This is a genomic window from Pseudomonas sp. 3296, from assembly GCF_031456615.1.
Taxonomy (GTDB): domain Bacteria; phylum Pseudomonadota; class Gammaproteobacteria; order Pseudomonadales; family Pseudomonadaceae; genus Aquipseudomonas; species Aquipseudomonas mucoides.
In genome coordinates, this window is sequence record NZ_JAVDUY010000015.1 from 1 (window position 1) to 48,610 (window position 48,610).

The following is a 48,610-nucleotide window of genomic DNA, read 5'->3' on the forward strand; positions in this document are numbered from 1 at the left end:
AGAGCCTAAGTCTGATTTTTGGCAGACCGTCGATTTTTTGAACTCCAAATGATTGGAGCATCAAAAAATCGCGGGGTACTTCAGACCTTCCCTAGCGGCGTCTTTACTTGCGCTATTCTGGTGGCGATATGGGCTATCAGTCGGTTTAAAATTGTTATGGTTATTCAAGATTTTATGTTGATCCCTTTGCGCGTGACCGTGGAGCTGTGTTTAGCGTTTTTGATGGTTGCTCTGAGTGCTTGGGGTTGTTAGTACAATGGTTCCTGGGATTTGGCGCAACGACGGTACTTAGAAACGCTTAAGCCATAAGGTGTTTTTTATGGGTATCTAATTAAATTTCTAGGTTTCTCCTGGCTTTTTGATCAAAGATTGCTGATTCCAATCCGTATGCGGTTTGCGGTTTGCGGCCAGTGTTGATCCGCCATTAGGGTGGATGGTCGTTGAGCGAGCCTTCTTTGAGTATTAATCGCGATTTGATGAGGGCGAAATTTTCGCGAATGCAGTTTCGTTTAGAAAATGCCTGGGGTTTGTTAGTTGTATTCAGGGTTTGCAGGCGATATGTCTCGATGCACTGAGTGCGCACAGTAAATACTGTTTGCTTTTCAGTGTTTGGATAGGTACTTCTCGAAAAAATCAAAAACAAGTTAATTTTAAACGAAAAGCGCCGGGATTAAGGCTTTCTATTGATGTGTGCAATGGAGCGGAGTTTGTATGAGTAATAGTGCGCAAAAAAATTTCAAGCGACGAATCGAAATTCAGCGCGAGGAGCTTACTGCTTATACGGCGGAGTTCTTAGAGAGGGGAGGTGTAATTGTGGAATTTCCTGCGCTCGATGTGCGCTCTGCTGCGGTAACGCCAACAAAGCAGGCGGGGCGAAAAAAACCTAAGTAGGCCAACCGCGTGAGAAAACGGCAAGAGTTTGTCGGTCTCCATTGGGCAGGGAAGCATTTGTCACATTGTCAGTCAGAATAGTCGACCATTTTAGTGGTAGCCGCGTTATTCAGTATAGGTAAATGCCATGCCTGTGCAGGGTAAGCTGTAGGCGATTACAGATTACATTGCTGATTCAAGTAAACCGCTTGCTTTGGTACAGCGCCAGTTTAAAAAGGCGCGATGCTCCTCACCATTAGGAACACGCAGAAGTATGCAAACAAAACCACACTACTTGTTCATCTTAATCGTTAATCTGAGAAAAAAATGAATTACCACTCACGAGTGATGCTACTAGGACTGTCGGCAATCGCATCAGTCCTCACCTTAACTGCATGTCCCGTTCAGGCCGAACCGTTGCCGCTTGAGGTGTTAAGCGCGGTGGTCAAGAACCAGAAGATCGCTGATGCTGAGGTTTTATTGCAACGCAACGGTGCGCAGAACGTTGTAGGCCGTACCAATGCACAGGGGCAATTGACATTGATTAGCGAGGCGGCCGATGACGCCAGCAACCTGCTGATCATCAAGAAGCCTGGATACTCCAATTTGGTGGTCAAGTGTCCCTGTAAGGGCATGACCTACGCCCTTAGTCCTGTGCAGGAAAATCTTGACGGCCTGCGCGTCGTGTTGACGTGGGGTAAGACCCCGGAAGACCTTGATTCGCACATGATTTTCCCTGGTAACAACATCTATTTTGGTCGTAAGAATGGTACTGATGCCGAGTTGGATGTGGACGACATCGACAGTTACGGTCCAGAAACTATCACTCTGCAGAAGAAGCATTACGGCGACACCTACGTCTACTCCGTGCATGACTTTACCAACATAAGCCATCCGAACTCGCGTCAACTGTCCAACAGTGAAGCCAAAGTGTTTGTGTACATGGGGCAGTCTCTGGTACGCACCTACGACGTGCCACAAAACCGCAGCGGTAATCTGTGGACCGTGTTTCGTATCACGGGCAGTGGCGACTTTCAGGACATCGACAGCATAAGCGGCGTGATCGTTGACGACCCAAGCAAAGTATTCGGCGAGGTTAGGCCATTACTTGACGACAACGTTGCGGTCGCTGCTGTAGCGATTAGCCCTTCAGCACGGAACGATGCTAAGGCTCTGAACACCAACGGCGAAGCAGCTTACCGCGAGGGTAATCTGGAGCAGTCGATTGCTTATTTCCGCCAAGCCATTGAGCTAAACAATGGCTATGGCCAGGCTTACGGAAACCTCGGTTTGGCTTATCAAAAGGCCGGCAACACGGCCGAGTCAATCTGGGCTAACCGCAAGGCCATTGCTCTGGCGAGCGGCAGTACCGCGGCTACTGTGCGTGCGGGCTCCTACTACAACATCGCGCGAATTTACGAGGCGGGCGGACAGTTTGCCGACGCGCTGCGCCATTACCAATTGGCCAAGGAGCAAAAAGCCAATCCGGTGTATGACACAGCGATCGAGCGCACGCAAAACCGCTGAATCACTGGTGTAGAGCGGCAATCTCAACGCGCCTGGTTTGGCGCGTTGTTCATTTCAGAGGACCAACTGATGTGGTTTCACCTGGCTCATGCGCTGTCAGTATTTTGGTTTTGGATTGGCGCCACCCAGGCGGCGAACACAACGAGCTTTGCCACAATTGACCGTAACGGTTGGCCAAGAGCGCAGACGAGTGAAGCGGACTTCGATAAGGCCTCCCGCGCTGAAGTTTTGATGTTCAGCAAAGTATTGTTGAACACTGAAGGGCTGGGTGCCGAAAACCTGAAGCAGTGTCTCAACGTGAAGTCGGTAGAGTAGGTGCGTCAGCGCTTTTGGCGGCGGTTGTTGGACGGCTACGGCAAGGCTAGCGCCAATTGCCCCGGTGAATCGTTTTGCCCGTCTGTGCGGAATCTCGCCGAGTTGCGTGAGTTGGCCGCGAGTTTTACCGTTAGTGTCGGCGATACGTTAGGCACTTGGGCGACGTCCAGTCAGCATTTTCACGAGCAACACCTCAACGAACAGCTGCGTCTGTTAGCGTTGTTCCCGAAAACCAGTAGCGAAATCAACGCTTCGATGACGCTTAGCTCAATGGTGATGAACTGACCGATCGGTAGTTCCTACTGACTTTTGACGGCGGCCCGAGCGCTGCGGGAGGGCTAAGTTGTTGTCAATGCCATTTGCCGTTGATGGTCTGTGTTGCAATATCGTTGCGGGTCCTTGAGGTCTGCCTGGTCCTATGATCTAGAACTAGCGTCAATCCAATACTCCCGTCGAATCAGTCGCCATTAAATGCTCCCTGACCGTCATTATCGCCTCGTGAATTCTGGACGTAAAACTGGAGTGAGCGCGGTGGATCATGATCAAGCGATCAATGGTCCGAGTCATGGCGACATACAACAAGCGTGCCTCGTCAGCCTCGTCCTCGCCTTTTTTGGGCATTTCATGTAGCTCGGGGATGATTACAACGCCGAACTCCAACCCCTTGCTTGAGTGAATGCTGACGACTTTGACCGCGTCCACACCCTAGTATAGTTCGCTTCGGCCTTTGCTCAGGCGGCCAGATACAAACGGAATGTTAGCATCCATCAGAATTTTTTCGATTCGCAGGGCTTGGGCTGAATACCGGTATATGACGGCCATGTCCGAGAGTGAGCGGCCTCGACGTTGTTCGTCGCGAAGGCGCTCGACGATGTCGGGCGCGTTCTTGCCACGGTGTTTCGCAATGCAAAAGCTCTGGAAGGGCACCGCGTCGACCGGCGCTTTGAGGGGATACGATGGGGATGTTGTCTTCCCGAGCGTCACGGGCGCTTAGTAAGTCTAGGGAGAATGCCCGTGCGACAGACAGCACCACTAGGGTATTGCGATAGTTGAGTCGCAAAATAGTCGTACGCCCTTGGGCCTGAATACCGACACTGGCGAAACTGAACTCCATGCCTCCCTTGCCCGCTTGGCCTCGATAGATGGATTGCGCATCATCGTAAAGCACCAGCAAGGAATTGCTTGCCGGGTCAAGCATCGTCACTACCAGTTTGAGCCACTCGGGGTGGAAGTCGTGCCCCTCATCAATTAATACGCCAGCGTACTGGGCTTTTGGAATCAGTCCGCTTGCAACCCCTTCGTAGGTGTTGCGCTCCAGGAATAACTTCACCTCCTCTGGACTCATGTTTTTATCTGGCAGTGCGCCGCCGGACGTCTTCAACAAGTCCCAGCACCAGCCATGAAAATTACGCACCGATACCTTGTTGGTTAGTCCGCTCGAGGACAGAACCTGTTTCAGGCGTCCTACCAGCGATTTGTTATAGCAAAGGATCAATATCGGTTTGCTGGAGGTATGTGCCAGGTACGCGGCGCGATAGCCCAAAATCATGGTCTTGCCGCTGCCCGCGGCGCCGTGGATAACTCGATGGCCTTCACCCATAGAGCGGGCAAGTTGCTCCTGTTGTAAGTCCATTACTTTCAGAAAGCTCGGAATGGGAGCCTCGTGTTTGCCGAATAGACCAAACTGGCTGGGGGCTACGTTCACCCGCACCTCTGGGAACAGGTGGTAACGTGCCCGGTCAGTTTGCTCGTTCGTGAGATGGCACGGAAATACCTGTGCAAACATGCCAGTCAGGCGATTCTCAAAACGCTCACTTTCCACAGCCTCCATCATTTCGTCGCGGCAGATCACTCGATGTGCGTGTAACACCTTTGCTAAGCCAGCGTTTTCAAACTGATTGCGCGTGATGTCGGACAGCACCAGGCCCCAACTGTAGGGCATCAGCAAATGGCCTTGGCGGGGTGAGCCTTTAGGTTGCTTCAACTCAGGGGCTTTCTGAAGCAGGGTCAAAGCCTCCATGGTGTAAATGCGTGCTTGCACTAGCGGGTTGGCAACGGTTTCAGGCCGTCTGCTACGCGAATGGTTGCCTGTTCTACAGTCATATTTTCGATTGTGTCGAGTTTCCAGTCCTTGACCTCCAGTATCAAAATGCCTCGCTGCGGATGCATCAGAATAAAGTCTGCTTGCAAGGCCTTGGGTCCTACCGGCACATTGAACCAAGACAACCAATCATCTGAGAGTTTCTTTTCCAGACGTTCAGCGAAGCGGCGTTCACCCGCAGTATCAAAGCGGCAGCTGGTCCGGGTGGGAAAGAGTTGAGCCATTTTGTGCCTGATCCTTCAGTGTTCGATTAATGCAACTCAGGGAGATATTGGTGATCTCGGAGCGATTAGAGTGACCAAGGTGGCCTTGGTCCTCCGATCTCGTACAGGTTTACGGGAGGTCTAGCCCGCCGTTCGGGCGTCGACATCTACAAATGCGCCCTAGCGACTTGCAGCAGCCATTCAGTACGCCATATATCTCGATAGCTTGGATCGCGTAGTTTGAACAGGTGGGCTCAAACCGGCATGCATCTCGCAGGCGGGATGGCGCAACGCGCTGATACCAGCGAATGGCTGACACAGTGAGCCCCCTAATCATTAGGTTTACGCAGCGAGATGACGTAATAATTGTTCAGTTCATTTTTCTTCCCCTGTAACGCCGCGAAGTACCCTGGTTTAACGGAAACGCCAATAGTGTCGATTCGATAAAACGCCCATCCACCTTGGGCGTGTGTGTTAACCACGTTCTGTAGATAGACTGCGGCTTCATTCCCGCGATGCTCCTTTGCTCTAACCTCAATGTTTGGTGGTACTTGGACCATTTTGTAGATATACATCCGTGACTCCTCAGCAAGTGTTTGCATTCCCATGAACACAAATCTCAATTGCTTTATAGCTCGGTCAACCCGATATGAACAGTATTAGTTGTTCGTGCTTGGAAGGTCTTTGTGCGGCATCTCCATCAGTTCAATTCGTGGAGCTCAGGAGTTTGTTCTTGGGTGTTTGCCCGACATCTGTGATCGAACTGACTAATTATGATTTTGGCGCATCCAGTCAAGGGTTTGGTGCAAGCGACCGATACTTATACGGCTAGAGCCTTTATCGTAATCGAGAAAGAATTAGTAAGAATTTTTTAAATACCACTACTTACCAGAAGTGATTATTAAGTCGTTGGGTATTTTTTTGCGTGTCTGTGCAGTGCTTAATTTAGCCTCTGTCGCTGAGTCGGCGGACAAGCATTCTGAGTGGTCAGCGTCTGTGCAAACTTTAGGGCCTTCATTATTATTTTTATCCGCTTGCTAGCGTGATTGCGGTTTAAGTTCGCTCTGGCCATGTATGGCCAGAGAATCTGTGTTGTCCTCTCTCTCAGCTTAAGGATAAGCGTATGTTCGCGCCGGCCAATACTGCACAGTTCGAGTTGCTCATTCCCTCTATTCGTAATGATTTCAAGGTGCTGGCCTTTAAGGGCGCTGAAGCCATCAGCAGCTTGTACGCGATCCAAATTGAACTGGTCAGCGAGTCCCCGGACTTTGATCTGGAAAGCCTGCTCAGTCAGACCGCGTTTCTGCGTTTCGGCCTCTTTGGTGAGGGGCTTCACGGGCTTATCGAGGATGTGTGGGTCAGTGATGCGGGCAAGCGGCTGACCCGGTATCACCTGACACTGGTCCCGGCCCTGCATTACTTGCAGTTCAGTCACCAGCAACGGATTTTTCAGCAACTGGCCGTCACGCAAATTATCACCCAGGTCCTTGAGGGCCACGGCATCCAAGCCGATGCCTTTACTTTCAACGTCAGTCCCAGCCCTAAACGTGAGTACTGCACGCAGTATGGGGAAAGCGATTTTATCTTCGTTCAGCGCCTGTGCAGCGAGGAGGGAATGGCCTGGCATCACCAGCACAATGCACAAGGACACCACCTGGTCTTTACTGACGATCAAGCTTGGTTCCCTACGCTCGGCGATACACCGTATTGGCCAGGTTCCGGTCAGGTGGCCGATCATTTGGTGGTCAGCCATTTCTCCCGGCGCGTCAGCACACGGACCAGTCAGGTCACCCGTGTTCCCTACGCTCGGCGATACACCGTATTGGCCAGGTTCCGGTCAGGTGGCCGATCATTTGGTGGTCAGCCATTTCTCCCGGCGCGTCAGCACACGGACCAGTCAGGTCACCCGTCGCGGTTACGACTTCCAACGGCCAAGTCTGTTGCTGGAAGGCCAGTTCAGCGCCGAGTTCACGCCAGCGCTGGAGGACTATCGTTCGCCGCTGCTGATCAATAGCGAGCAACGTGGCAAGCAACTGGCCCGCCAGGCGCTGGAGCGGCACCGCGCCGACTACCAATTGGCCGAAGGAAAAAGCGATCAGCCCACGTTGTGCAGCGGACATTTCTTCAAATTGGTCGAGCATCCCCGTCGATCGTGCAACGACTTGTGGCTGCTGCTGAGCGTCGAGCACGAAGGCAAACAGCCGCAGGTGCTGGAAGAAGTGATTAGCAGCGACGTGAAGCCCGAGGACGGTTTTACTCAGGGTTATCGCAACCGTTTCAGTGCCATTCCGTGGGACGTGTTCTATCGTCCGCCGGTGGTCACACGCCCCTCGCTGCTCGTAAGCCAGACCGCACGCGTGACGGGACCTGTCGGCGAAGAGATTTTCTGCGATGAATATGGGCGGGTGAAGGTCGAGTTCCATTGGGATCGCGCCGAATTGGGCAGCGACAAGAGCAGTTGCTGGCTACGCGTGTCGAGCAGTTGGGCGGGTAAGAGCTTCGGTGCGGTGACGATCCCGCGCATCGGCATGGAAGTGGTGGTGACCTACCTGGAAGGTAATCCTGACCACCCGTTAATCACGGGGTGCGTGCCTAACAAGGTCATGCCGGTGCCGTACCCATTGCCCGCAAACCAAACTAAAACCGTGATGCGCAGCCACAGCTCGCCGCACAGTGGCGGTTACAACGAACTGTCGATTGAAGACCGAGCGGGGCAGGAAAACATCTACCTGCGCGCCCAGCGCGATATCGAGCAATTGGTCCTCAATGACAGTGACGCCAAAATTGGTAACGACCGCCGTGAACAGGTCATCCGCGACAGCCACAGCCTGATTGGCAATGACCGATCGGAACAGGTCGATAAGAACAGTTCCAGCCTGATCAAGGGTGACGAACTGCACACCACCCAAGGCCAGCGCAACACCCTTATTGGTGGCGACGAGGTGATCTCGATCACGGGTAACAGCAGCACCTCGGCGGGCGGCACGCTGATGATTCAGGCGTTGACGCAGGCGCACGTCACCGCGAACAATGTGGTGATTGACGCGGGGATGAGCTTGACGCTGCAGGCCGGTGGGCAGCACATTGTGATCAGCGCCGGCGGCATTTTCAGCAGCGTCCCCATTGTTCTGGGCGGCGCCCCTCTGGTGGGAACGCCCGCACAACCGGCCCTTTCGGTCATGCCTGTGAGCCTTGAAGCGCTTGCGGCGCCGCCCCTGGCCACCCAAGGTCCAGCCTTAATGCAAGCTGCGCAGCAAGGGGCTCCCATCTGTGCTGTATGCCAAAAACTCGCAGAGTTAAATGCATGAGTCAGGCTTATTTGCTGCTCGATGGTGCGCTCATCGACAACCTGCCAATGCGCCTGTCAGAACTCGGCAGTAGCGCGTTTCAGCCGCTGTATCTACACACGGCTTACAGCCCTCTAGCCGCGTTGAGCCCGGTGTTAGTACCGGCGGCGTCCGGCAGTACATTGGCCCGCACCTTTACCCAGGGGTGGAGTGAGACGGCGGGGCTTTGGTTGGAATCCGAAGTGGATGAGGCGTCGTTATTGCAGCATCTGCGCAGCCTGATTCACGCCCGTGTTGAGGGCGATGTCACCGTGTTGTTTCGCTACTACGCCCCCCCCCCCGCATCATGCGGTTATGGCTTGCCGACCAACCGCCCGTGGTGCGTGATCGGCTGATGGGACCGGTTCGCCTTATTTTGCTACCATCATCGGTGCACCCTTCGGAGGTTATCCGTCAGGAAAACCCTGAACAGCCGATGGCGCAATACGCGGATAAACCCTGGTTATTCCTGACTTCGGACCAATTGGATCACTTGAGCGAAGCCAAGCGAGAGCGTGTTGCCCGGCAGTTGATCGAGTATTGCCAGCAACACTTCCCTCTGCGTCTGCAAGGATTGGATGACGTCGAGCAGCAGCAGCAGTGGGCGATAGGCTGCCAGCGTTGCGCTGACCGGCACGGCTACGGCGCCGCCGATGAGGTCATGCGCTGGGTCAACCTGTATGCCGTACTAGGCGATGACTTTCCGATGCGCCCGACCATGTCGTTTACCGACAGATCCTCGGCGAGAAAGGGGTTTTGCCTGAGCAGCGCCTGAATAAGCTGAATGCTGAACTGCCGCGTCAACTGCTTGCCGAGAAGGAACTCTTTGCATGAGTGCAGACAAACTGGAATGGTTGATCGCCTGGTTCAGGCTGACCGCGCCGCCAAGGCAATGCCGCACGTCGATATCAACAGCCTGAAGACACCTTGTCCTGCCAGTCAAGGGGCCACTTTGGTGGATGTCATGTCGATCGACAAGCTGGTGCAGGATTTGGAAAACGTGGTTTGCGCGGATGAGCGCGCCATCGGCACGCGGTAATACCTCCGGAGGCTGGATAGCTATTCGCCGTACTGGACATTCCGGCGCTCGCCATAGGACGAGGCTTGACCTGGTTGAATAAGCAACCGGTGATCAATGGATTGTCGGGATGCCTTCTAGGTAGGTGATGAGGGCTTCCATACCAATACGTGAATGGCCACACCCAAGTTATCCCTCGCCTAACTGGAGGCCATTCTCTCAGGAGGCCGGTAAGTCACAGTATGCTCAGCCGGCTATTTTGCGGTGAAGGGTCAGATATTAAAATTTAGAGACAGAGGCGTTGTTGTGGAACTCAAACGTTATCAAAAAAAGCGAAATGAGTTAGGTCGTGTTCAGCTTGAGGTCTGTGACTCCGATATATTTGTGGCGTTTTGGAAGGATCAAAACTATGTGTCAGCCCACGACCGGGATGGTGTGGAGTGGCTGCTGAGTGCCGACACAACTTTACGGGATATCGAAAACGCCGATGATCAGTTGGTACGTATTCATCACTCGCGCTTAATTCGACGCAGCTGTATCGAATCGCATCGATACGTCCGCCCCAAAGGCGAAAGTAACGGGTATGGAGTGGTCCGAGTTGGGGGGCATGATTACCGCTCCTCGCGTCGCTACTGGACGTTGTTGGCGTGTAAAGAGTGAGACTCAGCCGAACAAAACCCAAACCTGGCTAGCCCAGACTGTTTGACAAGCCTAAGTACCGACTGCGCAGCATTATCGAGCGCATGTTTGGCTGGCCGAAGAAGAACCGACGGGTTACTTGAATCTACGGAGGCGTCTGCACTTGTTCGGCATAGGTGCCACAAACGATGTCTGGTGCCCCCGCAATCAAAATCAGCTCATTGTGTTGGGTTATATAAACTTGAGTGTCCGTCCTCTCAAGATTCAGGCCGTCATCAAAGGCGTGAAGGCTGGCCGGGTTTTTCTGACGAACGCCGAGATCCAGAAGATTGACCTGGTCCACGTCGACTATGCTGACAGGCTGAATCATGACATGGCTGCGCGCAGAGTCATCGAGCAATCGCGGCGGCCGCCGTGAAATCAGTGGAACCTGAAAACACCGCAGCAACCGGTTCGGTTGGAAGCCCCTTTAGCGGTCAACCCAACGCGAATGACGCTCTACTCGATGACGAGTCAATTCTAATGTTGCGCTTGATTCGACGTGTTTTATATTCCAAGTGGTGAAGCGCCCTGATTACGCCGACTCATATGCCGCTTGTCGGAAGGAGGGGCACCCTAAGCTACGAGGTGACTAGTTGACGCATTCGGTAGGCTATTTGGCGCAATCGGGCGAAATTAACATGAGCGCATACCGTTATGATATGGACCGTATAGGCTGGTCAATCCCCGCTGTGTGAGTCTTGCAACGGCAGTTTTTTAATGTGCTGAACTCCGTGGTTGGCGGTGAGTGTTCTCCGCTCTAGCCGGTAAAGACAAGATTTGTATTATGTATCGTTTGGAGAGGATATGTCTCGTCATAGCTGTGGAAAGGTTGCGGTTGTATGCAAAAATGCAGGTACGCTTCTTAGATATGCAGCCGCGCTGAATGATCTGGGTTATTTTACTCTTGGCTTGTGCGGTTCCGCTTCAGAGCTAATTGGATTGTTCAAAATGGGAAAACAATTCGAATATGTAATATTCGATGGATTTGATCTGGGCATAGATGCGCAAAAAATCAAACAAATCGTGGGGTGCGCCACAACTACATCGATCATTACAGTTTCGGATGTAAATTCAATAGAGCGCAGAGGGATATTTCTTTGGGCCAAACAAAATAAAATACCATTATTGGGAGTGCTTCAAGCGCCGTTTCGTCTGTCGGAGCTCCAGTCATTGATGGGGCGCGAAATGTTGTTTGCGATGTGATTCATCTTTTCATTTGTGCTGAAATTTTTTGTTATTCAGCGCATCGCCTCCTCGTAGGTTTTGAAGAAATTTGTTTCTACTGAAAATAGGGCTTCATTCGACAGGCTTTACCCATGAGTCATCGAATAAAATGAGGGATGGTCGTAACTATAGGGCGCTCATCGCGGCGCTAGCATGGGGTTACGGAACTTATGACAATTCCGGATTGGCGATCACTGAAAGCCATACTCAGCCATACGAAACTGCTTAGAATGATCATTCCCCCTCAAGCGGATCGCCTCCCCCCTCAAATGGTAAAAACATGAAAGCTCGCTTTAGTCGCAGCTACTTCGCGTGCAGCATTGCCCTCTTGTTGTTGATGATTATTCTTGCGACATTAGGTGCCAGATGGGGGTGGGTGCGTGGATTTGCCGGAGACATGCTTGCGGTGATGTGTGTGTACTGTACGTTCGGGGCGGTTTTGATGGCATCGCCAATATCGCGCGCCTGTGCCGCGCTCCTGATTGGATTAGGTGTTGAGTTTGCTCAATATTTAATTTCAGCTTGCGATCTTCAAATATCGAACCGGGTTCTGAGAATTATTATCGGTGCTACTCCAGATTGGTGGGATGTCGTGGCGTATGTGCTCGGAGCCTTGCTGGTGCTTAGCCTAAGCAAAATTGTACGACTGATTGCTAGACGGTGCACATCCGCTATTTGTTGGAAAAAATGAAATCTACAAGGGTTGCCCAGATACGTTAATTAAACGCTTGTATATGCGCCACAATCCGCTTTTTTAGTTTGGCAAGTGTGATTAATTAATAATTGTTGAGCGCTATTCATGCTTACGCTCATGTGCACTTGATATCTGATAGTTTTTGAGTAACTGATATTTTACTGTCTAGACAAAGCCTGCTGCGCAAGGTCGCGCGGAATGGTAGATCTTATCAGTGAGGGTGTTTTTTTATCGAAAGCCGGAAGCGCCGCAATAACGCTCGTCTTAATTTTTGACGTAGGTGTGCGCTATCGCTAGTACGTGGTGTGCAGTCGATGCTGACTGCTATGTGACCAGAGATTAAGTCTTAATTGATTTGGCAGTGATTGACTGGGTTTCTCGGAGTTTATATTGCGGGGCTTATTGTAAAAAATAGTCACTAAGGAAAAGGGGGGGGCTGCTTTGAAAATGCGAAATGTCAGTGTTGTCGCGGTATTGGTGCTGGCTTGTGGTTACGTCTCTAGCGATATCTTTTACTCTGTCAGTGCTCAAGAGTTCGGCATAATTTTGCGCAATGGAAGATTGGTGGGCACGGCAATGCCGGGGCCTGGATGGAAATTACCGTTCGTCGATAGTGTGGTGTCAATCTCAATGCAAGAGAATATTACAAATGGGATTCTTTCCAGGCTAGAAAAAAGGATCTTGATGTAATAAACATTGACGTTTCTGTCAATTGGCAGATTAAGTCCGTGGATGCAATTGATCTTTATAAAAAATATGGAGAATTGGAGGGGGTGGATAATGCGATCCTTGTACCAAGAATTACTGAGGGCTTAAGGGTGGCAATCTCACACTTGTCTACGATGGATGCGCTAAACAAGCGAAAACTTATCAGCGCAATAAAAAACCACATGGATCGCACGTCGTTTAGTCCGGTAACTATTAATCGCGTTTTTGTTGGCAGTACCCATGCTGAGAGTATTCATTATTCGGATTAAACCTTCATAGTGAGGAGATGCGTCATGGGGGGGGGTATTCATATGAGAGGGAGAATGAGATGAAAATGGTCTCGCGACATAAAAAGGTATTATTTATAGTATTTGGATTTGTTATCTGTGCGTCGCTCTCGTTTAAGTATTTACTACTGGTGTTTTCGGAGCATGAGCGCGGACTGCACCTGCGTAACGGGGAGGTAATTTCCGTCGATGGCCCTGGCTTTAGTTGGAGGGCGCCCATAGTGGATAACATAGTTTACTTTTCGACCAAAACTAATATCTCCGAGTTGACCGCAATTCATGCCTACTCTTCGTCCGATAAATACGCCACATCAGAAATTACCGTGGATGCCTCGATAAGTTGGCGCGTTTCACCAAATGAAATTTCAAATGTTTACATTCGCTACGGTGATGAGGAGTCTATTGAAAGCGCTATTATAAAGCCAATAGCAAGCGAGGTGATTGGTTCGGTATTATCCAAATATTCGGCTATCACATTAATGGAAACGCCTGAATTATTTATAGATGATGCGAAATCCGCAATCAGACAGTCCATCGGAGCAATAATTGAAATTGACGATGTCAGTGTAGCAAGTATTAGGTTGTCGGAACTGGATGGCTCCGCACCGACGGATTCAGAGGCTGGGGCCACAGCAACATCAAATTAATCGGCATCCGATCTCGAAAATATTCGTGTTGCAATTATGACTGATTAAGCTAAATCAAAAAAAACGTTGCTGATATTTATCTTGGGGGCGGTTGTTTAGGTGGTAGTGACTTTTCTCCTCAGTAAGCTGTCAGTGAAGACACTGAGGTTCTACAATAGTATGGCTTCTTTATGTTTGAAGATCTTTCGGGTGTTAGTTCTATAGCTTGTCCGGTTCTGCTGAATGTATCCCGGACGATGGTTTGACGAGACGCTTAAGGAATCTATGTGTTAAAACGAATTTTTGTCTTGGTGCTATTTTTACTAATATCGGTATATGGGTATACGAAAATTATGGGGCGCGTGGGCGGAGGCCCCGTTCCAGGTCATGAGATGGTTAAGGCCGGTAATTCTGCCGATTTGATAACCGTCAATAAGCAAGAGAGACAAATGCTTTTATGGCGTGAAGGTGTGTTGCTGGCCAAGTATCGCATCGCGCTTGGTGCTGCTGCGAATGGTGGTGCAAAGCAGCGAGAGAGGGATGAGAGAACACCTGAAGGGCGTTACTTTATCGATTGGCGCAATCCCAAATCAATGGCCTACCTTAGTTTGCATATCTCATATCCAAATGCGATTGATTCACTGCGCGCCCGTGAAAATGGGTATTCGCCAGGCGGTAATATTATGATTCATGGTTTGCCCAACGGATGGGCGTGGTTTCAGCCGTTTCACTTTCTGTGGGATTGGACGGATGGTTGCATCGCAGTAACTAGTAGCGAAATGCGTGAAATATGGGTATTGGTTCCTGATGGTACGCCCATTGAAATAAGGTAGGGCAGGGGTTGATAGGGAAGTTGTCGGAATGCTCCCCGGATAGCATCATTCTATCCGCTGCTTGGTATCGCGCGCTAGCTAATTTTAGGCATCGGGGCGGCGTTGTAGTGTTGTTGCGGAACTTAGTTAAAAGATGGAGTTAAGTTTAGAATTAATGCAAGGCAGGTGTGTTTTGCGAGTTTTTTGTATAGAGTTTTTTTGGGTGGCGTCATTTGTTAAACATGTCAGCTTGTCAATTTCTTGGCACGATTAACGGCCGAGACAGAAGTGGAAGTTAGTTGTAAATCAGCCGTGGCGACGATCTCTAACCTGATGGGTCGCTAGAGCATTGTTATCAACAAAGTTTCGAAGTTTGGCGCGATCTGTCTCGAGTGTGGCGTAAGCGGTCGCGCGCTTCGTGAGGGCGGCCTGTATCTTTGGGGCGCTCCGAAACGTGCTCTCTGGTCTGCCTCAAGGATCCCTATATGTCTTTCGCTAGCATCGTCATTGCAATCATTGTTGCTCTACTGTTACTGCTCTATGTCATTATTATCTACAACAAGATGGTGACCCTGCGGAACCGTTTTCTAAGTGCCTTTGCTCAGATCGAAGTGCAACTCAAACGCCGCTACGACCTAATCCCTAATTTGGTGGAGGCGGCCAAGGCCTACCTAAGCCATGAGCGCGACACCCTCGAGGCAATCGTTGCCGCGCGCAATACTGCGCTCGCGGGGCTCCAGGCGGCTTCAGCTCAACCAGGTAATCCTTCGGCGATGAGTCATTTGGGCCAAGCCGAGGGGAGCCTTGCGAGCGCCATGGGACACCTGAACGTGACAATGGAGGCCTACCCCGACCTAAAAGCCTCGCAAAACATGGTGCAACTCAACGAGGAACTGACCAGCACAGAAAACAAGGTGGCGTTCTCACGCCAAGCATTTAACGACGCAGTCATGACCTATAACACCTATAGGCAGTCCTTTCCCCCAGTCTTGTTGGCTAACCTGTTCGGCCATAATGCCGATGCCAGCTTTCTGGTATTTGCCGATAGCATACAGATCCAGGACGCTCCTAAAGTGATGTTCAGCTAGCCCGCACTTGGAGTGAGATAATGAATTTTTTTGAACACCAAGACCGTGCTCGACGCCATACAAGCCTTCTGGTGTTATTAATGGGCGTGGCAGTTTTAAGCCTGATCAGCCTCACCAGCGGGGCACTCATACTGATCCTGCATAATCAAAAATCCCTGTTGGTTGCGCTCACTGATTGGCAGTTGGTCGGTGACGTAACTGTTGTGGTATTGGCGATGGTTTTAGGGGGCAGCCTCTATAAAGCGGCACAATTGCGGGCTGGTGGTAAGAAAGTTGCGGAACGACTTGGTGGGCGGCTGCTCAGCAACGAATCGAAGGATGTGGATGAGCATCGAGTGATGAACGTGGTGGAAGAAATGGCCATCGCATCAGGCACATTGGTGCCCGCTGTTTACCTGCTGGAAGATGCTGCGATCAATGCTTTCGCCGCCGGATGGGCGCCTCAGGACGCCGTTATCGGTATCACCCGAGGCGCCATGTGCGTACTCAATCGCGAAGAGCTGCAAGGTGTGATAGCGCATGAGTTCAGCCATATTTATAACGGTGACATGCGACTCAATACCCGCCTGACAGCGATAGTTCACGGGCTATTGTTGTTAGGGTTAACCGGTACGCTCATTTTGCGAACGGCGTCTTATCGCCGTTCATCATCGAACGATGACAAGAAAGACACCAATTTCTCCCAAGCGATCATGATGGTCGGCGGGACTCTATGGGCGCTGGGCTACACAGGGACATTTTTCGGCAATCTGATCAAGGCCCGTATCTGTCGTGAGCGGGAGTTTCTTGCGGATGCGTCGGCGGTGCAATTCACGCGCACTCCACAAGGTATCGCCGGTGCGCTGAAGAAAATCGGCAGTCATTCCCAGGGCTCGACCTTACAGGCTATCCATGCGCAGGAGTTCAGCCATCTGTATTTTTGCGACGGAGTAAAGGCTGGCTTGAGCGGTATGATGTCCACCCATCCTCCACTGGCGGTACGCATTCACCGGATTGACCCGCAATGGGATGCTAGGCAGTCCTAGCAGCGTTTGACGGCATTTTTGAGGGGGGGCATCCGCTCCAAGGTGCAAAAATTGAAAAAAGAATTCTTGGTAATTGGGAGGCTTAAATGCAACTTGAGCGCTATCAAAAGACGCGAGATCTGCGTGGTCGCGCTCAAACAGAGACGTGCGACTCGGGCGGATTTGTAGCTTTTTGGTCTGATCACAAATACGTTTCGGCGCGCGATCGAGACGGGACGGAATGGCTGCTCAAACACGGGACCGTACTTCGGGACATTGAGGCAGGCGACGAAGGCTTGATGCGCATTCATCAATCTCGCTTGGTGCGGCGCGACAGCGTGGATGAGCTATTGCGCATCCGGTACCGGAACAGTATTGACGGGTTCGGGGTGGCACGTGTGCTAGGACATGAATACCGTTTTTCACGCGATCATTGGCGTAAATTAATCAGGCAGCGACTGCTGGAAAGTGCGTCGAAAGTCCAGGTTCAGATGCGTTGATTATTAAGGTCAACTAGCAAGTCGTGGTTGCCAAATATGCGAGCTTTAGTCGGCGAAAATTGCGAGTTATTTCTTTCTGCTAGGGACATGGAGCTCCGGATAACTATCTGATATTTCTTGGCGTAGCCTGAGCCATAGCGGGGATCGTCAAATAAATTGGGCCAAGAATCAGGTTTGCGCTCACACAGTTAGTCGCAGATACATGGCACTTGGAATTGGCCTGGAAGTTCAGCGTCCCCACGATGAGAAAAACATTGAAGACATATAGATCCAGAACAGCTTTAAAAACGGAGTAGATTCGCCGTTTGCATGCGAAAGAGCATGCAGCTAGCACTCCGTGCAAACACAGATTCAATCTATTTCCTATGGTTTCAATGTGAAAAGCTAATGCGGATAAAAACACGCCTCCTAATTTATATCGGCATTTGGACTTTATCGCTAGCAGGCTTGCTTGGCTGGATGGCCCATGCCCAATGGCGAGAATACGCCTACAACCAACGTGCGGTGCGAGATGTCGAGCGAGCGGGGCTGGCACTTAAGGTATTTGAAATGGTGTCCCGAGAACGGGGGCCGACCAACGCCATGTTGGGCAGTGACAACCCTGCATTGAGCAGTCAGGTGCAGGCGTTGGCCGGCGCGCGCAGCAATAGCGACGCGGCCATTGCCCAGCTGCGGACTAGCATTCAGCAAATAGCTGGGTTGGAGGTCGCAGGTCAACTGGCGGCGCTGGATCGCTTGGGAGAAACCCTGGCGCAAGCGCGCTCGCGTGTCGACGAGTTGATCGCGCAATCTTTGCCCCGTCGCAACGGCGATAAGCTGGATGCTGTCATAGACGGGATGATCGCCGTTGCGACTCAGGCTTCGCCCATTGTCAGTCGAATAGCGCAGCCGGTAGAGCGTTACGGTACGGATTTAAACGATGCCGTCGTAGCGGCCCTAGTCGCCGCTGAACTACGCGAGCAGGCCGGTCAGCTCGGCTCGCAATTTACCCGGGCGCTGGCACGGCGCGAAGCGCTTACGCCAGGAAAATCCACGGTCATTGACCGTATTATGGGGCAGCTCGACATTAGGCGTGATGAAGTGTTAAGTCGCGCTAGTCGCTGTTGCTCCAGCCCGACTATCTCAACTGCAATCGCCGGCATGGATAAACAGTACTTTGGCGCAGGCCTTGGCTTGGCGGGACAAATGCGCCAGAGCTGGCAGGATAATGATTTGCCCACCCTGACTACTGGCGAGTTTGCGGCGCGATACGTTCCAACTATGGACTCCATTCTGCAAGTGCGGGACAAGTTGCTGGAGGCGGCGACGGAAAAAGCGGAGGCCAATAGCCGTGCTGCTGGCAACAACCTTATCCGGCTGGCGCTGCTGGCTGCGCTTTTGATTGCGCTACTGATTGCTCCTGTCATCTTTTTTGTGTATCGCCTGCTTAATACGCTGACCGTTTCCGCAGGCATCATCAAGGCATTGGCTGTGGGGCAGTTGGAAATCGCTATTCCAACACCGAAGCGGCAGGATGAAATTGGTGATGTCATGCAAGCTATCGCCGTACTACAGAAAAATAGTGTGGATCACCGCAACCTGGAAGATGAACGCCAAGCGTTGTTGGCTGAACAACAGGCAATCGTTATCGCCGCACCCTATGGTATTGCGATGGTGCGGGGTATGTTGATCGTACAGGCTAATGCACGGTTGGATGAATTGCTGGGGTATGCCCCGGGTGAGCAATTGCAACGCTCTCCATTGATCTGGACGGACCAAATCATGTCAGTAGAGGCGATGATCCAGTTAGACCTCCATGTCCGCGAGACACTGGACCGCGGAGAGATATTTCATCAGCAGATGCAGTTTTGCCGCAAGGATGCCAGCCGCTTCTGGGCCAGCGTGAGCGCTCGGGCTGTCGCGCCTGGGCATCTGTCCTCCCGGGGTTCAATTTGGATTATCGAAGATGTTACCGCCCAGCACGCAGTGGTTGATGAGATGCGTCAAGCAAGGTTATTGGCCGAGGACAGCGCGCGTATCAAGGCCGAATTTCTTGCCAATATGAGTCATGAAATTCGCACGCCGATGAATGCCATTATTGGCATGACGCATCTAACGTTGATGACGGAGCTAAGCGAGCGCCAGCGTGACTACCTTAGCAAGGTGCAAAGCTCCAGCCAGCACCTGTTGGGCATACTTGACGACATTCTGGACGTTTCAAAGATTGAGGCCGGTAAGCTTGAGTTGGAGCTTCGTGACTTCAGCCTGCTCCAGTTACTCGAAGAGGTACTTGATCAAGTACGTCCCCATATTGCCGAAAAAGGCCTCGATATGCGACTCAGTGTCGCTGTGGATGTACCGGAACGTGTGGCTGGTGATCCGCTTCGTTTGCGACAAATACTGCTTAACTATCTGAGTAATGCGGTGAAGTTTACCGAGCGTGGGCTGATTCGGATCGAAGTGAGGTTGCGTCAAGCCCTAGCGGATGGCTCGTTGTTGTATTTCAGCGTGACCGATAGCGGAATTGGTCTTTCGTCCGAGCAGGTAAAACTCATCTTTCAGAGCTTTCAGCAAGCCGATACCTCCACGACAAGGCGCTTTGGGGGTACGGGGCTGGGGCTAGCAATCGCCAAACAACTCGCCGAGTTGATGGGGGGGCAGGTAGGTGTTGAGAGTGTATTGGGTGAAGGCAGCCATTTTTGGTTCGAGGTCCGTCTACAGTTGGCTCGAAGCGCGGTGCCTGAAGGCGTAACCGTCAGGGACCCACTTGGCGATTGGAGAGTGGTCGAAGGCACGCGAATCTTGTTGGTTGAAGACACCGAGCTAAACCAGCAGGTCGCCTCTGAGTTGCTGCAGGCGGTGGGTTGTCGTGTGGATATCGCGGCAGATGGAAGTCTGGCGCTGCGCCGGTTGGCAAAGGAGCGCTATGATCTGGTATTCATGGATATGCAGATGCCGGTACTCGACGGTCTGGCGGCCACGCGCCTGCTGCGCCAACAGCCTGGCTTGAGCACGCTGCCGGTGATCGCGATGACCGCCAACGTCAGGAAAAGTGATCACGAGGCGTGCCTGGCGGCGGGGATGAACGATTTTGTCAGCAAACCCTTTGAGCCACAGACGCTCTACGCGGCCTTGCAGCGTTGGCTCCCTGGAGCGCTGATCTATCAGGAGCGCGCGGTGGTGCCCCCGTCACCGCCAGTGCCGATGATGGGTTGCGCTAACGCCGATTTGAATATCGAGGGTTTGGACGTGGCTGCCGGTTTACGTCGGGTGCAGGGCAAGCACAGCATGTATGCAGACTTGTTGCAACGCTACCTGGCCGGCCAGAGCTCCTTGATGTCGCAGCTGAGTGCTGCGTTAGCAGTCGGCGATTTGGAGAAGGCGCAGTTGTTGGTCCATAGCTGTAAGGGCATATCCGCTACGATAGGCGCCGACACCGTCGCGCAAGCGGCCGATGCACTGGAACAGCTACTGCGCGCAAATCGGCCTCAGGATGAGTTGCATATCTATGTAGAGGCCTTTGCTGGGCTACTGGAAGCACTATTGGGAGAACTCCGCAAGCGGTTACCTCTCTACGTCGAGGTTGAGCATGCACCGATAGTGGTCGATGCCGTCGAGTTACAAACAGTCTGCCAGCATCTCATTGTCCTGCTGGGTAGTTTTGATATCCAGGCAGTTGACTACTTTTCCATACACGCGGATCTTCTACGAGGCGCATCTCCCAACAGATTCCAGCGACTGGAGAACGCGGTGAAGCTGTTCGATTTTGATATGGCGCAGGTTTGCCTTAGAGACATTTTACTGGCCTATGAAGCAGGGGAATGAGTGTTAGGAATGTAGGAGAGCATGCACTAATAGCAGTAAAAAGGCGCGACTCAGAGGTTTCAACAATCAACAGCATTAAACGAACTGCAACCTACATCAGTGCGGGGGAAGCTGAAGGACCAACGTGCCGAAACCATAATAGGCTGGTGAATCTTTCGAATAGCAAATGGTTTATTGGATGATGTTTCTGAGTAGGGTAGAGAACCAGCGAATTATGGAGCCACTATGATGCAGGTTGCTGCTAATGCTACCGCCAGGGAGGTAAGGAAGGCGATTATACGTTTTTTACAGCTGTCATGTTTGCTGTTGTTAATTAATTTTTCGATGTTGGTCTTCTTTTATGATTGGATGCAATTTACGCAGTGCCTGGATAGTGATTTATGGGTAAGAGAAAAAACGTTTTTTTATTATGATTTTTTCGGCTTCGAATATGCGTCGAACCTTATGAGCCCTTGCCTTATTAAATATTGCGCCGGAATTTTTTCCTTTAGTATTTTTTATAGCGCATACTGGGAGTTTGTAGTCGCGCATAAGGCAAAAACCACAATCCTTATCATGTGGTTTTTAGCCGTGATGGTTGCGTTAGGGGCAGTATTTTTTACTGTTGACGTTATTTTGTATGACTACGACCTCCAAAAAATAACTATATTTTCTGTGATATTTGAGTTTTTTAGCTATCTCTCGATTGCGATCGTTTACTTTGTTGAGGGGTACGTAAGAGATGGGATTATTTTTTTTGCTATTACAATTTCTAGCACTTTTTTTTGGAGTCGAAGGGCGAAGTGCTAATCGATCAGGAGGGGATGATGTGAGGTCATATGGAAATATATTGTATGTTGTTTTGATGTCGCTTTCTTTTAGTACGTGGGCTGACTGCCCCGAAGCTATACCCAGCTTGATGGATAATCTCAGCAGGCCAATGCTCAAGGGTAACGAGATTATTGCGGTAGTAAAAGGTACCTTGGGTACTGAAGGAGATGAGGGCGGTTTTTTGGTCAGCACTGTTGAGGTGACTCAATCCTACGGCTTAGCAATTCCGAAAGGAAAATATTTGATTAGCTACACGTCTCATTGGGGGAATGGTTGTATTTTTGATGAAGATAGGCCAAGGCGACCAGATGAAAGTGAGATTGAAAAAGGCTTACAGGTCTACTTTGCGGTATCTCGATTTTACGGCCGTACTTTGGTCACGCCAGAATATGAGAGTCATGGCCTTTTTCTAGTTGAAAACGAAATTCAGTATGAAGACTCAGAGGGTACAAAGCGACACATTGAACAAGTCCTGTTTGAGCGTAACATATTGACCGGTGTGCCCAAGAAACTCTGGTTAATAGAGCACCCTTAATAAATCGGTGTCGAAATGTGCGAGTCACTGAAGACTTACAATATTTTAAAGAAGCTAAAATTTAATTAATGCATTGGTATTTTGGTGGTTGGTTAGCGATGAGGTTTTTTTACAATGTAAGTTATAGCGCGACAGCGACAATATTTTGTAATTTTTTGCCTAATTTAAATGATTTTGTTGATCGTTTTCCGAGCTATTGACCACCGTTTTTTACGAAAAGCCACGTTTCGCTGCATTTTAAGGGTGGGGAGTATCGGGTGAATACTAAACTCAGCTTGGTATTTAATATCCATTTCTGAAGGGGCGCCATCTAGGCTGAGTTTATCTCCGATTTCAATACTCTCCGAATCCTTATACTTCCCTTCACATCAGACGATTTTTATTATCATGGATAACCGCCAACGCAAAAGCAAACAGGGAAATGGGCGCCGCTACCGCATATCGAAATGGCTGCGCCCGCCGGCATCTCTGGACGTGGTGAGGCTTCAACGTGCGCTCTTCGGTAAAACGTTGCTGATTACCGGCGCATCTTCTGGAATCGGTGCGGCGACGGCCCGGCTACTCGGGCAAGCGGGAGTGCGTATCCTGCTCGTCGCCCGTAATGAAGAGCGTTTGGAGGAAGTGTGCCAGCATGTTCGCGCTCAGGGGGCTGAGGCCCGTTCCTATATCGCGGATTTTACTCAAGCGGAACAGGTACTGGCTTTAGTGCAAAGTATCCTGAGCGATTACCCTGTGATCGATGCGGTAATCAGCAATGCCGGAAAATCAATTCGCCGTAACCTGGTCGATACTGGATTGCGGACTCAGGACGTCCTGCGCTGCAGTCAGGTCAATTACACATCACCGGTTCTACTACTGACTTATATCCTACCGGGGATGATCGCTCGCGGCTCTGGGCAAGTCATCAACGTTTCAACCGTATCTGCCCGGCTTCCCGCTGCTCCATACTGGTCAGCGTATCAGAGTAGTAAGTGTGCGTTCGATGTCTGGTTTCAGTCGGCCGCAGCAGAATTGCATACATATGGACTTAACCTTGGGTCGGTTTACCTGCCTTTGGTTCATACCCCAATGAGCGCGCCGAGCGTCGTTTTCCAAAGCGTACCGGGCATGTCGGCGGAGGATGCTGCTGCCACGGTGGCTTACGCACTTCTATCAAGGCAGCGTCGCGTTGCGCCGTGGTGGTTATGGCCCTGCGAATGGATGTCCATTGTATTGCGTCGACCGCTGGATGCCGTCATGTCGAGGCTTTATCTCCGGGGGGTGTCGCCTCGACCGGGTGGTGCAGACAATGCGTGACAGGTGCATTGCCATGCTGTGGTGCTGGCAAGCATTGCGCAGCAGTCGCCTCGCGCATCCGTTGAGGCTCCTAGGCCGGTTCGTGTGGCTGAGTTTTCGCGACGGGCTGTCACTTTATACATTGGCGAAATTGTGGGCTCACGTAACGCCTACGGAAATCGCCTTGGTAGATGACAACCAAACCATGAGTTGGTATGAGTTGTTGGAGTCAGTCGATGCGCTGGTGGGCGCCTTCCATAGTCTCGGCCTACGACCGAGCGAGCGGGTGGGCGTAATGTGTCGCAACCATAATGGTTTTGTGCTCACCCTGTTGGCCTCGATGAGGCTCGGCGTGGATGTTGTGCTGATCAATACGCGCTTTGACCCACAGCAACTGGACGAGGCGCTGGCTCGACAAAAGGTCGGTACTCTAATTCTTGACCCTCAGTTTGACGCTCTGGCTCAGAAAACGAAATTCCGAGGGAGGTGCTTCTATAGCACGAGGTCACCTGACGGCCGGATGATTGGTATTGACTTACCTGGTTTGATTGCGTCAAAACGCTTTATGCGCTTGGAGCGGCGACCGGCCGGCGCACTGATCGTGTTGACGTCAGGCACTACCAGCATCGCGAAGGGTGTGCGGCGCCGCCTGACCTTAGTGCAACTCGCCGGTGTTGTGCATAGCCTGACTGTACGATTGAAATTACATTGCCACGAACGAACGCTCATCACCGTCCCTCTTTTTCACGGTTACGGCATCGCGGCAGTGGCATTAGCGATGGGGCTTGGATCACCGATGGGGCTAACATGCCATACCGATGGACGGAGAATGCGGGGGCGGGCCATTGAATTCGGAGCGCGGACTATCGTAACGGTACCGACTCTACTACGGCGGATTCTAGACGCTTCGTCGATTGGCACGTTAGATTCGCTCCAACGTATCATCTCTGGATCTGCACCGCTGCCATCAAAAGTTGTTCACGATATGGTCGAGCAACTAGGGCCTGTGCTGTACAACTTATACGGTTCCACTGAAGCCGGTCTGATTTCAATAGCAAGCCCAGCGGATCTTAGCGAAGCATCCACTACGGTCGGTTTTCCCGTTCGCGGTACCGGTATCACCATCAGGGGGAACGCAGAAGAAACGTTGCCCTGGGGGCAAAGTGGTGAGGTAGTGGTGTCGAGCCGATTGGTATTTGAGGGGTATACGCACGATTCGGTACCGATCAGTTTTACAATGGGATTCGGAACCGGGGATCGAGGCGTCATCGACGAAGCTGGCCGACTCTGTTTGTTAGGCCGCATAGACGAAATATTGATCATCGGAGGAGAAAATATTCATCCTCAACAGGTCGAACATCGGTTGCTGATGCTTCCCCAAGTCATCGACGCGGCGGTGGCCGGCGTCGATGATGACTCGGGTATTTTACAGATGGCTGCGTGGTTGGTGTTGTTGCCGGGGAGCCAGATTGAGCAGTCCGATTTTGCGGCTGTTCTACCCGCATATATGCGTCCTTCCCGGTGGCAGCTCGTCGACCAACTTCCGCGCAATGCAATCGGCAAACTTGAGCGATATCACTTACCAAAGTCGATTGGTCGAGGAGGGGACGTTAAGGTTCATTGCCGCTGACTGAAACTACTCCAGATGTTGATTTTTTTACTAGCTCGAGCAGGTGCGGGCCTGCGACCCGGCGTCCCAGAACATCCGCATCCATTCATGGTCGATCTCATCATCGAGCGACGTGTTACCCGCATCCAATATCAGGCTCATCTTCTGGCTCTTCAGCACGACCGTCAATGCGTCCAGAGCATGTGCTGAATACGCCCTGGTTGAAACCCGTACGAGCCCCCAAAAAAGTCTTCTTGATAGATCGCATTCAGAGCCGTGACGACCGCCTGCTGTACGATCTTGTCCTCCAGAGAAGCAATGCCCAGCGGACGCAGCCTGCTGTCAGCTTTGGGAGTGGAAGCTCGCCGCGATGGCGTTGCTCGAGAGGCTTCACCGTGGAGCCTTGCGTGCATATCAGCTACCCGCTAGAGAAGTCCTTTCTCGTATTCCCTCCACGACATGCCGTCCATGCTGCCGCTACGTCGCGGAACAGGGCATAGAAACTCTGCGCCATAACTGCGGTGTGGTGTGGTGTGGTGTGGTGTGGTGCAGCAATGTCGTGATCTGCGGATTTTAACTCCATAAATCAACTGATTTTCAAGGGCGGGGGTGAACGGGCTCACATCTTTTGGATTGGGTTTTTGCTCGGTATCCGAGAATAGCCCGCGATAAGGCATCAGCGTAGCACTACATCGATATGGCGCATTCGGTATTGCGATTGGCGCAAACGATCCTGAATTGCGTTCTTAAAACTGAGAGTATTGACGAAAGCATTTCGTGTTTGCGTTCACTATTGAATTGGTTCTGGATAAACCAGGCGAGAGAAAGGCGCCGGGAGTGCTTTCAAGTGTTTTATTTTCATGACGGCATCACTTGAAAGCCAGTATTGAATTTTTGATATTAATGATTTGTAAACGTGATTGCATCTATTTTTTGTATTTAAGTGATTGATTTTTTCTCTGTGCATGACTGCGAAGTGAATCCTTTGTTCTTGCCGGGAGATGCCGTTGGCTCTTTTAAAAATCACACGTAGTTTTCGTCTCTCTTGGGTATTATCAATATGAACAAAGTATTTTCAGTCATCTGGAACCAATCACTCGGTGTCTATGTCGTTGCGCCTGAAACCGCCACAGGCCGGACAAAATCTAATGTCATCAAGAAGGCAGCCTGTTTGGCGCTGAGTTCTATTTTATGGCTTTCGGCCACTGCTAATGCGACTGATGTGGTTCTATCGGGGTCGCAGTGGTGGACTCCGACCCCTAATAATAATGAAGTGGGCGCAAAAATTTTTGATACAGCAGGCGCTCATTCATTAACAGGGCAGCTATCCATGTCTAACGTGAGTGGTGCGGGCGTGCTTATGACTTATAACGAGGCTGCTGCTGCTGGTTATGTAGTTGCGCCTGATCTTTCGGGGTTGCAAAAATTGCTCGTCGGGCCCAAGGCGAGTTCTATATTGGTCGCAGACCCCATTACTGGCAGCATGCGTTCGGTGTTAGTCTATGCCTCATCAGCCTTTGATGAAGTTAGTTTAGGGGGGGACAAGTCGGGTACGTCGGATGTTGGCATTACCGTTTATCCACCTGATAGCACTGTTCCGTATCTCGATTTTCGCTTGGCAACAGTCAGTGCCGGGGTGCTTACAGTCGATTTGCCAAGCACTACCATCAACCCGGGTGTATTAAGAATAGTGCGTTGATTGAAGTTACTGGTGGCGAAGCAATATGGAAAAGCGGCAATACGATATTTTTTAGTTCGTCCTACACCTCGACAATCAGTGCGTCACAAGCTGCGCCCTACAATAAAAACCTGAACAGCTTGGTTTATAACGGAAGTTTTAGTGTGACGGATAGTACGGGTGGCATTACTTCGCATACGGTTACCGACTTGGGCTCCCTTAAGGTATACAACGACTGGTTGGTGGGGGAGCTCCAGGCAGGGCATATTCAGTCGACCAATTATGATTCACTATTAACTTTGGGCTACCACAATAATGCTGTGCCCGTATATGTTAAACCAACAGGTAGTGATGCCCCTCTAGATGCAAACAGCCCTTTGCTTCTCCCCGTGGGTGCGCACTCATTGTTGGAGGCAACGGGGCTGGGCTCAATAGCTAGAGTTACTTCTGGGTCTGCCGCCCCCCTAATAATTGCCCAAGGGCGACAGCTTTGAGGGGGGTGTCAGGTGCCACGGTAATCAATGATGGTCGAATCGCACTGCTGGCGGATGAGTCTAGCGCGTTTAATCTTAGTTCTGGCGCAAAAGGGATCAATAACGGTGTCGTAACTGCCGGGTATCTGTCAACTGATACTAATGCGACTTTCGTTTCTGGTGGAAAGGGGTATGTTGCAGGGATCAGTGCGGTTGGTGGCCCCGGCACCCAGTTTACCAATAACGGGATTTATAATATTGCTGCAGTAAATCAGGATCCTCGCGCGCTCGCTTTTTACAATTTTGATGTCAACTCGTTTGGGGGGATGACAAATAATGGTGCGATGAACATCGGGGTCAATAATTCCGACAAGTTTTCCCCCGTTTATGGAGCAAAGGTGTCCTCTAACGGCACATTTACCAACTCTTCTACAGGTGTAATGTACCTGGGGCGAGGTGCTAGCGGACAGCTCCCTACTGGTAGCCTCGCGAGTAGTCTCGCGGCAGGGGGCGCCGATACCACCGTCAGCGCGGGTGGTTTCGGTGTGTATGTTGCCGACTCCGGCCGAGTCAGCAATATAGGCGAAATTATTATTGGCAGTGGCATGCAGAACTCTGCAGGCATCCTGGTCAAAGGTGGGACGACTGCTAATGTGTTGAATCAAGGTCTTATCGATGTTAGAGGGGCTGTTAGCGGCGCGCCCCTACAAAATGCGGGCATTCTGGTCAACGGCAATAGCGGGACTTCCGTTATCAATAACGCCGGCACCATTAATTTAAGTGGTGTTAACGGTGTTGGGGTCAAGACGCTCGGCGGCGGTAAAGCGACCAGCTCAGGGCAGATCAATGTCTTCGGTTTTAACGGTGCGTCGTTGCCCAACTATGGTCTCTGGTCAGAGGGCGCCGGTAGTGTGGCCACCTTAAGTGGCGCCATCAACATGGCGGGTGATGGTGCTATCGCGGCGCATGCACGCGACTCCGGCGTCATTAACATCGCTGGCGCCGGTGCGGTGAACTTTTCGGCCGGGAAAAATCAGATCGGCTACTTCGTCTATGGCGCGGGGGCGGCGATCAATAGCAATTCCACCACGACTCAAGACGTCTCCACTGAAGGGTCTACGCTTTACCGCATGCAGGCCGGTGCCGACTACACCGGCGGGGCAGGCGTAGGGTCGTCGTTGACGGCGTCCGGTATTAACTCAACGGGTGTGATGGTTACAGGCACCACCGGCGCGGACGTTTCCGCTTTCAACTCTGGCGGTATGACCGTCAATCTGGCGGGTAAGGGCTCTACGGGTGTGCGTGTGGAAGGCGGCGCGCAGGGCAAGATCAGCAGTACAGCGGTCATCAATCTGAGCTCGGTGGGTGCTATTGCCGGCATTGCGGACGGCCAGGCGCATGACCTTGCGGGTGTGGCGACCGGGGATGAGGTCGCCGGGGTTCTTGGCGACAGCACGAAGAGTGCAGGTGCTGTGGGCTTTGGCCAGGGCACCATTCTTGTGTCGGGTGCCTCGCTCAATTCGATGTTGGACGGTATTACCGGGTACATCGCCCGTAATAGCGCGGAAGTCAGCAACACGGGCAACATTGTGTTTGGCGGTAACGATGCAACGGGTGTGTTTATTGAGGCGGGCGCGCGCGGCGATAACTCCGGCAGTATTGAGGTGGGCGCCGGCGGCACCGGGATTGTGGCTCAGGATGCGACGGGGACCAAGACCACGGTTGTGAACAATACCGGTGCCTTGATACTGAACGGCGGTAGCCTGACCCATCAGACCGTGGGGGTCAGCGCTAGCGGTTCCCACACCACGGTGAATCTTAATGGCGGCGATCTTCTGCTCAATGGCAATGGCGCCATCGGCGTTGACGCCGATGCTGGGGCGCTCGTACAAGGCAAAATTGTTGCCACTTCGGCAGGGCAGGACAGTACGGCGATTCATGCCAGCGGCGGAGGTTCCCGTGTGCATGGCCTGGTGGGCAGCACGCTTTCTTTGACCGGTGTGCGGGCGACGGGGGTAAAAGTCGAAAATGGCGCAATCGCTACGTTGGACGCCGGCGCGGTGATCAATCCGGTCGCTGCGGGCTCTATCGCGGGTGTCGTGGATGGGGCAGGCTCGGTCTTCAGTACCGGTGCGGATGTCAGTTCTAGCGATGCGGGTGTTATCGGTTTCGAGGTCACAAACCTGGGCAAGCTGGTCAACAGTGGCATGGTGCGACTTTCGGGTGCCCTCTCGAAAGGCGTGGAGTTGGTGTCAGGCGTTTTGGAAAATAGTGGCAACGTTACCGCGAACGGCACCGCGATCTATGTGGAGGGCGCTAATTCAGTTGTCGCCAATAATGGCGGCACGATTCTCGCCACCGATGGCGTTGCCGCCGTTGAAGTGGGTCAAGGCGCTAGCCTGAGTTTGGTGGGTTCCGGCCTGGGCACTATTGAAGGGCGTGGTTCGGCGGACGCGGCAAGGGTTGATGCAGGCGCGGTAGCCCTCTCGGTCAACGGTGCGCACTTGGTGGTTAACGCCGCCGGCGCAACGGGCAACGGCATTGAGAACAAAGGCGAGATCAGTGGTATTCAGCTGCTTAATACCACGATTGATGTGGCCGGTGGCATTGGCTTGCGCACCGCTACGGCACTGAATAGTACGAACAGCGGTACCATTAATATCAGCGGTAGTGGTACGGGGATCAACTTTACCCAGGCCGATGGCAGCGTGGCCAACGCCGATCTGGACCTGTCCGGTTCGCAAGCGCTCACCATCAATGCAACGGGCGCTGGCGCCAAGGGGATTATTGCCCACAACGCAGGGACGGTGAAAACCGCCGCGACGGTCAATGTCACCAGTGCCACCGGTGGACCAGCGTTGACCCTGGGCGCCAGCGTAACGGCGGCGACCAACAGTGGCGTATTGAGTTCGGCGAGTGCCACGGCGGCCACGGTCACCGTGGCAAGCAGCGCAGTCCTTACCAATACCTCGACCGGTTCGATCAGTGGCACTGCTGCCGGCAAGGCCGTGGTGTTTGATGATCAAGACTCAACGCTGATAAACCAGGGTCAGATCACAGGTACCGTGGATCTGGGCGCGGGTAGCAACCAACTGCTGAACACCGGCACCATTACTGGTGATGTGGTCGTTGGCGGCGCTAATAACCAATTGGCGGTCGCGAGCGGTACGGTGACAGGCAACATTGGTTTGACGGGTGCAACCGGCACGAACACGGTGCTGCTGCAGAATGGCGCGACCATCAATACGTTGGCCGGATCCGTTGGCAACGACACCGTGACGATCAAAGGCCAGGGCAACACGTTCAACACGCTTGATGGCGGCACCAGCGGTAACGACATGTTGGTCTTTGACGGTGCTCTCAATATCCTTGATGGCACACATACGGCGACGAACTTCGATCAGGTCAACTTGAGCAACAGCTCGGTGCTAACGCTGCAAACCGTGCTCGGCGGCAAGCCAGTGGATGCGGGTGGGGCGGGTATTGATATCGATGGCAGCTCCACTTTGGCATTGCAAGTCAACCCGGCTGCGGCTTATACCTTCGCCAACCACCTGACCGGCAGCGGTTTGCTGACGGTGGATACCGGGGGCAATGCGTTCAACTTTGCCGCGACTACCGGTTCGAATTTTGCAGGCACGGTGGCGCTGGGGTCGTCTACGTTCGGTCTGGCCGGTTTGAACACGGCTGCGCTGAGCCATGCGACGCTGCGCACCGATGTGGGTAGCGTGACAACGGTCGGTGATGGTAACCAGCAGATTGGTGGGCTGTCCCTCGACGGCGGTCACATTAACTTCAATGCCCTGGTCCCTGATCAAGCGGTGGCGACCAGTACCATTACGGCCAATACGTTGTCTGCGAGTGGTATCGGTACGATTGGTATTAAGGTATCGCCGGTCTTTGTGTCGAGCGCCCCTGATACGCCAAACACGGTCAATTTGCTCCAACAAGACGACGCCAATATCGGTGTGAAGCTGGTTAGCGCGTCGACCGTCAGTGGTAGCGGGGGGGCGTTGGTTCTGCAGGATCAACTTGGGAACGCAATCACGGCCGCGCGGCAGCTCGACATCGCTCAGGGCGGCACGACGGTGGCGAAAGGCACCTACGATTTCCGTCTGACCACTGCCGGCCATGACGGCGTGACTCAAGACGGCCTGTACGTGAACTACGGCCTCACGCAACTGGACTTGCAGCAGGGTCAAACGCTCACGCTGGCTGAAGACACCACTGCTTCCGGCGCGGCTTCGGACATGTCGGCCCAGTTGGTGGGGAGCGGGCATCTGGCGGTCGACGCCGGTGCCGGTGTGGTGTCGTTATCTAATACATTGAACAGCTACAGCGGCGATACCACGGTGTCGTCGGGCACGCTGCGTACCGACGTTAACCACGCCTTGGGTAATACCCAAGACCTGCATATCGCCAATTCGGCTCTCCTGGATCTGAACGGTACAACCCAGGTGGTTCAGCAGTTCGATGGGCTGACAGGCTCGATGCTCAAGATCAATGGCGGCACGCTTAACATTGAGGCTGGGGGGCGTTCGCAAGGCAGTCTGACCGGTGCGGGACAATTGAATTTGAATGGCGGCGTGTTTGACGTCGTGGGGGCCAACAATGCATTGATGGCCAACATTAATATCGCTTCTGCGGCCACAGCGCATTTGAACGCCCCGGCGGGCCTGGGAGCCGGTGATATTGATGATGACGGCCTCCTGATCATGGATGGTGTCACGGGCGCACTGGCCAACAAGGTCAGTGGCGCGGGGGCCCTGAACCTCACAAACGGGGCAAACGTCACGGTTGGCGGCGATAACAGTGCGTTCTCGGGGACCTTCGTCGTCGACAGTGGCTCTACCCTGGTCGCCAGTGCCGAAAAGAACCTGGGTTTGGCAGCGATCATTGATAACGGTATCGCCGAGCTTGATGCCTACATCGGCACGCTGGTTAACCGCGTCAGTGGTACGGGTGAACTCAATCTGGTCAATGATGCTCGTGTCACCGCGACGGCCGACAACAGTCAGTTTGCGGGAACCTTCGGTATCGCGAGCGGCTCGGCGCTGACAGCAGGATCGCAAAATAATCTCGGCTCGGCGGCCATTGTCGACAACGGCGAATTGATGCTGGATGGCTACGCGGGTGCGCTGGCCAACAGTGTGAGCGGCGCGGGGTCGGTGAATCTGATCCATGGCGCCAACGTGACGGCGACCGCTGACAACAGCGGCTTTTCTGGCACCTTCAACATTGCTCAGGGCACCACCCTGAATGCATCGATGAATTCTCAATTGGGTTCAGCCGCGATTGTCGACAACGGCGAGTTGGCGTTGAAAACGTCGGGCGCCTTTGCCTTGGGCAATAAGCTGGACGGCAACGGCCTGGTAACAGTGGACACTGGTGGCAACGCGTTTGATTTCTTGTCCTTGGCGGGTAATAGCTTCGCCGGTACCGTCGCGATGGGCTATGCCACCTTCAACCTTGCCGATGTGAATACCGCGGCATTGAGTCATGCGGTGTTGCGCCCCGATGCGAACAGTTTGACGACGCTGGGTGATGGCGATCAGAAGATTGGTGGACTCACGTTTAACGGCGGTACCGTGCGCTTTAACGCTGAAGTGCCAGACCAGACGGTCGCCACGAGCACCATCACCAGCAACACGCTGGACGCGAGCGGAACCGGCATCGTGCAGATAGAACTGCCGGTGGGCTACGTGCCCAAGCCGGTTACGCTGACCAACTCTGGCCTGCTCACTCAGGACGAGGGTTATGTGGGGGTGAAACTGGTTAACGCGACCACGGTCAATGGCAGTGCGGGGGCGTTGGCGCTTCATGACCAAAATGACAACGTCATCACCGCAGCCCAACAGCTGGACATCGTTCAGGGTGGCAGCAACGTCGCCAAGGCTACCTATGATTATCGTCTGACCACCACCGGCCATGACGGCGTGACTCAAGACGGTCTGTACGTAAACTACGGCTTGATTCAATTGGATTTGCATCAGGGTCAGACACTGACCTTGGCAGAAGACGCGGGCGCTACCGGTGGTGCTGCCGATATGTCGGCACGGATTATCGGTGGCGGTAACCTCAACATCGACGCAGGGAGCGGGTTTGTATCGCTGTCCAACATCACCAACAGTTACAGTGGTGATACCTCAGTATCCTCGGGCACGCTGCGTACGGATGTTAATCATGCCTTGGGTAATACCCAAACAGTGCATCTCGCCACCGGAACTACGTTGGCATTGAATGGTACGACCCAGACGATTCAGCAGTTCGACGGCAAAACAGGCTCTAGCCTGAATGTTGATGGCGGCACGTTAAACATTGCTCGCGGTGGTACCTCCTTGGGTGCATTGCAGGGTGAGGGTCAGTTGAATCTTACCGGTGGGGTTCTCGAGGTCACGGGGGCCAATGCGGCACTCAAGGCTGACACGTCCATTGCCGCGGGCGCCACTGTGCTTTTGCACGATGCGGGTGGGCTGGGTATGAGTAACATCACCGATAACGGCGCGCTGGTGCTGGATGTCGCTCAAGATGGTGTCTTCGCCAATGCGTTGACGGGCACGGGCGATCTGCTCAAAAAAGGCGCTGGATCGTTAACGCTCGAACGCTCGCTGAGTCATACCGGAGAAACTGAGGTGCAGGCCGGGGTGTTGCTGGTCGGTAGTGCGGCTAATCCAGCTGTGACCTTGGGTGGACAGGGTGCCGGCACGGTAACTGTAGGGGCTGCGGGGACGCTGACGGGCCTGGGGACGGTAAGCGGTCTCGTCCATAACCAGGGGACGGTGAGTGCGCTCAATGCCACGGCCGGTCATGAAAGTGATCCTGCAGGAACCCTGACCTTGGCCAGTGGCCTGGTGAACGATGGCACAGTTAACTTGGCGGGTACCCGTGTCGGTAACCAATTGGTGGTCAAAGGGGGCTATGTTGGCCATAACGGCCAAGTAGTACTCAACACCGTGATGGGGGCTGACAATTCGGCGACCGATAAATTGGTCCTCGACGGTGGCTACGCTACCGGCAATACCGAGTTGGTGATCAAGAGCGCCGGCGGCAACGGTGCGCAGACGGCGCAAGGCATTCGGGTTGTCGAGACGCGCAACGGTGCGAGTACCAGTGAGACGGCCTTCAGATTGTCGGCTGCCTCAACGGGTTACCGTTCTGGAGTGGGCACGCTTGCGGTCGGTGCGTATGACTACACCCTTCAGCGCGGTGGTGTGGGTGGAATCGTTGACGATTGGTATCTCAGCGTGGTGGACACAACGTGTGTGACCAACGGGGCGTTATGCCCTATCGGACCGACGCAAGTGCCTGTGGTAACGCCACTCCTTCGTCCTGAGGCGGGCTCCTACCTGAACAACCGCCAGTACGCACAAAATATGCAGATCCATACCCTGCACGAGCGACAAACTCAGCACGCTGGCGTGGCGGATGCGGGTAGCCCTCCAAACAGCACTGACACCTCGTGGGTGCGCGTGGTGAGTAAAAATAGCCGTCGTGACGGGGCATTCAACTCCAGCGACAGCTCGTACCTCTTGCATGCCGGCGCCGATATCGCAGGTTTTGCGGTCGGTGAAGGCAGTGTCCGTTTTGGCGTGATGGGCTCTTATGGTTCGGACGACAACCATGCCGATAACGGCAGGTTCAGTTCGCGCGGCAAGGTTGATGGTTATAGCCTTGGCGTATACGGGACCTGGTACGGCAACCAGGACATTCAGACCGGCCCCTATGTGGACACTTGGGCGATGTATGGCAAGTTCGACAACACAGTGAAAGGCGATGGTCTGCCCACTGAGCATTACAAGTCGAACAATGTCACGAGCTCCGTTGAGACGGGCTATTCGCTGCCAATTTACGAGAATGCGGGCACACGCGTGTTCATTGAGCCGCAAGCTCAAGCGATTGTGTCCAACTACCGCGCCAATGCGCACACCGAGCAGAACGGTACCGAAGTTTCCGGACAATCGGACTCCAGTGTGACCACTCGATTGGGTGTGCGTCTGCATGGCGAGAACAAAGACATCCGGCCATTTGCAGAAGTGAATTGGTGGCACGGTCCTGATTCGCAGTCTATTGCGTTTGGTGGGGTTAAGGTCCATGACAGCTTGCCCGCGAACCGCCTGGAGGGCAAAGTCGGCCTGCAGGGCCAGGTGACCCAGTCGGTGAGCTTGTGGGGTAGCGTCGGTTTTGAGGGAGGCGCAAAAGACTATTCGGCTGATAAAGTGGAAGCTGGGGTGAAAATCGCCTTTTAAATATCAAACGACAAAAAAGAAACGTGGCCAACATCTGAGGGTAATGGGCTAAGCCCGATGTGGATGTTGCTGCGATCAATCGAAAAACCGGTGTCCGAATAGGCACCGGTTTTTTTATGCGTCTGGTTCCGGCACTGGGATGCCAATATTCTGCAACGCCAGTGTGAACTTCCGGCAAGCGCGCCTTGCTTATCGATTTAACGCCGCGTACTGCCTGCGCTGGCAAAATCGGCACCATGACTTTGCCCAATCTCGGCTACCTGAGTCCTGAACAACTGCACGCGTTGGCGGCGCAGTTGATGCAGCGTGTTCAGACACTCGACCATCAAGTCGACACGCTAAGTAAGACCGTTGAGACGATGGCAAGAAGATCACCCGCGACCAAACAGTGATCGAGAAACTGGCTGGATGAGGATGTCAGCGAAAAACGTGACTACACGCAGGGCATGTTCACCGTCGAGGGCCATATCCGTGGCGAGTGGGTATTTGAAGGACGTACTACAGCGACTGCCAACGCAACGGGCCAGTTAGATTGCTCAATTACACCCGAATCAGTGGAGGCCCGCCTGAGTTGCGCAAGATGACTCAGACTTACCGGGGGTTACACATACCTTCAAGACATATAGGCCCATGATGCAGACCACATTCCCATAGCTCATTCAACGACAGCTTGTTGTCCCGATTGCTATCCAATGTGAAGTAGCGTTTTCAGTCGTGATAGGCTCAGTGAGAGTGCCGCCGTAATCTCCTTGCTTCTCAGCAGCCGCCAGCAACTCCGATTTCTGCAGAAAACCGTCGTTATTACTGTCGTGATCGCGAAAGAAACGCTGGAAGTCGAGCGATGCAGGTTCGCAGCCTGAGTGGCGATGGGCATACCTAGGACCAGCAGAAGGGTAAGCCGGAACAGGGGGCATAGATAATTCGTTTTTCTTTTGTACCTAAGGTTGCGGCAGCAAGTGAGGCGGCTAGGCCGAATCAGGATATAAAATCCTCCCTGAAAAGCTCGACGGGTGCGCCATTTGTAGTGGCGGATGTACGTGGACGCTGTTGCCCTAATGGCCCTTAACCTGCCCGTTTGGTAGATGACTTCGCCAGCTGCTTACGTTACCGGCTCCGCATGTCTAGGTAGGGAGCGGCTGATGGAGCAGCCGGTTTCATCAGCTCGTACCTTCTCCTGTGAAACAGAAACTCACTCGACTTTCAGGTCGCACAAACATTTTTTTTGGCCAGGTCGATCAACAGTTCTGATTTCCATGGCTGATTGCCCCTTCATGCTAGTGGATGGAGGCACCATTCACGCTGGCACAGAGATGCGATCGTGGGCAGCGGTGACCATCCCATTACATACTTTTAAGCTCAAGCCGATGTAACTCATCTTGAGGTCTGTACCCTGCCGTTCAAGCCCCGATTGAGCCGTCGCGAGCTGCGGGGGGAGGTTATTTTGCAAAAACTATGGCGTAAGGCCGAAACGGCCGCTTAACTCCAAAGTGAGCAGTTCGGCGATTCCGAACCGCGTGCTCCTCCTGTCTATCGGAGTGCTATGGGCCAGGTATTGATTGATCAGCAGTTGGTGTTCGATGAAGACAATTTCCTCTTATTTCGATCGGATGCTAACGGTCAGGAGCCTTTGCGCTTAGGGTCCATTGCGAGTCGGTGCCTAGCCTTGCTTCTTAGCTCAGGTGGCGCGGTAGTACGTAAGCGAGAGCTGATGGATGGGGCGTGGGGAGCCTACGGGCTAGAGGTGACGGACAATAGTTTGGCCCAAGTTATCCGGCAACTACGTCTAGCGCTGGGGCAGTTATGCCCTGATCGCGAGTTTATCCAAACCTTGCCGCGTATAGGGTACAAACTCTGTGAGGGAGTGAAGGTAGAAGTGTTATCGGTATCTTCCCGGCCGACAGAAATGTCAGGTGAGAATGTGGGAACCAACGAATTCGCTCCTGCTGTCGAGCCATCGGGAGTTGCTGATGTTGAGGAAGGGCCGCGTGCACCATCCGTCGACACCACGCGGCTAAGTAAGATGTCGTCAAGATTGCCCTTGGTGTCATCGGCATTGTCATGGCAACAGTGGGTGGTGTGGCTGTCATTGCCATTGTGGGGAGGTGGGGCTTTTTTCATGGGGCAAGCTTGGTGGATGCCTGTGGATGTTGCTGCTCTGGATCACGCTGCTCCGGTGGTGATTGGTGACGTTCATGTACATCCTCGCCTTACGGGAATTGACGTTCTGTCGCAGTCGCAATTGCATGGCATTGTCGAGCGCAATAGAACGCTGGCCGCGAAAATTGGGTTGTCAGCGGAGAATCTGCATCTGTATTTGATCTCGTCGCGTCAAATGGTCAATCAAATCCTTTGCGATGGGGAGTTAGAAAAGGCTGCTAGTCGTTGTGTTGGCGTTCAACATGATTAAGCACCTGCGCAATATAGTGTGGCTAGTTGCGTTCGCTCTAACGGTGATATTGGGCCTGGTGCTGGGTCGTTTATCGGCAGAGCGTCAAGAAAGCCTCGACTTTTGGTGCGTTGGGGAGAGTGCCCGCCAGGTGATAATGAGTTCTAATTCCGCTTGGTTAATTACACGCTTCAGATTGAGTTTAAATCCGGTCGGGCCAAGCCATATGCGCATGATGGCACATGTGCTAGATGCCAACTCCGGAGCAGTAATCGGTAGTTTGCAGCGCAACAGTGCATTTTCAATGGAGAGGCAAGGGGCTCGCTTGCAAATCAGCGTATTGCAAAGCGCCAAAGGCGACGGAGAGGATTCAGGGGTTGATCTCCAAGGATCTTTGGGGATGTTTATTTTCCAGTCGAGCGCTAACCTCAGCTATTGGATTCGCCCGCTAACTGCGGCGCGCTATTTAATCGACGATGGTAATGACACTTTCATCTTGTGCAGTAGACGTTAGTACCGGAAGCAGTTGCCGCGCTGAATGAGTGGCCAGTGGTAACACCAGATTCTGCTTGACGATTAGGCGTATCCACTCGCTTCGTACCTTTAATTACGCCGGTGATCCCGTGCTGGCGCCGAATACCGCACATGAGATTGGCGTATTCGGTCGCATCGTTGGCGCAATCTGACCAGAATTCCAAACGATCATGTTTTAATATATGTAGCCATTATAAGGATTAGGCGCTGGCATTTAAAATGATTAGCCGCGCGCTGCAAAAAAAAATCGACTATTGGAATCACTTAGCAATTTGGGTTTTCCTAAAAGGTGATTGGCGCGTGCGATTACTCGTAGCATGGGGTGCAGTTATAGTTTCGATAGTAGGCGATTTTCAGGTGATTGCTCGAGTCGACCAGCATTTCTACTTTTCATGATGTTGCCTTGTGACGCTTTTCGAGCAGTGAAAACGGGTGATTTAAGTTTTTAGTGTCTTCATGTCAGCAGGCTGTTGGTTGGCTATGCGCACTATCATCGGTAGTGTTTGCATGGATCAATATTATATTTAGAGTCTCATTGGCAGGAGCGTGGATGACTTTGTCGGACGCAGTAATTCTTGTTGTTGATAGTGCCAGTTCAACGTGTGCGGCCATCGCTGCTCGGCTGGGTGTACTGGGTGTCCGTCGAGTGTTAATGGCCAGCAATAGCTTGCAGGCGCTGAAGATAGTCCGGTCGTGCCCAGTCGACATGGTCATTGCTGAACAAAACATGCCTTCGGTGGACGGTATGACATTTTTTCAATTGCTTCGTCGACGTAAGTATCTGGAGCGTTTGCCATGCATCCTGATGCTGGGCGAGGAAGAGTTTGATCAAATTCACGAGCTTATCGCTAGCGGTGTCGTTGGTGTTCTGCTGAAGCCTATTCTTGCCGCGGATATTGATTTGTGCATCAAGCGCGCCATGCAATATTTGACCAGTACTGCGCGGATGCGGGGTCTATCTGTGTGCTCTGGTGCTCGTTTAATGGACGAGCACCTTGGTCGGCCTACGTTGCTTGTCGTCGATGATACGCCTAACAACCTGAGTCTGACGGCTGAATTATTTACAAACGATTATCGGGTTCAGGTCACGCGATATGGTCACGAAGCGCTTGCGATATGCACTTCGTGTTCGCCGCCGGACCTGTTGTTGCTTGACGTAATGATGCCGGGAATGGACGGTTTTGAGCTCGCCAGTCGCTTAGCCAAAGATGCTCGCACCTCTCGCATCCCTATTATTTTTATCTCTGCCATTGGTGATCCACTAGTCAGACGCAAAGGTCTGGAGCTCGGTGCGATTCACTTTGAAACAAAGCCTATTGAGCCTGAAGCCTTTAAGTTGAGGGTAGATAATCAGTTTCGACATTTTTCACAGCAGCGGGGGTTCCAGGTTTGACGCTGAGTGAGAGGAGCCTGGGAGGAGTGAGCAGGGGCGGCAATCGACCGAGCGTGCGCGATGAGTATCTAAAGTTCGACAAAGGGCGTTCTGCTTTCGCTGGTGGAGGGATGCCATGGGTCAAGTGCTGATCGATGAGCAACTTATATTTGATGAAGACCGCTTTCTATTGTTTCGTGTAGGCGCCCTTGATGAAGAACCCTTGCGCTTAGGGGCAATTGCGAGTCGGTGTTTTTCAGTAATGCTTAAATCGAAAGACGAGGTGGTGCGCAAGCGCGAGCTAATGGCTGGGGCGTGGGGAAGTTATGGTCTGGAGGTCACCGACAATAGTCTTGCTCAAGTGGTCCGGCAATTGCGGTTGGCGCTAGAAAAGCTTCAGCCAGATCGCGACTTTATTCAAACCGTTCCCCGAATTGGGTACCGGCTCACTGATGGAGTGAGAGTTGAAGAGTTGTCGAGCGAACCGCTGAGCACACCAATCACATGTGAGAAGGCGCTGGTTAGCGAGACTTTCGTTCAGGTCGGGCAACGCGAAGCATGCGGTAACGACAGAGCGGTACAAGTACCGTCGATGTCGGGGGTGAAAGTGCTTAGCTCAGAGAGGCTGGGCGTGCGCCTGCCGCGTGCGCTGAGCATGTCTTCGCATGGGAGGGGCTGGCTCGCATTGCTCGCATGGGGGCTCTTGGCATTTATGTTGGGGGCTATCGGATTGATCCCAGGCAGTGGTTCTGCGCAATTGGATTTTGCAGCCCCCTCAACTATAAGCGGAGTCCAAGTCTATCGTTCGACGTCGGATTTGAACCCTCAGACCACATCATCCTTCCAGTCATTAATTCCGCGCAGTCAGAAAATAGCCGTGTTGCTCGGTATCTCATTCGACAGGCTCCATCTTTATCTTTTGCCCGCAAGCGGCGGGGTAGGTCAAATATTTTGTGACGGTGAATTACAGTCTCCTCAGAGCCGTTGTATTGGGGTGCAACCGCGTGGTTAGTCCTCCTGCATCTTTCTGGTGGTCGTTGCTCTTTATTGTTGTTGGTCTATCCGGCGTGCTGCTCGGTGAATTCGTGCGCGAGCAGGTCAGTCGCGACCTATGGTGCGAAGGCGAGGGGGCGCATGAGGTTCTTGCCAAGACGCGCGCGCTGTGGCTGATGGCGCGCTATCGATTGGATTTGAAGCCTGGCGGGCTTAGCGGCATAGGTCTAAGCGGTCGCTTCATCGACGGTGACACCAGGGAGGAAATTGGAGAGATACATCGTCAAAGCGTTTTTCGAATGGACCAAAACAACAGCCGTTTACACATCGATGTTGTAGGCAGCAACAAAAGTGACACGGAGGGATCGAGTCCGGAGTGGTTTAACTCATTAGGAATGTTCATTTTTCAGCCTAAAAGCGATCTGAGTTTTAAAATCCAATCGGTAGGCTCGACGCGCTACCTAATTGATGATGGCAGCGGCTTTTTTATGCTGTGCACCCGGCGATGAGATGAATGCTCACACAGAATTGGCGCATTCGGTCTTGCGAGTGACGCATTCGGTCAATCGCGCAGGGCCAGTTAAGGGTACCCTCCCTAGGGAGGTATGGACCCTCTAGTTTTTTTGACGTGGATCGACAGATTTTGGTTTGGTGTCGTCACGCGGTGCTCGAATCAAAGTTGGCGAGCTAGGAGGGCTGGGGCCGGCTATTTTTGAATGTATGAGAATCAAATGCTCAGTGGTGTGTATACGGCGATTTAAAAGCTAATATCCAGTTTTGGTTGGTTTTTCTATAACTTAATGTCGTGCCTCAATGCCCTTGATGGGGCAGGATGAAAACGGACTGTAACCATCCTGTAGAATGTTTTTTGGTGGCGAATTAATATCATCACAGTCTTTCAAGATTTAAGTGGAGTTCTTCATTGGAAAGTAATAGCTCATTGTTAAAATCGACCATTTTGGTCGTAGATGATACGCCGGAAAATCTTTGGTTTATGAGTTCGCTGCTCAAGAGTCGTTATCATGTCAAAATTGCAACTAACGGTTTAAAAGCAATAGAAATAGCGAGGGCTCATCCGCAGCCAGATCTGATTTTGCTCGATATCGTGATGCCGGAAATGGATGGCTATGAGGTGTGCCTCACTCTGAAGGGGGCAGCGGAGACGAATGATATTCCTATCATCTTCTTGACTGGGCGTGCCACAGCTGAAGATGAGGCGCATGGCAGGATGATTGGTGCTATTGATTACATCACCAAACCCATTGACTCAGATCGGGTTCTAGCGAGCATTAACGCACATCTTACCGCTATTGCGATGGCAAACGCCTGTGAAAAAAAACACAGCCAATGAGTTTAGGGATTATTACAAAACCTGCATAGCAGTCCCGGCTTGGCTTTATAGTGAGCGAATGCACAAACGGTATTGATCCTGGTGCACTTCTCAGTCAGGCACTCGCGCCCTTGAATTAGCGGAACCGCCCGCAACCTCCTCCTGGCAGAACGCTCGATCCCTTAGCCTATTCTGATATCGTGGCGCACCATTGATTGGCGCTAGCGCCACGCGCCTGCCAGAGATGCCCCTCACGACAGCGAAAATCATGTTGTTCACTCACGCCTAAATACTTGGCGCGAGACATTCCCCGTCAAGACGTTAAGCTGCCCGCTGCGGGCGTTTCAGGCCAAGGGCACGCGCCAGGGTGCGTTTGTGTATACCCTCAGTGCAGTATCATTTCTCCCCCAGTCGGAAACGACCCAGATTAAGAAACTTCATCTAGTCTTCAAACACACTCATCCTGTTTGAGCTGCTCCACTATGGCCACTAAGTGTCTGAAACGACCAGGCGATATTCTCTCTGTCATCGTCGTAATACTGGCAGTCATGTCAATAGTCCTTAATGTCCACGCAGAAACCGAGACCGGTGGCGGCAGCGGTGGCCAGAACACTGGAATTGGCGGAAGTGGAGGCGCTGGAAACGGCCAAGGTGGCGGGACATCTCCACCAAACGCCGCCACAGGGGCTAATTCTGAGGAGGGGGTCGGAGGTGCTGGAAAGGCTGGAGGATCCGCTGGAGGGGCTGGCGGAGCGGTAGGCACGACGAGTTCTGCCGTAATTCAAGCCGGCGCCGCAGTGTCGGGCAGCGATGGCAGCACGTCCGCACCGGCCAATGGAACGGGTGGGGGTGGCGGCGGCGGTGCCGGGGCATTCCTCACCGACATCGGAAGCGTGACCAGCGCAGTGATTATTTCTGGAGGAAATGGCGGAGCGGCCGGGGATACAACCGGAGGAACAGCCGGCGGCGGAGGCGGTGGCGGTGGCGCGGGCCTGATGCTACGAAGCCTGAATTCCACCTCTACGCTGACAGTCAATGCGAATCTTACTGGCGGTAATGGCGGCAATCCGGGAGAGGGCGCCAATCCGGTTTTTTCCTCTGGCGGCGGCGGCGGTGGGGCGGGCGTGGTACTGGATACGACTGCTTCGACGATCCCTTCAACCACGCCAATTATCACTCTGATCAATGCCAGCACGATCTTAGGAGGCAACGGTGCCAACGGCTCCACGGCACTCATCAGCGGAGCTGGTAGCGGCGGGGCTGGCGCCGCTCTTGTCGGTGCAGGAATCAGCCTTGTCAATTCTGCTGCGGGCGTGATTTCCGGGGGGGTAGGGGGAGGCACGACCCGGGCTGACCGCAGTGTCGATGGTGGTTCAAGTGTATGGGTGAATGGCAGCGGCGCAAGCATCAGCAATGATGGAAGCCTCATCGGAGGCAATGGAGGGGCCGGTAGCGTGATCGGCAGCGCGAACAGAGGGGGAGCAGGCATCAACGCTACATCCTCTGGCAGCGCCAATCTCTCAATTGCCAACACCGGAAGCATAACCGGCGGCGATGGCACTAATACCGGCGCCAGTACCGGCGGTGCCGGCATCGATGCTGTCGAAGACATCACCGTCACCAATAGCGGCAGCATCACTGGTGGAATCGGAAGTGGAACGGGCGCTGGCGGCGCTGGCATCGTTGGAGGTACCGGAAGCACAATTACCAACGCGAGCGGTGGTTTTATCAACGGAGGTAATGGTACGTCGTCCGCTGTTGGCGGGGCCGCTATCACCGGCACAAACCTCGCCGTCACAAACAATGGCGGAGTCACCGGGGGACTGGCCGGTAATGGCACAACGCGTGCGAACGCCATTGCCTTCACGGGCGGCATTAACTCGCTGGAAATTCAAGCCAGTTCGAACGTTGTCGGCAACGTGGAAGCCTTTTCGCCGGCGGACACGTTCATTTTGGGAGGATCGGCCAATGCATCGTTCGACCTGACGCAGATTGGTCCGGCGGCGCAGTATCGTGGCTTCGGTGTATACCAAAAGGCGGGCGTAAGTACCTGGGCGTTGACCGGCTCGACGGCAACTTCTACACCATGGACTATCTTGGGGGGCACGCTGCAGTTAGGTAATGGTGGTATCACTGGCAGCCTTCTGGGCGATGTCACCGACAACGCCACCCTGGCCTTCAATCGCGCGGATGCATTTTCATTCAGCGGTGTCATCTCCGGCACCGGGTCAGTGGCGCAGATCGGCTCAGGACAGACCACGTTGACCGGTACCAACATCTATACCGGCTCAACTAACGTGGCCGCCGGATCGCTCTATGTTAACGGCGATCAGTCGGCGGCGACCGGTTTGTCCAGCGTCGCCGCAGGCGCCATCCTAGGCGGCACCGGCACCTTGGGTGGTAGTGTGAGTATCGCCGATGGCGCCACACTTTCACCGGGCATCCCGGGCGTTGCACCTGGGCAACTCAGCATCAACGGGAATCTTGGGCTGAGTGCAGGGTCAATCCTGGGCTACCGCTTGGGCCAGGCGGGAGCCGTGGGCGGTCCGCTGAATGACCTCACCACGGTTGTTGCTGACCTCACCCTCGATGGCACACTGGATGTCACCACCACGGCAGGCGGTTTTTTCGCGCCGGGTGTGTATCGCATCATAAGCTATGGCGGCACACTGACGAACAATGGTCTGGCTCTGGGCGCGACCCCATTGTCCCTGGCCCTGAGCGTGCAGACGGCGGTAGCCAATCAGGTCAATCTCGTTAACACGACCGGGCTCACCCTTAACTATTGGGATGGCGCGGCGGGGCCGAAAAATAACGGATTCATCAATGGAGGCGATGGCGTATGGCAGGTTGCCGGTAGCAACGACAATTGGACTGATATCACTGGCACAGTTAACTCGGCTTTCAGCAATGGTTCTTTTATTGAGTTCATGGCTCAGGCAGGAACTATAACGGTCGACAACAGCTTGGGCCAAGTCACTGCTGCGGGCATGCAGTTCGCCAGTGACGGCTATGTGTTGAGCGATGGATCGATCACCTTGAGTGGAGCACCGACCAGCATCATCCGTGTCGGCGACGGCACGTCAAGCGGTGCCGGGTATACGGCAACTATCAACTCCGTGTTGGCGGGCACTTCGTCCATTGAGAAACATGACCTGGGCACCCTGGTCCTGGCAGGCAACAATACCTATATCGGTGGTACCACCATCAGTGGTGGGGTGCTGCAGATTGCGAGTGATAGCAACTTGGGCGCGGCAGCGGGAACGCTCAGGTTGGATGGAGGTACGCTGCGTACAACCGCCGATATTGCAATGACGCGTGACACTAGCTTGGGCAGTACTGGAAGCACTTTTGACACTCAAACGGGCACGCTGATCCAGAACGGCGTCGTTTCTGGAGTGGGCACATTGACAAAGACCGGCGCCGGCACCCTGACCCTGGCTGGAGCCAATACGTACAGCGGTGGCACCGCCCTTAAAGGTGGACAGATCACTATTGGAAACAATCGCGCCCTCGGCGAGGGCGCCCTCTCGATGGACGAAGGCACTGCGCTAGGTTTCTCAGTCAGCGACCTGAATGTGGCCAACGCAATCGTTCTCACGAGCATCAGTGATCCTGTTATCAACACCGGGGCTTTCAATGAAACGCTTTCGGGCATCATTTCAGGTACTGGTGCGCTGACCAAGGAAGGCACTGGCACCTTAATACTGTCCTCTCCCAATACGTACAGCGGCCCAACAACGGTCGCGGCTGGCACATTGCAGGCCGGTGCAATGAACGCCTTTAGTGCTGTTTCGGTTTATAGCGTATCGCCGGGCGCAACTTTGGATGCGGCAGGCTTTCATCAGGATCTCGCCGGATTGCGCAATGCTGGCGTTGTCAGCTTGCTCGGCGCCAATTCTGGCAACACGCTAAGGGTCACTGGGGCTTATATTGGACAGGAGGGCGTACTCAGGCTGGGGACCGGATTAAGTGGCGGCGCCACCGTTAGTGATCGTCATCGCCAACTTGGGAGGTCTTGGCGCGGCGACCACAGGCAACGGGGTTGAGGTGGTGAGCGGCCTTGCTGGTGCCAGCACTACCGCGCAGACCAATCAAAGCGCCTTTGCCCTCGCCAACGGTCATGTAGACGCAGGGGCGTTTGAGTATCGCCTCTATGCGGCTGACAGCCAGGGGGCTGGTGAGAATTGGTATCTACGTACTAGCTTGCCTGCACCGCCTCTCCCTGAAGAGCCCGCGCTCCCTAGCGTACCGACTTTTCGCCCCGAAGTTCCATTGCTCTCCATCCTGCCTGCCCAAGTGCAACAAGCGGACCTGGCAATGCTTGGCACTTACCATCAGCGTATCGGGGATGACTTCTCCAAAAGTGCTTCGACAAACTCCTCCGCTGCAGCCCTCAGCCAATCCTGGGTGCGGGTAGTCTCCAGCAACCTCGATATTGAGCAGTCGGGTGTTGCCAGGTCTCATGCCGACACCAACATGAGTGGTGTGCAAGCCGGTACGGACCTGATCGCGGTCGATAACTGGCGGGCCGGTATTTACGTGGGGTATCTCAAAGGCAACGCCGACGTCAGCGGCAACGCCCATGGCACTACAGGCAATGTCGGTAGCAATGACTTGCAATCCAACTACTTAGGCGCCTACGCAACATGGATGGATGCCCGCGGCATGTATATCGACAGCGTGCTACAAGGTGGGCGCCATAACTATACCGCTCACCCTGATATCGACCCCAACGTTTCGGGAGATGCATACAGTGTTGCCGCTTCCATCGAGGTGGGGGAATCTTTCGCCTTAGGAGGCCCTTGGAGCATCGAACCGCAAGCGCAATTGAACTATCAGGAAATCAATCCGGACGACGTAAACATCAGCGGGGCCAAAGTAAGGTCCGATGCTCGTAATGGGTGGGTGGGACGTCTAGGTGCTCGCCTCAAGAGTGACATGGTCACTCCCGCAGGGCGGCTTGCACCCTATACCCAAGTGAATTTTAATCACGCCAACTTCAGTGACAGCAACGCCTCGTTCACCGGACCGGCAGGCATGACAAAGCTCAAAAGCTCTAATAGTTACGATACTGCACAGTTGGCTATCGGCTCAACGCTGGCGTTATCGCCCTCGATCAGTCTGTTCGGTGAGCTAGGCCACACGTGGAGTCTTGGAGGGGATACGTCGATTAGTTCCAATGTACAAGGGACCCTGGGCGTGAGAGGCAATTGGTAGTTGGCGGACCTATCAACCATCCGAAGAATTGCCCCCCCCTTTGCCTCGGAAGGACTCGCCCTCACTTCGCATCGGAGCGGTATTTTTGTCTCTAGAAATGCGTCCAGTCCGCGGCATGCTAATCGCGCGCTTTGGCGCCGGCAACACCGGACTCCAGCCCCTGTCAGGATGGTCTTGGTCGTCCTAACCTGCCGAGACGCTTTTAAACAAGAACCGGCGTACTCATCGTACTGTAAAACAATATGCCAATATCAATCACTATTGAGTCGCCACGGTGACACCTTAGGTGTAGCGGCTCGATAACATCAGCGGCCCGACCGCTAAGCCTGGTCATGGCGATTTGGGGAAGCGATGGGTGAGCGTCCACGTTGTGATGTCCATGGCTAACGCGTCGATCACTGCGTCGATCATGCTGCATTCCGTCAAATTAGGGTTGGTATCCGACCATTTCTTATGCCCTTGGCGCAGGGCTCGATACTGCACTGCTGGGCGCCCTGGTCGTTCGAGCAGGGCATCGGCCTGCACGATAGTAGGGCCACGCGCACTGATGGTAAAGACGTCTACGATCACTAGTTTTAGCCGAGCGCTATTTGGTCCGGCGTCGCGTGCAAGGGGTAAATACTTAAACCGCGTTTTCAACCGTTTGTGTACGGCCGAATATAACAGGTCGAGCGCACCACACCTGTCATCGGCCTCAGAAACCTGGCCGCCCATAGGCGTAGCACCGTACACAGCAGCAGGCATCACCAAAGTGCTGTCAACCGCAGACACGGAAGGAGGCGCCGCCAGTGCATGTTGACACGAGCCAGAGGCCGCCAGAAGCAGCCAGAAGAAAATCGTGTGAAGTTTCATGGTCTTGGGGGCACCTCAGAATTCGGCATTTAAGGGGGTGTTAGACAGAACCCCCGATTTTTCCGTCCAGCGCGGAAAGCCAGCACTGGCGCGGATTGACGCAAAACAGATGATTTCCGGCATTGACGCGACCAAACCGAAAACGGCCTTTTTGAGCCGCCAAAACATGCATGGGATACCGTGTCGGATAGGCAAAATAGCCGGAAACCTGGCTTCAGACGTTTTCCGACGGAATTTTCGGCGGTTACCGCTTACAACCCCGGTTTGGGTGTGGAACCCCTAGTAAAAAAGGAGCTTGAGCCACAGGAGAGCGACGATGACAGCCCCAGCCAGCAAGAGCAGACCTATAATGATGAGAAGGCGGGCGACGGTAAGGGGCCTTGCGAGATCAGCATCGATAGCACCAAAATCTCTTAGGGAAACTCTGAAAAAGACTCCCAAGTCTGCTGAAATACGCTTGCCCCACGAACTGAACGGTTGAGCCCCGATGAAGCAAATATCCTTCGCCG

40 protein-coding genes and 3 pseudogenes are annotated in these 48,610 nt (G+C 53.3%); 35 read left to right on the top strand and 8 right to left on the bottom strand.

Annotated elements, in window-relative coordinates; all coding sequences use genetic code 11:
• Positions 1–711: 711 nt before the first annotated feature.
• The 4 genes from J2X66_RS29000 to J2X66_RS29015 all read left to right on the top strand — a co-directional run bounded on the left by J2X66_RS29000 (position 712) and on the right by J2X66_RS29015 (position 2,997).
• The gene (locus J2X66_RS29000; RefSeq protein ID WP_310271790.1) at positions 712–891 is read left to right on the top strand and encodes a hypothetical protein; all 180 of its coding nucleotides are present in this window, start codon (positions 712–714) and stop codon (positions 889–891) included.
• Between the two features lie 327 nt (positions 892–1,218).
• A complete protein-coding gene (locus J2X66_RS29005) occupies positions 1,219–2,397 on the top strand; it encodes a tetratricopeptide repeat protein (protein ID WP_310271906.1) in 1,179 nt (392 codons plus the stop codon).
• A gap of 69 nt (positions 2,398–2,466) precedes the next feature.
• Complete coding sequence (locus tag J2X66_RS29010; protein WP_310271793.1) at positions 2,467–2,712, top strand: hypothetical protein; 246 nt, start codon at positions 2,467–2,469, stop codon at positions 2,710–2,712.
• Complete coding sequence (locus tag J2X66_RS29015; RefSeq protein ID WP_310271796.1) at positions 2,713–2,997, top strand: hypothetical protein; 285 nt, start codon at positions 2,713–2,715, stop codon at positions 2,995–2,997.
• A 150-nt stretch (positions 2,998–3,147) separates the two neighbouring features.
• Here J2X66_RS29015 and J2X66_RS29020 read toward each other — a convergent pair whose 3' ends face one another.
• The 5 genes from J2X66_RS29020 to J2X66_RS29040 form a co-directional block, all read right to left on the bottom strand.
• Positions 3,148–3,414: a 3'-5' exonuclease gene (locus J2X66_RS29020; RefSeq protein ID WP_310271798.1), complete on the bottom strand. Its 267-nt coding sequence runs from the start codon at positions 3,412–3,414 to the stop codon at positions 3,148–3,150.
• Between the two features lie 55 nt (positions 3,415–3,469).
• Positions 3,470–4,732, bottom strand: coding sequence for a UvrD-helicase domain-containing protein (locus tag J2X66_RS29025; RefSeq protein WP_310271802.1), 1,263 nt, complete (start codon positions 4,730–4,732; stop codon positions 3,470–3,472).
• A 20-nt stretch (positions 4,733–4,752) separates the two neighbouring features.
• Positions 4,753–5,037 carry a nuclease-related domain-containing protein gene (locus J2X66_RS29030; RefSeq protein WP_310271805.1) on the bottom strand — a complete coding sequence of 95 codons (285 nt, stop codon included), beginning with the start codon at positions 5,035–5,037 and terminating at the stop codon, positions 4,753–4,755.
• A 109-nt stretch (positions 5,038–5,146) separates the two neighbouring features.
• Complete coding sequence (gene yidD / locus J2X66_RS29035) at positions 5,147–5,353, bottom strand: membrane protein insertion efficiency factor YidD (protein ID WP_310271808.1); 207 nt, start codon at positions 5,351–5,353, stop codon at positions 5,147–5,149.
• A complete protein-coding gene (locus tag J2X66_RS29040; protein ID WP_310271811.1) occupies positions 5,346–5,591 on the bottom strand; it encodes a DUF4177 domain-containing protein in 246 nt (81 codons plus the stop codon). Before J2X66_RS29040 ends, yidD begins: the two co-directional genes overlap by 8 nt.
• Positions 5,592–6,139: 548 nt before the next feature.
• Between J2X66_RS29040 and tssI the strand changes: the two are divergent.
• The 6 genes and pseudogenes from tssI to J2X66_RS29075 all read left to right on the top strand — a co-directional run.
• Positions 6,140–8,324: pseudogene (gene tssI / locus J2X66_RS29050) on the top strand (type VI secretion system tip protein TssI/VgrG).
• Positions 8,321–8,698, top strand: coding sequence for a DUF4123 domain-containing protein (locus J2X66_RS29055; protein ID WP_310271813.1), 378 nt, complete (start codon positions 8,321–8,323; stop codon positions 8,696–8,698). Before tssI ends, J2X66_RS29055 begins: the two are co-directional and overlap by 4 nt.
• An 80-nt stretch (positions 8,699–8,778) precedes the next feature.
• Entirely contained in the window at positions 8,779–9,117 is a 339-nt protein-coding gene (locus tag J2X66_RS29060) for a hypothetical protein (protein ID WP_310271815.1), read from the top strand.
• Between the two features lie 75 nt (positions 9,118–9,192).
• Entirely contained in the window at positions 9,193–9,381 is a 189-nt protein-coding gene (locus J2X66_RS29065; protein ID WP_310271818.1) for a hypothetical protein, read from the top strand.
• Between the two features lie 285 nt (positions 9,382–9,666).
• Positions 9,667–10,020, top strand: coding sequence for a hypothetical protein (locus tag J2X66_RS29070; protein ID WP_310271821.1), 354 nt, complete (start codon positions 9,667–9,669; stop codon positions 10,018–10,020).
• 14 nt (positions 10,021–10,034) lie between these two features.
• Positions 10,035–10,136: pseudogene (locus J2X66_RS29075) on the top strand (IS5/IS1182 family transposase); the annotation flags it as partial.
• An 8-nt stretch (positions 10,137–10,144) separates the two neighbouring features.
• On the opposite strand, the gene J2X66_RS29080 reads toward J2X66_RS29075, so the two are convergent.
• Positions 10,145–10,369: a hypothetical protein gene (locus J2X66_RS29080; RefSeq protein ID WP_310271824.1), complete on the bottom strand. Its 225-nt coding sequence runs from the start codon at positions 10,367–10,369 to the stop codon at positions 10,145–10,147.
• Positions 10,370–10,845: 476 nt separating this feature from the next.
• Between J2X66_RS29080 and J2X66_RS29085 the strand changes: the two genes are divergently transcribed.
• From J2X66_RS29085 to J2X66_RS29195, 25 genes and pseudogenes are all read left to right on the top strand, one after another.
• On the top strand, positions 10,846–11,244 hold the full coding sequence (locus J2X66_RS29085; protein WP_310271827.1) for a hypothetical protein: 399 nt from the start codon (positions 10,846–10,848) through the stop codon (positions 11,242–11,244).
• 301 nt (positions 11,245–11,545) lie between these two features.
• On the top strand, positions 11,546–11,956 hold the full coding sequence (locus tag J2X66_RS29090; RefSeq protein ID WP_310271830.1) for a DUF2809 domain-containing protein: 411 nt from the start codon (positions 11,546–11,548) through the stop codon (positions 11,954–11,956).
• A gap of 450 nt (positions 11,957–12,406) precedes the next feature.
• A complete protein-coding gene (locus J2X66_RS30410; RefSeq protein ID WP_405046820.1) occupies positions 12,407–12,649 on the top strand; it encodes an SPFH domain-containing protein in 243 nt (80 codons plus the stop codon).
• Positions 12,616–12,936 (top strand): annotated as a pseudogene (locus tag J2X66_RS30415) (SPFH domain-containing protein); the annotation flags it as partial. The gene J2X66_RS30410 and the pseudogene J2X66_RS30415, both read left to right, overlap by 34 nt.
• 59 nt (positions 12,937–12,995) lie before the next feature.
• A complete protein-coding gene (locus J2X66_RS29095; RefSeq protein ID WP_310271833.1) occupies positions 12,996–13,601 on the top strand; it encodes an SPFH domain-containing protein in 606 nt (201 codons plus the stop codon).
• A gap of 266 nt (positions 13,602–13,867) precedes the next feature.
• On the top strand, positions 13,868–14,413 hold the full coding sequence (locus J2X66_RS29100) for a L,D-transpeptidase family protein (RefSeq protein WP_310271836.1): 546 nt from the start codon (positions 13,868–13,870) through the stop codon (positions 14,411–14,413).
• A 464-nt stretch (positions 14,414–14,877) separates the two neighbouring features.
• Positions 14,878–15,480, top strand: coding sequence for a LemA family protein (locus tag J2X66_RS29105; protein WP_310271839.1), 603 nt, complete (start codon positions 14,878–14,880; stop codon positions 15,478–15,480).
• Positions 15,481–15,500: 20 nt separating this feature from the next.
• On the top strand, positions 15,501–16,505 hold the full coding sequence (locus J2X66_RS29110; RefSeq protein WP_310271844.1) for a M48 family metallopeptidase: 1,005 nt from the start codon (positions 15,501–15,503) through the stop codon (positions 16,503–16,505).
• An 86-nt stretch (positions 16,506–16,591) separates the two neighbouring features.
• The gene (locus J2X66_RS29115) at positions 16,592–16,984 is read left to right on the top strand and encodes a hypothetical protein (RefSeq protein WP_310271848.1); all 393 of its coding nucleotides are present in this window, start codon (positions 16,592–16,594) and stop codon (positions 16,982–16,984) included.
• 459 nt (positions 16,985–17,443) lie between these two features.
• The gene (locus J2X66_RS29120) at positions 17,444–20,788 is read left to right on the top strand and encodes a response regulator (RefSeq protein WP_310271851.1); all 3,345 of its coding nucleotides are present in this window, start codon (positions 17,444–17,446) and stop codon (positions 20,786–20,788) included.
• 721 nt (positions 20,789–21,509) lie between these two features.
• Positions 21,510–22,133, top strand: a complete 624-nt coding sequence (locus J2X66_RS29125) for a hypothetical protein (RefSeq protein WP_310271854.1) — start codon at positions 21,510–21,512, stop codon at positions 22,131–22,133.
• 387 nt (positions 22,134–22,520) lie between these two features.
• Positions 22,521–23,429, top strand: a complete 909-nt coding sequence (locus J2X66_RS29130) for an SDR family NAD(P)-dependent oxidoreductase (protein WP_310271857.1) — start codon at positions 22,521–22,523, stop codon at positions 23,427–23,429.
• Between the two features lie 13 nt (positions 23,430–23,442).
• Complete coding sequence (locus J2X66_RS29135) at positions 23,443–25,038, top strand: AMP-binding protein (protein WP_310271860.1); 1,596 nt, start codon at positions 23,443–23,445, stop codon at positions 25,036–25,038.
• A 1,039-nt stretch (positions 25,039–26,077) separates the two neighbouring features.
• Positions 26,078–26,716 (top strand): ESPR domain-containing protein, encoded by a 639-nt coding sequence (locus tag J2X66_RS29140; RefSeq protein WP_310271863.1) that lies wholly within the window; start codon positions 26,078–26,080, stop codon positions 26,714–26,716.
• Positions 26,713–27,189: a hypothetical protein gene (locus J2X66_RS29145; protein WP_310271865.1), complete on the top strand. Its 477-nt coding sequence runs from the start codon at positions 26,713–26,715 to the stop codon at positions 27,187–27,189. Before J2X66_RS29140 ends, J2X66_RS29145 begins: the two co-directional genes overlap by 4 nt.
• Positions 27,190–27,194: 5 nt before the next feature.
• Entirely contained in the window at positions 27,195–35,414 is an 8,220-nt protein-coding gene (locus J2X66_RS29150; RefSeq protein WP_310271868.1) for an autotransporter outer membrane beta-barrel domain-containing protein, read from the top strand.
• A gap of 236 nt (positions 35,415–35,650) precedes the next feature.
• Positions 35,651–35,806, top strand: a complete 156-nt coding sequence (locus J2X66_RS29155) for a hypothetical protein (protein ID WP_310271872.1) — start codon at positions 35,651–35,653, stop codon at positions 35,804–35,806.
• Positions 35,807–36,954: 1,148 nt separating this feature from the next.
• Positions 36,955–37,821 carry a winged helix-turn-helix domain-containing protein gene (locus J2X66_RS29160; RefSeq protein WP_310271875.1) on the top strand — a complete coding sequence of 289 codons (867 nt, stop codon included), beginning with the start codon at positions 36,955–36,957 and terminating at the stop codon, positions 37,819–37,821.
• On the top strand, positions 37,814–38,314 hold the full coding sequence (locus J2X66_RS29165) for a hypothetical protein (protein WP_310271879.1): 501 nt from the start codon (positions 37,814–37,816) through the stop codon (positions 38,312–38,314). The genes J2X66_RS29160 and J2X66_RS29165 overlap by 8 nt, the downstream gene beginning before the upstream one ends.
• 570 nt (positions 38,315–38,884) lie before the next feature.
• Positions 38,885–39,727, top strand: coding sequence for a response regulator (locus J2X66_RS29170; protein WP_310271882.1), 843 nt, complete (start codon positions 38,885–38,887; stop codon positions 39,725–39,727).
• 115 nt (positions 39,728–39,842) lie between these two features.
• A complete protein-coding gene (locus J2X66_RS29175; protein ID WP_310271885.1) occupies positions 39,843–40,718 on the top strand; it encodes a winged helix-turn-helix domain-containing protein in 876 nt (291 codons plus the stop codon).
• Positions 40,711–41,208, top strand: a complete 498-nt coding sequence (locus J2X66_RS29180; RefSeq protein ID WP_310271889.1) for a hypothetical protein — start codon at positions 40,711–40,713, stop codon at positions 41,206–41,208. The genes J2X66_RS29175 and J2X66_RS29180 overlap by 8 nt, the downstream gene beginning before the upstream one ends.
• 413 nt (positions 41,209–41,621) lie before the next feature.
• The gene (locus J2X66_RS29185) at positions 41,622–42,050 is read left to right on the top strand and encodes a response regulator (RefSeq protein WP_310271892.1); all 429 of its coding nucleotides are present in this window, start codon (positions 41,622–41,624) and stop codon (positions 42,048–42,050) included.
• A gap of 872 nt (positions 42,051–42,922) precedes the next feature.
• On the top strand, positions 42,923–46,078 hold the full coding sequence (locus J2X66_RS29190) for an autotransporter-associated beta strand repeat-containing protein (RefSeq protein ID WP_310271895.1): 3,156 nt from the start codon (positions 42,923–42,925) through the stop codon (positions 46,076–46,078).
• On the top strand, positions 46,020–47,249 hold the full coding sequence (locus J2X66_RS29195; protein WP_310271898.1) for an autotransporter outer membrane beta-barrel domain-containing protein: 1,230 nt from the start codon (positions 46,020–46,022) through the stop codon (positions 47,247–47,249). The genes J2X66_RS29190 and J2X66_RS29195 overlap by 59 nt, the downstream gene beginning before the upstream one ends.
• A 330-nt stretch (positions 47,250–47,579) precedes the next feature.
• On the opposite strand, the gene J2X66_RS29200 is transcribed toward J2X66_RS29195, so the two are convergent.
• A complete protein-coding gene (locus J2X66_RS29200) occupies positions 47,580–48,101 on the bottom strand; it encodes a hypothetical protein (protein ID WP_310271901.1) in 522 nt (173 codons plus the stop codon).
• Between the two features lie 279 nt (positions 48,102–48,380).
• Positions 48,381–48,610 (bottom strand): hypothetical protein (locus J2X66_RS29205; RefSeq protein WP_310271904.1); only part of this gene is annotated, 230 nt, incomplete at its 5' end.

Bases quoted from the DNA above. Each gene is read 5' to 3' on its own strand.
- J2X66_RS29000 (WP_310271790.1), top strand. From the start codon at position 712: ATGAGTAATAGTGCGCAAAAAAATTTCAAGCGACGAATCGAAATTCAG.
- J2X66_RS29005 (WP_310271906.1), top strand. From the start codon at position 1,219: ATGCTACTAGGACTGTCGGCAATCGCATCAGTCCTCACCTTAACTGCA.
- J2X66_RS29010 (WP_310271793.1), top strand. From the start codon at position 2,467: ATGTGGTTTCACCTGGCTCATGCGCTGTCAGTATTTTGGTTTTGGATT.
- J2X66_RS29025 (WP_310271802.1), bottom strand. From the start codon at position 4,732: ATGGAGGCTTTGACCCTGCTTCAGAAAGCCCCTGAGTTGAAGCAACCT.
- J2X66_RS29030 (WP_310271805.1), bottom strand. From the start codon at position 5,037: ATGGCTCAACTCTTTCCCACCCGGACCAGCTGCCGCTTTGATACTGCG.
- yidD (WP_310271808.1), bottom strand. From the start codon at position 5,353: ATGATTAGGGGGCTCACTGTGTCAGCCATTCGCTGGTATCAGCGCGTT.
- J2X66_RS29040 (WP_310271811.1), bottom strand. From the start codon at position 5,591: ATGTATATCTACAAAATGGTCCAAGTACCACCAAACATTGAGGTTAGA.
- J2X66_RS29055 (WP_310271813.1), top strand. From the start codon at position 8,321: ATGAGTCAGGCTTATTTGCTGCTCGATGGTGCGCTCATCGACAACCTG.
- J2X66_RS29060 (WP_310271815.1), top strand. From the start codon at position 8,779: ATGGCGCAATACGCGGATAAACCCTGGTTATTCCTGACTTCGGACCAA.
- J2X66_RS29065 (WP_310271818.1), top strand. From the start codon at position 9,193: ATGGTTGATCGCCTGGTTCAGGCTGACCGCGCCGCCAAGGCAATGCCG.
- J2X66_RS29080 (WP_310271824.1), bottom strand. From the start codon at position 10,369: ATGATTCAGCCTGTCAGCATAGTCGACGTGGACCAGGTCAATCTTCTG.
- J2X66_RS29085 (WP_310271827.1), top strand. From the start codon at position 10,846: ATGTCTCGTCATAGCTGTGGAAAGGTTGCGGTTGTATGCAAAAATGCA.
- J2X66_RS29090 (WP_310271830.1), top strand. From the start codon at position 11,546: ATGAAAGCTCGCTTTAGTCGCAGCTACTTCGCGTGCAGCATTGCCCTC.
- J2X66_RS30410 (WP_405046820.1), top strand. From the start codon at position 12,407: ATGCGAAATGTCAGTGTTGTCGCGGTATTGGTGCTGGCTTGTGGTTAC.
- J2X66_RS29095 (WP_310271833.1), top strand. From the start codon at position 12,996: ATGAAAATGGTCTCGCGACATAAAAAGGTATTATTTATAGTATTTGGA.
- J2X66_RS29105 (WP_310271839.1), top strand. From the start codon at position 14,878: ATGTCTTTCGCTAGCATCGTCATTGCAATCATTGTTGCTCTACTGTTA.
- J2X66_RS29110 (WP_310271844.1), top strand. From the start codon at position 15,501: ATGAATTTTTTTGAACACCAAGACCGTGCTCGACGCCATACAAGCCTT.
- J2X66_RS29115 (WP_310271848.1), top strand. From the start codon at position 16,592: ATGCAACTTGAGCGCTATCAAAAGACGCGAGATCTGCGTGGTCGCGCT.
- J2X66_RS29120 (WP_310271851.1), top strand. From the start codon at position 17,444: ATGGCCCATGCCCAATGGCGAGAATACGCCTACAACCAACGTGCGGTG.
- J2X66_RS29125 (WP_310271854.1), top strand. From the start codon at position 21,510: ATGGGATTATTTTTTTTGCTATTACAATTTCTAGCACTTTTTTTTGGA.
- J2X66_RS29130 (WP_310271857.1), top strand. From the start codon at position 22,521: ATGGATAACCGCCAACGCAAAAGCAAACAGGGAAATGGGCGCCGCTAC.
- J2X66_RS29135 (WP_310271860.1), top strand. From the start codon at position 23,443: ATGCTGTGGTGCTGGCAAGCATTGCGCAGCAGTCGCCTCGCGCATCCG.
- J2X66_RS29140 (WP_310271863.1), top strand. From the start codon at position 26,078: ATGAACAAAGTATTTTCAGTCATCTGGAACCAATCACTCGGTGTCTAT.
- J2X66_RS29155 (WP_310271872.1), top strand. From the start codon at position 35,651: ATGACTTTGCCCAATCTCGGCTACCTGAGTCCTGAACAACTGCACGCG.
- J2X66_RS29160 (WP_310271875.1), top strand. From the start codon at position 36,955: ATGGGCCAGGTATTGATTGATCAGCAGTTGGTGTTCGATGAAGACAAT.
- J2X66_RS29165 (WP_310271879.1), top strand. From the start codon at position 37,814: ATGATTAAGCACCTGCGCAATATAGTGTGGCTAGTTGCGTTCGCTCTA.
- J2X66_RS29170 (WP_310271882.1), top strand. From the start codon at position 38,885: ATGACTTTGTCGGACGCAGTAATTCTTGTTGTTGATAGTGCCAGTTCA.
- J2X66_RS29175 (WP_310271885.1), top strand. From the start codon at position 39,843: ATGGGTCAAGTGCTGATCGATGAGCAACTTATATTTGATGAAGACCGC.
- J2X66_RS29200 (WP_310271901.1), bottom strand. From the start codon at position 48,101: ATGAAACTTCACACGATTTTCTTCTGGCTGCTTCTGGCGGCCTCTGGC.